The sequence below is a fragment of the Thalassospira sp. CH_XMU1448-2 genome (assembly GCF_037027285.1).
GTDB lineage: Bacteria > Pseudomonadota > Alphaproteobacteria > Rhodospirillales > Thalassospiraceae > Thalassospira > Thalassospira profundimaris_C.
The window spans coordinates 1-56,841 of the sequence record NZ_JAYMEA010000001.1 but is presented as its reverse complement, the minus strand read 5'-3'; the positions used below and the strand labels follow the sequence as shown (position 1 = coordinate 56,841).

Genomic DNA, 56,841 nt, shown 5'->3' with positions numbered 1-56,841 from the left:
AAGGTTCTTCATAGCTCGTCGTCTCCTTCGAGATAAAATGCGTCGTCATATACTGAACCGCTTTCGTCTTCTTCACCTTCGGACAATTCCTGTCCGGGTGGCAGATGGACGGCAACGATTTTTGCGTTTGGCAAACCGTCAAGCACGGCTTTGACCACCGGATCCTGCGAGGCATCAGCCTTGCGCTGTTCAAGCGCCTCGAGTTCCTGTTCCTTTAACGTCGGTGCCCCTTCCTCGCGTTCGGAAACACTGACCAGCCAGCGATGTCCGGTAAGGGCATTCATCGCCTTGATCAATTGGGTCGAAAGGTCTGAGCGCGCACCCCGTGCCGGGCGGAATTCGATCCGGCCCGGTTCATATTTCACAAGATGCATATAGTTTTTAACCTGCATGGCAATGCCGGTGGTTTCGCGGTCCTTGGCAAGAAGTTCCGCAACCTCGGCAAAGCTTTCAGGCATTTTGGCATAGACGACCTGCTCGACCTGTTCGGGTTCGCCAAGCGGATCGGGACGGCGCTGTGCAACGGCGGTGGCACCACCACCATTGACCACCTGCATGCGCGGGCCCGGACCACCAGAACCGCCGCCATTACCACCACCCTGCGGGGCGTTACCGGCACCGCCATTTGCCATATCCTGACGCAGTTTTTTGATCAGATCACCGGGCGATGGCATTTCTGCGGCATAGGCTAGACGGATCAGGATCATTTCGGCGGCCTGAATGGGCGAAGGCGCGATGCGCGTTTCTTCAAGCCCCTTAAGCAGCATCTGCCATGCACGGGTAAGCTGTGGCATTGCCAATTTGGCGGCAATTTCCTTGCCGCGTTCGCGTTCGATCTGCGACACGCCGGGATCATTGGCCGCCTCGGGCGAAAGTTTCACACGGGTCAACCAATGGGTCAGGTCGAGCATATCCTGCAACATTACGGCCGGATCGCCACCCAGTGCATATTGTGCGCTCAAAAGCTCAAGCGCCTCGTTGATTTCGCCCTTCATGGTGAAATCAAACAGATCGAAAATGCGTGACCGATCCGAAAGCCCCAGCATGTCGCGGACTTGCTGGGTGGTGACTTTGCCTGCGCCATGGGAAATGGCCTGATCAAGCAAGCTCATACCGTCACGGACAGACCCATCGGCGGCACGGGCGATCAGGGCGACGGCTTCTTCCTCGATCTCGGCCTTTTCGAGCCCGGCAATGCGGGTATAGTGGGCCGCGAGTTCGTCGGTCTGAACACGGCGCAGGTCAAAACGCTGACAGCGCGACAGAACCGTGATCGGAATTTTGCGAATTTCTGTGGTCGCAAAGATAAATTTCACATGCTCTGGCGGTTCTTCAAGCGTTTTAAGAAGCGCGTTGAACGCACTTTTCGAAAGCATGTGCACTTCGTCGATGATGTAAATCTTGTAGCGGGCCGATGTCGGGCGATAGCGCACACCTTCGATCAGTTCGCGAATGTCATCAACGCCGGTCCGCGACGCGGCATCCATTTCCAGAACATCGACATGGCGGTCTTCGGCAATCGCACGGCAATGTTCGCACACACCACATGGCTCGATGGTCGCCGAACCCTTGCCATCGGCACCGATACAGTTCAGCGCACGCGCAATGATACGGGCCGTGGTGGTTTTACCAATCCCGCGCACCCCGGTCAGAACGAATGCATGGGCCAGACGCCCGCTTTCAAGGGCATTTGACAGGGTTTTGACCATCGGGCCATGCCCGATCAGCTCGTCAAAGGTTTTCGGGCGGTATTTTCGCGCAAGAACCTGATACTCGCTTTTGGGCGCGGCGTCGGTGGCGTCACCTTTTACCGGCGCAGATGTATCTGCGGCTGCAGATGCGTCTGGCGCGGGGGCGTCACTTTCGGGCATGTCCTGATTGGCGGTATCGATCTGATCGCTCATTCATCCGGTCCGGATTGTTGTAATCTTGTTCGGTTTTAGCAGCTTCGCGACCGTATGGGAAAGACCAAGTGGGAAATTTCCCATACAAAAAACCACATGCCCGAAGATGTAAGGCACATGACAAAAAACAAGGGGATGTCGGGGGGATTGAAAAGGGTGAGAGACTGAACAGCGACCCGGAAAAACTCGTTACGGCTGCTACCTTCCGGTCCTGACCGGGTTGGCGAGCGGTCCGTCCACTGCCAGCCTCTCGCCCCCTATATCGCGCAAGGTGTTCCAAAACGCAAGAGAAGATGCCCGAAAATTTCAGATCGCTATTGATCAATCAGCAATAACAACGCCTTGTCTTGGCGTTGTGCTTGCAACAACATTTTCCGGATTGCGGTAACTGCCGATTTTTCAAGTCCTTCCAACGGAAGATCGAGAATCCTGAGCAATCGGGAGATATCATTTTCTGACAGATATCCGGCTTGGGCTGGAATTTGACCAGCACTTGCGATCAACGGGGCTTTGAGTTTCTTGAAAATCGACTTGTCCAGAGGGCGCCCCCGCGCCGGATTGGGGAGGGGATTGGTCGTTAAACTGTCCGTTGGTACAAAATCAAGACATTGCCCAAGCTGTCTTCCGGACAGGGCTCCAAGATCGGACGTCTCGGAGAAACAGTGAATTGCTGATAAAAAAGCGCCATAGATCGTACCGCTATCCTCAATCACGGTTTTGGTTTCGACCCGCAGGGCGCGGATAATCGGCAGGTGTATTGGGTCGGTGCATATGGCAAGCAGATCAGAACGTTGCCTCCCGGATGGCAGGGCAAGGAATGTCGCCATCTCGCGGTGCAAAATGTTTGGTGAAAAGCAATATGCGAGATGGCGTATGGTCATGGGTCTATGACTTCACTTACCGACAATTGTCCTGCGTACCATTTACGACGTTTTGTCTGTTCTGCTGTGCGAAGGCCGATACGGCGGCCTTGGCGTCATCTGCACTGACGCCTTCTGGCTGGATGATACCCCAATGACCCTCAGGGTCATTATCAAACAGCGCGGTATAGCCTTCCAAACCAGCAACGGGACCATGTGCGCCGACATCAGGTTCACCATCAAGGATGACCGTGAACCGATAATTACACGGTTTTAACACCGGAGCCAGTTGGGGATGAATGAAGTTGGAAAGAGTTGGGTTGAAGCTGAACTGACCGGGCGAAAGGGTTGCATTGCCATTGGATTTGGCATCTACACCGCGATAAATATCGACATCGGCTTGTGCCGTTCCACCAAGAAGCGTCAGCAAAACAAATGTGCCAATCGAACATGTTGCGGCAGACGTCAGTTTTTCAAACATGATGTTTTCCTTTCAGGTTGCATATCTTGCAGGAAAACCGACGGAGGCATCCATTTGATGTGACCAGATTTATGGCATGATCCAGATAATCTGGCCTGTATATGGTTGCCTTTTGACAAAGCGCCGCTAAGTTTTGAACAGCCTTCCGACCGCTTTTGAGACCGGCAGATCAACTTTGATAATCAGAAATTGAATGGATCAGATGATGGCACGACAATTTTACGAATCCATCGATCTTGATCGTGACGCGCTGCTGCGCAAGACCGAGAACTGGCAGCAGATTCTGTTGGCCGAAGAATCGCTTCGCATCGTTATTTGCCATGCCGGTGATCCGCTTTTTGCCTGGCCCGAGGAAATGGATGCCCATGAACTGGTGGTGCTGGGCGCACCGGCAATCCCGCATCTTGATGTTGATCTCAATGGCGGGCACTGGATTTATATCGGGCGTGATGCACAGGGGCCGGTGATTGCGGTTGATATCGCCCCCGTCATGCCCGAACGCGACGATGCGGTGCGCGCACTGGGCGGCGGGTTTGGCGACATGCGTAGCCGGATGGCCGCCCTTTCAAGTGACGAAGCGGCCTTGGCCGCACAGGCGCGCGCCATTTTCAACTGGCATCGCGGGCATCAGTTTTGTGGGGCATGTGGTCATCCCAACCGGATCGAAGAGGCCGGTTACAGATTGCAATGTTCAAACCCCGCTTGTGGCAAGGCTCATTTTCCGCGAACCGATCCGGCTGTGATCATGCTGATCCATCATCAGGATCACGTATTGCTGGCCCGGTCCCCGCAATTTATGCCCGGCATGGTATCTGTGCTTGCAGGCTTTGTTGAGCCGGGTGAAACCCTTGAACAGGCGGTTGCACGCGAGGTCCATGAAGAAGTCGGTGTCCGGATCAAGCGGCCGCAATATGTGGCATCGCAGCCCTGGCCGTTTCCCGGTTCCCTGATGTTGGGCTTTGTCGCCGAAGCCGAGACAACCGAGCTTTTCCCCGATCAGGAAGAGATCGAATTTGCCATGTGGGTGCATCGCGAAGAGGTCGCAGCACTTCCGCAAAAGGGAATTAATTTGCCGCGACCGATCTCAATTGCACGATTCCTTCTGGAAAACTGGTGCGCGCGACGCATATAGAAAGTGACAGCACAAGGTGAACGGGTAATCCCCCGGATGGTTTTTGCCGCAGTGCACATTTTTGGGAACAACGTCGCAGGATAAAAGCCCTTGGGAAAAATGCGTGTAAAATCGAACGTGCTGGCAGTGTTTCTGGCATTTTGCGCGTTTTATTTTTTCCCCGGAACCAACGCGGTAAGGGCTGCTGACCCGATAATTGTCAAGGTTGGTGCCTATGAATACGGGGTTGTCTATTTCTATCAGGATGGCAAGGCAGGCGGTATTGTTCCCAAACTGATCAACCTGCTCAACGGATTGCAGGATGAGTATCAATTCCAGCTGGCAGAGACATCTTCACGTCGCCGATACCAGGCGCTGATGAATGGCGAGCTTGATCTTGTGTTGCTTGAAAGTGCGCAGTGGGATTGGCCGGATTACGATGTTCATTACTCTGATCCGATCGTCCGGGAAAAAGATATCTATCTGGCGCTATCGAGCCGGACAGATGCACAGGAACTGTTTTCCGATGTAACCGCACATCGCATGCTGTGCGTTTTGGGGTTCCATTACGGCTTTGCAGACTACAATGGCGACCCGGAATATTTGCGCAAGAACTTCAATGTTTTGCTGCGGTATAACGAAGCTGAAGTTCTGGACGGACTTTTTGCCGGCGAAGCACCGATTGCCGTCGTGTCAGCCGGATTTCTGGCCCGTCAGTTTGTCCAGGATCCCGGAATGCGTAATCGTCTGGTGATCGCAGGCAAACCCGATGCAACCTATGATCTGGTTTCGGTGCTGTCGAAAGATTCAGCCATTCCGCTTGATGCCTTTAACAAGCTTGTTGCCGAACTTATTGCCAGCGGTGAAGTCGAACGTCTTTGGCGTCAGCTTCACATTGGCGTATCGGGCTAAATCCCGTCCAGTGGCGGGATGCGCGCGATGACATTCCGGCGCAATGTTTCAGGACGTTCACGCCAGGCGACAATGCCATCATCGCTATCGGCATAACGTGTGGCAAGATCACAAAGATCATCAATCATGGTTTCAGGATCGACATTGCCATAGACATATCCCCACTTACCCGAACCATTGAGCGCAACCGAGCAGCCCGATTTGCAATTGGTCAGGCATTCGGCCGGACGCAGATCAAACGGAAGATCACGCTCGGCACAAAGTTCAACCATCCGGTCAAACAGCATTTTGCCGTGACGCGGATCGGTTTGCGCGTCGGCATTCGAGGCCGTGCAGGTGATGCAAATATTCAGGCGTGGTTTGGTGGTCATCAAATCAATCTTTTTGTGGCGAGGTTTCTGGTTGCGCGTCAAGCGGGGCGCGCATCCAATCAGCTTGCGGCGGTCTCGGTCAAGTCATCTTCAAGATTTTGACTGACATAATCCTGTATGGCGGCAGCCAGTTGGCGACTGACCAGCGGATGTGAATTTTCTGCAAGCATCACGGCAACCCCGACCGCAGGCAGGGGCGGGAAACCATCGCGACTGTCAAGAATCTGGAATTCATCGGTGACACTTGCCGCAGCAAGGGCGGCGACCCCAAGCCCGTCTCGGACCAGATGCAAAAGCGATGCGGCCTGACGGGTGGTGGCAAACAGGTTAAAAGGCTTGCCGGATTTTGAAATGGCATCAATTGCCCAAGCATGAAATTTGCAGTCCTCGGCGGGCAATACCAGTGGCAGCGGATCAAGTTCATGCTGGCGATGAACGGGCGAGGTCACCCAGACGCCGGGCTCATGACGCAGGAAATAGCCTTCCTCGCCCATGGCGGATCGACTGACCAGCGAGATATCAAGTTCCCCCTGATCAAGCATCCGCTGCAGCAAGATGGTCGGATTGACCGAGACAAAGAAAGTCGCGTTGGGAAATACGTTGCGGATACCGCGCAGAACGACCGGCAGGATTTTCTGGGCATAATCATCGGGGCAGCCAATGCGGATCGGCCGGGTCGCATCCTGTGTGCGGAGCTTGCCCATTGCCTCGTCCTGAAGCGACAGGATGCGTCGCGCATATCCGACAAAGGTGATGCCATCATTGGTCAGAAGCACATTGCGCCCGTCGCGTTCAAACAGCTTGTTATCAACCAGCTCCTCAAGTCGCTTCATCTGCATGGAAAATGCCGATGGCGTGCGCCCGATGCGATCAGCGGCACGGTTGAAACTGCCGCATTCGGCAAAGGCAACAAAACTGCGAAGCAGATCGGAATCCATGGTCTATTCCTTTGATCAGAATTTATGATCAATTAATTTGAACAATTGGGTCAAAACTATTCGATTGTTTGAAATTCATCCAGCGGCAAATATCGCACCTGGCCGGCCAATGCTTTAACGCGAATGCTTTTGACGCATGTGCCACAAGGAATTTCACGATGATTTTGAACGACTATCTGATGTCGGGGAACGGATATAAAGTCCGTTTGCTGCTTTCCATGTTGGGTCAACCGTTTGAGTATGTCGAACGCGACATCATGAAGGGTGAAACCCGTACACCGGAATATCTGGCAAAGATCAACCCGAACGGAAAAATTCCGGCCCTTGTGCTTGATGATGGCCGGGTACTGGCCGAAAGCAACGCCATTCTGGGCTATCTGGCCGAAGGCACCAATTTCATCCCTCATGACAGGTATGAGCGGGCTGAAATGATGGGCTGGCTGTTTTTTGAACAATATGACCATGAACCCAACGTTGCTGTCCTGATTTCCTGGTATGAGATCAAGGGGCTGCCGGAAAATGCCGATATCCTTGAACCGATGAAACAGGCCGGTGCAAAGCGTGCGCTTGATCTGATGGAAAAGCGGCTGTCTGGGCATAACTGGCTGGTGGGTGAGGCCCTTACGATTGCCGATATCTCGCTTTATGCCTATACGCACCGCGCTGAACTTGGAAAAATCAGTCTTGCGAACTATCCGGGCATTCGGGACTGGCTTGCCCGGATCGAAGCATTGCCGGGTTATGTTCCGATTACCTGGACCCCGTAATCTGGACTGAAAAAGGGCCACCACCGGCAGGAAATCCGCCCGCTTCCGGGGGAATGGGGGAAGGAAGACTTCCCCGCCTGTGGTGGCCAGATACCCCGATGCGATTAAGGGGAACATCGGGGCGGCGGTCATGAAATCACGCGGATTTCAAAATTTGTTCGGGCAAAAGCGGATCGGTCTGCACGGCTGAACTTCTGGCCTTGAAGCGGTGATAGGCATCAAGCACCATTGGTGCGTCTTCGAGCATCCCTGTGCCGCCGGGCATGGCGTTAAGATAATGCAGGATCGGCATGATCATCATGTCAGGCAGGGTGAAACGTTCCCCCATGATCCAGCCATCGGCATAGGCCTTATCAAGCACGGAAAGATCATGACGGATCACATCGGCAAGTCTGGTCATTTCGGTGGCAAATGCGGGATCATGACGGCGCTGATGATCGGCAAAGACCATCGGAATGACGAAATTGCGAATGATGTTCTGATCCAGTCGTGTCATCGCCAGACTGATCCACTGGTTCATGCGCGCGATCTTTTGCGCCGGGACAGGCCGCAAAAGCGGGCCGGGGAAATGATCGTCGATATAACGGCAAATAGCCGCCGTCTCATAAAGCACGAATGATCCATGTATCAGCACGGGCACCTTGCCAAACGGGTTGTGGCGCAACACGGTCGGCGTTGCATTCTGGCCCGGTGTCTGGACATTGCGGCTGGTGAATTCGAACGGGATTTCCTTTTCAAGACAGGCAATGCGAACCGTGCGGGTCAGGTTGCTGCGCGGCATTCCGACAATGATTACGTCTGACATGATGGGCGTCCTTTGCTGCTTGCTTGGGGCTTTGTTGCCCGTCGCATTGGGCGGGAATTGAAAACCGAACTTGCAGACAGGATTGCCAAGCACATAATATGTTCAAGAACATATTATTGGCCTGTGCCATAGTTCCGCTTGGTCAATCCTCAGACCACCAAACGGAGATCAAAATGCCCTATAGCCCCGCGCATAAACCAAAGACCCGGATCCGTATCGTCAATGCGGCAACCGCATTGTTCAAAAAAGCCGGATTCGAAAATGTGACGATTGATCAGGTGATGGCAGCAGCCGGGCTGACGCGCGGTGGCTTTTATGCCCATTTCAAGAACAAGGAAGACCTGTTTGTCGCCTGTGTGGAGAACGGCATGTCGTTGCTATCCTCGCCGGTTCTGGCCGAACTTCGCAAAGCCGAAAGGCGTGGCAAAGACTGGGTGACGACCTTTGCGACCTTGTATCTGTCGCGCCTGCATGTTGAAAACCCCGACAAGGGATGTGTCTTGCCAACCCTGTCGGCCGAAGTTTCGCGATCAGGAGATCGTGCAAGGGAGGCTTTTTCCCGGTTGATTACCGATGCAACTGAAAAGCTCGCCTGGAAGCTTGCCAAAGAGGATGATGTGCCGGGGATTGATCGGCACATCAATATTGATGCCGGGGCAAAGTTGGGCAATGTGCCCGAAAATTACAAACGGGATTCCGCGGCGATGCTGGCGATGATGGTTGGTGCTGTGGTCCTGAGCCGGGCGGTGGATGACCAAACAGCCGATCAGATATTGAACGCCACGCGCGATACCATCCTCAATAACCGGCAGGCTGACGGGGTTTCGTCGCAAAATGCGCAGAAAACGGCCTGATCAGTCAAAGAAACCGGCAAGGACTTCGGCATAGATCGTAACAAGGTTTTCGATGTCATCGACCATGGCGTGTTCATCGACCTTGTGCATGGATTGCCCGACCAGACCGAACTCGGCGACTTCGGTATATTTCTGAATGAAACGGGCATCGGATGTGCCGCCTGTGGTGCTCATCTCCGGGCGCTTGCCAGTGACTTTTTCCGAGGCATCGGCAATCAGATTGGCGAGTTTTCCGGGATTGGACAAAAATGCCTCGCCCGAGATTTTGACCTTAAGCTCATGCGCACCAGCATGTTCGGTACAGGTTTCTTCAATCCATTTTTTCAGATCAGCGCCAGTGTGCTGATCATTAAAGCGGATGTTAAAGGCCGCGCTGACCTTGGCCGGAACCACGTTGGTTGCGGCATTGCCAGCATCAACGGTGGTGACCTCAAGATTGCTGGGCTGGAAGTGATCGGTGCCCTGATCAAGTTCACGGGAATTGAGGGCATCAAGCGTTCTGATCATGCGCGGCACAGGGTTATCTGCCAGATGCGGATAGGCAACATGGCCCTGTGCCCCAAACACGGTCAGCCAGCCGGTAACAGAACCCCGGCGACCGACTTTCATCATTTCGCCCAGATATTTCGGGTTGGTCGGTTCGCCAACCAGACAGCAATCAAATTTTTCGCCTTCCTGATCGCACCATTCAACCAGCTTGACGGTACCATTGATCGCATCGGCCTCTTCGTCGCCGGTGATCAGGAACGAGATGGATTCATCGAAATCCGGATGTGCCGCCAGAAAGGCATCCACACCCCCGACAAAGCAGGCAATGCCGGTTTTCATATCAACTGCCCCACGCCCGAACAGGCGGCCATCAATCACCTCGCCGCCAAACGGGTCGACGGTCCAGGCGCTGGTGTCACCCGCGGGCACGACATCGGTGTGGCCGGCAAAGCAGAAATTGCGTCCCTTGGTGCCCAGACGGGCATAAAGGTTATCAATGGCATCACTGCCATCGCCGTCAAAGACCTTGCGTTTGCAGTCAAAGCCGCGCGCTTCAAGCGCCTTTTGCAAGACATCAAGCGCGCCAGCATCCGCCGGGGTGACAGACGGGCAACGGATCAGTGACTGGGCAAGTTCAAGGGCGGCAGACATCGGGCAATCTCTTGTTCGGTTTCTGACCGGTTGTTATGCGGTCAGGATGTTTGTGCGAAAAAGGGCAAAACGAACTGGTCGTTTTGCCCCTTATAGATCATCAATGTTGCGCGGAACAGAAATCAGTCGCGCAGCAATTCATTGATTGAGGTCTTCGAACGGGTCTTTTCATCAACACGCTTGATGATGACCGCGCAATAAAGGCTCGGCCCCGGGGTTCCGTCCGGAAGCGGTTTGCCCGGGATGCTGCCCGGAACCACGACGGAATAGGCCGGAACACGGCCGACAAAGGTTTCGCCGGTGGTGCGGTCGATGATCTTGGTCGATGCGCCGATAAAGACACCCATCGAAATGACAGCACCTTCTTCGACGACAACGCCTTCGACGATTTCCGAACGTGCGCCGATGAACGCATTGTCTTCGATGATGACCGGCCCGGCCTGAAGCGGTTCAAGAACGCCGCCGATACCCGCACCACCTGACAGGTGAACGTTTTTACCGATCTGCGCACAGGATCCAACGGTTGCCCAGGTATCAACCATCACGCCGGTATCAACATAGGCGCCAAGGTTTACAAAGCTTGGCATCAGGACAGTGCCCGGTGCGACATAAGCCGAGCGGCGAACGATGCTGCCCGGAACGGCACGGAAACCGGCATGTTTGAACTCGGCTTCGCCCCAGCCTTCGAATTTGGACGGAACCTTGTCCCACCAGTTGGTGTTTTCGCCCGGGCCACCTGCGATGGTGGTCATGTCATTAAGGCGGAAAGACAGCAGAACCGCCTTTTTGGCCCACTGATTGACAACCCATTTGCCGCCGGTCTTTTCGGCAACGCGCAATTCGCCGCGATCCATGGCATTAAGCGCCTGATCAACTGCTTTGCGAATTTCGCCCTGGGTGGCGGAGCTGATTTCGTCGCGGTTTTCCCATGCGACGTTAATCACGCCTTCAAGTTCAGTTCTGTTCATTTTCGAAGGTCCTTGCGGTCAGCCTAAATCTGTCGGGCGGAGAATGGTCAATGCAGCCCATGAAGTCAACTCCGCCAGTTTGCGTAGAAGCGCCCGTTTCGGGCATTTCTCCGTTCCTGATCCCTTTGCGCGATAGACATAGCGGATCAGGCCGGGAAGCTCAATCCTGGAACCGTGACAAATCGCGTCGCTTGTCAGTAAGTTGCCGCAAGAGTGCGCAGGAACCCGACAATGTCACTGGTCTGGTGATCAATGCGGGGATCGTCGCTGCCATTCTGGGCCCATTCGACATCGGTATTCACCCAAACCGTGGTCATTCCCATGTCTTTGGCCGGTAACAGGTTTTTGGCCATGTCTTCGAAATAGACAGCCTGCGTAGGGTCAACGCGATCACGCGCAAGCAGGCGGTCATAGGGCTGTTGCTGCGGCTTGGGGATATAATCGGCATCAACAATGTCAAAGATCGTCTCGAACCGGTCGATAATGCCAAGACGATCCATCACGCGTTCGGCATGGCCGCGCGACGCATTGGTGAAAATAAGCTTCCTTCCGGGCAGGGCATCAAGGGCCTCGGCCAGTTCCGGTGCCGGAGGCACTACTGACAGATCAATGTCATGAACCTTGGCAAGATAGTCTGCCGGATCTATGTCATGTTCGGTCATCAGGCCACGCAAGGTTGTGCCATAACGATGGAAAAAGTCCTTCTGCACCCGATGGGCGGCATCAGCTTCGAGCTTGAGCGTCTCGCGGACATATTTACCAATCAGGTCCGAGACCTGTGAAAACAGATCGCAGTTTGCCGGATAAAGGGTGTTGTCGAGATCAAAGATCAGCACGGATTCTGAAGTCAGACGCGGCAGGGTGACAGGGCTTTTGGCAGACATGGTCATGGTCAGGTGGCCTTGATCGGTAAAATATCGGGGGCGCGACTAAATATTATGCTCCTAGTTGTAAGCGATCTGGTCGCGCTTGGAAACATCTGCCCGGTCTTCTGCAATTTGGCATTGTTGTTATGCGTCTGATGCAGCCACTTAAAGATCGAATTATCGGGGGTGGGGGTTTAAAACCCGCTGCAAGAACAAAGATATATGAAATCTTTGGTGCCAATTTGCCCCGTTTTCTAGCGACTGTTCGGAGTTTCGGGGTGATTTTGCAACAGGATGGTTATTCGCAAGAATAATCAGGATCGAGTTTGTAAAACCCTTGTTAAGCATAAAGGGCTGATCATCTCAAAAAGCCGGAATGGCGGAGAGGGCATTTTTTGAGTTCGGGGGAAGTGAAAAATGTCGCTGATTGCGGGCAGCGTGAGAGGGCGCATTGGATAAACTGATAAAAGCTCGAACAACCGAATTGCGAAACGAACGCAACCGTTTTGCGGCATTGGCCTTTGTATGGGGCGATCTACTTCTTGAGCTGGATGGCGATTTCCGGATCGTTTTTGCCTCCGGTGCGTCGGACGGTATCCTTGGCCGTCGTCCACAGGAACTTTCGGGGAAACTTTTCACAAGTTTTCTGGCCAAACAATTCAGGCCATTGGTTGCTGAAATGCTGCATGTCGCGCGCAGACGCGGACGCATGGATAATATTCAGGTCCGCTTTGCCCAGCATGATGAACAGCTTAGTCCGCCGGTCTCTATGAGCGGCTATTTCCTGCCTGATCTTGGCGATCACTTCTTTGTTGCCCTGCGTGTGGCGATCAATTCGCTGCCACCCGATATTGCCGGATCGATCCAGCGTGACAATGCGACGGGTCTTCTTGATGAAGAAAGCCTGTCAAAAGTCGTGACAGAACGGTTGGTCGCCCAGCGTGAAACCGGTACGGAGCACAAATTCACCCTGATGACCCTTAATGCGTTCGACCCGCTGTGCAAGCGCATGGCGCAGCTTGAGCGCAATGAGCTGATGGCAAGTGTCGGCGCATTTTTGCGCGCCCATTCGGTGGCGGGGGATACGGCCGGGCGCCTTGGCCCCGAGAAATTCGGTATGCTGCATCGGCCTGATGTGCCGATTGGCGATCTTGAAAGGCGGATAGAGGAATGCGTGCGCGATGCCGACCCCAAAGGCATCGGGGTAGAGGTTACCTCAACCGTGACCGATTTCACTGCCGAGGTCATCCCGCCGGGCGATCTGGCGCGCGGGGTTCTGTATTCCATTCGCCGGTTCTGTGATCGTCAGGATCACGGTTTCACCTTCTCGCGGCTGATGGGGCAGGCAGATAATCTGGTCAATAGCACTTTTTCGGCGATGCAGGATTTCGGGATGCGGGTTGACCGACTGAAATTCGACACGGTCTATCAGCCGATTGTGCGTCTGCCTAATGCCGAGATCCATCACTTCGAAGTTCTGGTCCGTTTCTATGATGACGCCGGGGAGTTGATCCCGACACAGGACCTGATTGCCTTTGCCGAACAGGTCAATATGGTCCATCGGCTTGATCTGGCGATGTTGCGCAGAAATCTTAAATGGATCAAGTCACAGCTTCAATCCGGGATCACAGTGCGGGTTGCCGTAAATATTTCCGGTCATTCACTGGAAAACCCGGATTTCTGCCGGTCAGCTATCGCATTGTTCGAACGTAACCGTGAAACGCTTGGCCAGTTGATGATTGAGGTTACCGAAACCTCGGAAATCAAGGATATCGATACAGCTGCAAGATGGATTGCCCGTTTCCGCGAACTGGGCATTGAAATTTGTCTGGATGATTTTGGCACCGGTGCGTCGAATTTCCGTTATCTCAGTGCAATGGAAGTCGATTATGTGAAGATCGACGGGGAATCCATTCGCCAGTCGATGAAAACCGGCAAGGGACAGGCTTTCATGCGGTCGCTGGTCGATTTGTGCCACGAGATCAATGTCGAAGTGGTTGGTGAAATGATCGAGACTGACGAGATGCGCGAACTGATCACCAAGGCGGGCTTTGATTTCGCACAAGGCTATCTGTTTGGCAAACCCGAGGCCGATATCAGCCTTTACTGGCGTGATGCTTCCCCTCGGCGATAGTAAAAGTCGCTATACCAAGCTGAGACTGCATTTCTCATTGTCACAAGGTCACCTTCAGGGTGGCCTTGTTGCGTTTTGACGACGGTTGAAATTCAGGAATAAGAAATTCTATTGATTTCAATTCAATGGAGGATGTGAGCAGATCGATACAAGAAAGACAAAACCTTGTGACCAAAGAAGCTGTTTGGAAAGCAGGATCGCTTTCCGGTCTTATTGAGACAGTTCGGACAAGATCCCGTATTTACCCAAGATGCTGTCATAAAGTCCGCTCTGGCGGATGGCAGAAAGACCGGTATTAAGTTCTTTCAGCAGCATGTCGGCATGTTCGGTCTTGCGGGTGATGCAGGAATAATAGGGATCGTTTGACAGGGTCTTGGTTTTGATGGTCGAAATGCCCGGTATGTCGTTCTTTTCGACATTCAGCAGGTAATCCATCGGGGCCCTGAAAGACAGAACCGCATCAAGGCGTTTTGACAGAAGTAAATTGACCAGTGTTGTTTCACTGTTTGCCATGACGACATCAATATCAGCGATGCGTGCTGCGGTTTCAAGATTGTAGCCATTCACGACCCCGACGGTCATGCTTTTCGCATCCTCAAGATCATCAACCGATTTCAGGATTTCATCGCGGGTGGCATAAAGCGCAACACGTACGTGACCAAGAATGTCTGAAAAAAGAAAGTCGGTTTCGCGTTCTGGCAGATAGCTGCAGGAACACAGACCGTCCACCTGTCCGCTCTGAGCCAGAAAATAGGCACGTTTCCAGGGATAAAACGGTGTCAGCAAGGTAATGTTGCGTGATGCAAAAGCGGCTCTGAGAATTTCAACATCGTAGCCGGGCTTGGTTGTACTGTTTGCAATCTTGGCCGGTGGAAAAGGGTTGCAGGCTAGGGTAACTGTATGGTGCTTGCCGGGGGGCGATATCAGCGCATTTTGTGCCTGGGCATTTCCGTAGCTCCACAACACAATTACCAGACAAAGTAACGTGACAATGGATGCCCATCGCCAAAAGCGGTTGGCGCCAGTGACTGAGCAATTGCCAGTAAAACCACTGGTACTGGGTCTGGACACAGAGTCTGGAAAATGAGCGGGTATGCGCATTAAAGTTCCGGGTTACTATAGATATTAAGTGTCAATAGAATCAGTATGATATCATGCTTCATGCGTACTGTATTATTTCTCTTGGCGACGTGACTTGCGGTAGATCAGTTATCCGGGGCAATGCAGGGTTATTTCTAGGCCCGCGGGATGCCGATAGAAAAAAGGCCGGTGATCACACCGGCCTTTTCCATGGGTATATATTGCAGATTACTCTGCTGCTTTGACTTCGGCGTTGCTGCGAATTGCTGCTTCGCGAACGTCGTCGGTCACATGTTCTTCGAACTTGGAGAAGTTCTTTTCAAACAGACCGGTCAGGTTGGCGGCAGCCTTGTCATAAGCTGCCTTGTCGCTCCAGCTCTCACGCGGGTTGAGAACTTCTGCCGGGATGTCACCACATGCGGTCGGGTATGCAAGACCGAAATACGGATCGGTTGCGAAATCGGCATTTTCCAGTTCGCCATTCAGAGCCGCATTGAGAAGGCCACGGGTGTAAGCAATCTTCATGCGCGAACCAACGCCATAGCCACCACCGGACCAGCCGGTATTGACCAACCAGCAATTGGCCTGATGTTTTTCCATCAGTTCACCAAGAAGCTTGGCATAAACCGACGGGTGACGCGGCATGAACGGTGCACCAAAGCAGGCAGAGAACGCGGCAGTCGGTTCCTTGACACCTTTTTCGGTGCCGGCAACTTTCGCGGTGTAGCCTGACAGGAAGTGATACATCGCCTGTGCCGAGCTCAGTTTTGCGATCGGTGGCAGAACGCCAAAGGCATCACAGGTCAGCATGATGATGTTTTTCGGATGACCACCACGACCGTTTTCCGATGCATTCGGGATGAATTCAATCGGATAGCTTGAGCGGGTGTTTTCGGTGTGACGGGCATCGTCGAGATCAAGCTCGCGCGACTGTTTGTTCATCACAACGTTTTCAAGAACGGTACCGAAACGCTCGGTGGTCGCAAAGATTTCCGGCTCGGCTTCTTTGGAAAGCTTGATCACCTTCGCATAGCAGCCGCCTTCGAAGTTAAAGACGCCGTCTTCGCCCCAGCCATGTTCGTCGTCACCGATCAGGGTGCGCGATGCATCGGCCGAAAGCGTGGTTTTGCCGGTGCCCGACAGGCCAAAGAAGATGGCGGTGTCGCCGTCTTTGCCCATATTGGCCGAGCAATGCATCGGCATGACGCCTTTGGCCGGAAGGATATGGTTGAGAACCGAGAAGATCGACTTCTTCATTTCGCCGGCATACCAGGTGCCGCCGATGATGACCATTTTGCGCTCGAAGCTGACCATCACGAAGACTTCGGAACGGGTACCATCGACTTCCGGATCGGCCTGAAGGCCCGGAGCATGAAGGATGGTGAATTCCGGTGCGAAGTCACGCAGTTCTTCTTTCTGCGGCTGGATGAACATGTTGCGCGCAAAAAGGTTGTGCCATGCATTTTCGTTGATCACGCGAACCGGCAGGCGGAAACGCGGGTCGGAACCTGCAAAGCAATCCTGAACGAACAGTTCGGTGCCCTGGAAATATGCGCGCACTTTCTGATAGAGGCGCTCAAATACTTCCGGGCTGACCGGGCGGTTTACATCGCCCCAATCAATATCTGCCTTGGTGCTGTCTTCTTCGACAACGAAACGGTCCTGTGGGGAACGGCCGGTATGTTCGCCGGTCAGTGCGACGAATGCACCACCCTTGGCGATCTTGCCTTCGTTGCGACGGATCGCATGTTCATAAAGGCCGGCAGCGTCAAGGTTCCAGTGAACGGCGCCAAGGTTTTTGAGGCCATGAGTTTCAAGGCCTACGCGGCTGACAACGGGTCCTGATTGCAGCACGAATCTCTCCTGGTGGGAATTAAAAGAGCTGGGGGTTAATATGCTATTCTACACAACAAGTTGTGGGAAACCCGTTGTGTTGAGACATATTGTTACAAAGGTGTCTTAAAAGCAACCGGTCCTTTTGCCTAATACCTAGGAAAACGTAGCGACTTTTGCGATTGCGAAAATTCTATGTTCAGGGTCGAAGGAATAAATGTTCACAATACAAATGGTCCGACTTATGCGCGCCATTTTTTGCACATTTCGACCAAAATTCCGCGTGCGTCACCCGGTGTGTGGATGGTTTTCTGGAAGTCGATTCTGATTTTTCGAGAATCCGCAGTTTCAGACCTCAGAACCATGCCATCGCAGTCAATGGAATGCATCTGCCATCCAGTATCGGGGTCATGGGATGTGAAATGCGAAACAATCCCCGCAAGCGCATCGGCATGATCGTTATTCATGTGGGTTACGATATCATCGTGGGATGATTTCAGCGGTGCGCAATCGGATGCGATGAACTGGGTGCCCGAAAGGCGACGCTGTTTGCCAAATCCACCGACCCAGTAAACTCCGGCAACCTCGATCCGGTAAAAACCGAAATCGGCGAAACCGGCATATTGCGCCGCATCGGGATGGGCACGCAGATACCCGGCCCGTGTTTCAGGCGCGTCATCGCGGGTGGCACGGCCAAAAATGGTGATGCGCGCATTATCTGTCTGAATTGTATCAGCCTGATTTTGGGTGTCTTGCTGTGGCGTGATCAACAGGGACACCCGGTTATCGACCTTGATATGGCGGGTATGATCGGCAAGATCGGAAACCAGCAGGATCGGTGTGCCATCAATATCAAAGGCCGGAACGACCATTGATGTCACGGGCCAGCCATCGCCGACTTGTTTGTGATCGGCGGCAATGGTCGCAAGGACCGCACTTTTGGCTGTGCGGCAACTTTTCCTGAGATCAGCAACAGAGGGAATAGCAGAGGCGCCTGACATGATAGTGGTCCCTTGCAGTGTCTTGATCAGCTGTTTGTCGATATCGCGGTTTTGCTGGCGGCGGTGAATTGTACCTGGCGTGACTGGGCCTTGGAAATCACCCGTTTTTTATTCCCGTCACTTAACCCCATCCAGGCACCGATTTCGTCACCAGTGCGAAAACATCCCAGACAAAATCCGGATTTGGGATCAAGGACACAGGTGCCGATACAGGGTGATTTGACGCTCATGAACTGGGCCTGGCTGACGATGGAAAACGGTCAGACATACAAAGCAGGTTCGGAGGCTGTGATCAAGTTGCAGCATTCCGGAAATGCTGAATTCGGTGCCGTGCGTCAAGGGAAATGCTCAGGGAGACAAGGAAGGAGAATGGCTGCCAATCGGGGCGGTTGGGTTGCCTTATCTGCCCCATGGGGGTATAGCCCGTTCCACGTTCTTGTCATGGAGTTGATTTCGCACGTGCCCGCATGGGGGCCGAGCGTGCGGCACGGAGGAAGATATGCGCGGCTATTTCGGGATTGGAATTGAAGGGGCAAGCAAGCCTTTGAATGTGGGCACCCTGTTTCGTTCTGCCCATGCCTTTGGCGCAAGCTTTGCGTTTACGGTGGATGCGGATTTCCGTGAGGAACGCTCCAACATTACCGACACATCGAAGTCGGGCGAACAGATGCCCTACTATCATTTCCCGGATCACGACAATCTGTTCCTGCCGCAGGGATGCCGGATGGTCGGTATCGAGCTGACTCCCGATGCGATTGAACTGCCAAGTTTCAAGCATCCGTCGCAGGCAGCCTATATTTTGGGGCCGGAACGCGGCAATCTGTCTGATGAGATGCAGGAAAAATGCGATTTCATCATCAAAATCCCGATGAGCTTCTGTGTGAATGTCGCGATTGCGGCAAATATCGTGATGTATGATCGCCTGATCAGTCTGGGGCGTTTTGCGCCGCGTCCGGTGCGTGCCGGTGCCCCGACCGAACCAAAGCCCGAAGCCCATTATGGCGGCTGGATTTCGCGGACCCGCGAAAAGCGCAAGGGTGATCCGGAAAAATTCCGTCAGGCACCGCCGCCCGATTATTCGGTGATTGACGGTTCGCTTGATGATGACGACGCCTGATCGGTTGCAGACAAGCAGATAAGATAAAAGCAACGGCCGCGAGGGAGGAGCGCGGCCGTTGCTGTATTTGATCTGCGCGTTTGTGCCTTAAAGGGGGACTTTGGCACTGCGCAGATCAGGTGCAGATGTTACGCCGCCTTGATGTCGGACGGCGTGGTCCCGGTCTCGGCTTCTTCCTCGGGCGTGGTGCCGTGCGGGTTGCGCAGAAGGTTGGCAATCATGCGCATTCCGACATCACCTTGCAGGGTCAGAAGGCTTTCCGGGTGGAATTGTACGGCACTGATCGGAAGACTGCTGTGACGAATGCCCATGATGACACCATCATCGCTTCGCGCCGTGACCTTCAAATCCGCCGGCAGTTCCGCCGCCTTGGCAAACAGGGAATGATACCGGCCAACAACGATGTCTTCGGGAAGTCCTTCAAACAGCGGATCGGTGGTATCGAGCTTTACCTTTGACGGTTTGCCATGCATCGGTGTGACAAGTTGGCCAAGCGATCCGCCGAAAAATTCGACAATCCCCTGCAATCCAAGACAGACCCCGAACACCGGCAAGCCCGCCGCAAGTGCACGTTCAATACTGTCACGCAGGTGATAGTCATCGGGGCGTCCCGGCCCGGGTGACAGGAAGACCAGATCGGGTTTGAAATCATCAAACGCCTCGTCGGGGAAGCCCGGACGCAGGGTAAGTGTCTGGGCGCCGGTTGCGCGGATATAGCTGGCAAGGTTTTGCACAAAGCTGTCTTCGTGGTCGATCAGAAGAACCCGTTTGCCAACCCCCGAACTTGCCGGATCGATGGTGACTTCGTCCTTGGCATCACGGGTCACAGCGTCAATCATCGCCGATGCCTTAAGAACGGTTTCGGCTTCCTCGGCATCTGACTGGCTATCATAAAGCAAGGTGGCACCAGCACGGACTTCGGCGACACCCTGTTTGAGACGCACAGTACGCAGGGTCAGTCCGGTATTGAGATCCCCATTGCACAGAACCGCACCAATCGCCCCGCCATACCATGCACGGGCGCTGCGTTCGACGGCCTCGATATGTTGCATGGCCGCGCGTTTTGGCGCACCGGTTACGGTAACGGCCCAACAATGGGTCAGAAAGGCATCAAGCGCATCAAACCCGTCACGGAGGCGACCTTCGACATGGTCAACCGTGTGGATCAAACGGGAATACATTTCGATCTGACGACGGCCAAGGATGCGGATGCTGCCCGGTTTGCAGACGCGGGCCTTATCATTGCGATCGACATCGGTGCACATGGTCAGTTCCGACTCATCCTTGGTCGAATTGAGCAATGTGCGAATGTTTTCGGCATCCTCGATGGCGTCGCGGCCACGGGCAATGGTGCCCGAGATCGGGCAGGTTTCAATGCGCTGGCCTTTGACCCGGACATACATTTCAGGCGATGCGCCAATAAGATGTTCGCCGTCGCCAAGATTGATCAGGAAGCCGTAAGGGGCGGGGTTGCGGCGTTTCAGGCGGCGGAAAATTTCCGAAGGTGCTGTGACACAAGGGGTTCTGAAAACGCGGCTGGGCACGACTTCAAACAGTTCACCACGGGCAAAGCGGGGCTTGGTTTCATCGACAATCGCGGCATATTCGCCGGTTTTCATATCGTTTTCGACAATCGCATTATTGCCGCGTGACGGCGGGTGGGGCTGTGACGAACGATCAAGGCCGACGGTGCTGTGGCCGTCCGGGGTGATGAATTCATAATCGATCTTGGTGGCGATACGGGACGCGTGATCGACCGTGATCAACTGATCAGGCAGGAACAGATGGATGTCCTTGTGATCGGACGGGCGGTCCTGGGACAGATTGATCTGTTCGAAATGAAGCGCGATGTCATAGCCAAATGCCCCGTAAAGCCCAAGGCGTTCATCGCCCTTGTGACCAAACAGATCACGCAGCGAGCGGACGACGGAAAACAGGCTTGGTTGCTGGCTGCGTTCTTCCTCGGGGAACCAGGAGGCCGGCTTTTTGACAACACCATAAAGCCCGTCCTCGCCATCGGTGATGCTTTCAACATGGGGATGGGGGGCAAGCGCATCGGAGATCACATCAAGCAGCACCCGGCCACGATCATTGAGCGCATGAATGGCAAAGCCCCGTTCGCGACCAACAATTTCAAGCGGTGGTGCGTCAAAGCCCATATCCCAACGTGAATAGCGACCCGGGAATTCATAGCTGGAAGACAGCAGCACACCCTTGGTCTGATCAAGGGCATCAATCAGGCCTTCGGTGGCATCTTCATAGGCGATATTGGTCATGCGGCGAATAACCGCAACACCGCCATCGGTTGTATAGCGGTACTCGCTGCTTTCTTCGGAAATGCCGGTTTCCTGATGTGGGGTCGTCACGTTTGTTACTCCTTTGTGGGCCTTATGCCGCAGGAGCCATGTGATCATCAGGAAGAAAGAAAGGTCTGAAAACACAAAGCCGCCTGCAAGAATGAGGCGGCCGGTATGTTCAGGGCATGTGTATTGGCCGCCCGCTTAAGCGTGCCACCACCAACGATTGGAAATACGGATCGGGTTCATGCCATGTGTTTTCATGGCTCAAACCATGTGCGCAAAAAAAGCCGACGTCAAGGCTTTTGCGTCGGCGTGTTGCTTTCTGCCTCTTTCAGCTCCAAGTGAAGCGGCAAATGGCAGTGCGGACAGGTCAGAATCTCGTCACTTTCACTGCGATGAACATCGCGGATATCATCAAGAACCGATTGCGCCTGTTCATCGCTAATACCCAGTTCTTCCTGATGGGATCTCAGTTTGTTGCGTACCCGTTCGGTCAGACGTTTGCCCATCAGCTGGCGGGTGGCCTGATGACGGTATTCGTTTTCACGGCGACGCAGTTCGGCATTGAAGGCCGAGGCCAGAATACCAGCCGGAACCGCAACGATCCCGATCCCGGTCAGGGAGATAATGCTGGCTAGAAATTTGCCAAAGGGTGTAATCGGCACGATGTCGCCATAGCCAACGGTGGCCAGCGTAATCACGCTCCAATACAGCGCCTTGAGCAGATTGCCAAAGGCCTCTGGCTGGGCTTCATGTTCGGCAACAAAGATCGCGCCGGCACTGAAAACCAGCATACAGGCAAGGGCGGCACTGGCCGCGCCGAAAATGCCCAGTTGCTGACGAAAGACCAGCAACATCAATTCAAGCCCGGTCGAATATCGGGTGAATTTCAGAAGGCGCAGCAACCGGATAATCCGGATAAAGCGCAGGTCAATCGATGTGAAGAACCACAGGAAAATCGGAAGGATGGCCAGAAGATCGATCAGCGCCATCGGGGTCAGCATATAGCGAAGCCGTCCCCATCGACCGCTAAAGTCCGGATTGTCCGGGGCGGACCAGACGCGAAGCCCGTATTCAACCGTGAACAGAAGGGTGCAGGCAATCTCGGTGATGGCAAAGGTCAGGTAATATTGTTCGGCCAGCTCATGGACCGAGTCAAAAATCACCGCCAGGACATTGATGACGATTGCACTGGCAAGCACCAGATGGACGAACAGCGACAGGCGAGAGTCACGCTCGACGCCATGTAAAAGTTTCTGTGTCTTCGAACGAAGCGTCGGTTTCATGTCGCGGCTACCCGGTCCGGCAAGGGATTGCTTTATTGCACGGAGAGTTTTGCGCCAATCGCTTCAGAAATGGTTAAATTACCCGACCAAAAGGTCAGTAACCCTTTGCTGCCCGGACAAAATCGGCAATTTTGCGGGCATCCTTGACGCCTTTTGCCTTTTCCACACCTGACGAGACATCAACCCAGGGCGCACCGGAAATGCGAACGGCCTCGGCGACATTGTCGGGATCAAGGCCACCGGCAAGCATCCAGTCGCTTTTGAAATTCTGACCGGTCAAAAGCGTCCAGTCGAACGAAACGGCATTGCCGCCCGGCAGGATACTGTCCTTGGGCGGTTTGGCATCAAATAACAGGAAGTCGGCAATCCCGTCATAATGGGCTTTGGCGGCCTCGATATCATCGGCGGTGCTGACCGAAATGGCCTTCATGACTTTCAGGCCAAAGCGTTCCCTGACCTCGGCAACCCGTTCCGGGCTTTCCTTGCCGTGAAGCTGGATGACATCAAGGTTTCCAGCGGCAATCGCGGTTTCAAGCGCCTCGTCACCGGCTTCGACGAACAGGCCGACCTTAAGGATGCTGTTGGGCACGCGCTTGGTCAGGGTCTTGGCACCGTTAAGCGATATGTGACGCGGGCTTGGCGGGAAAAAGACATAACCGAGCGCATCTGCCCCGGCGCTCATGGCAGCAATAAGGGCATCTTCGCTATTGATTCCGCAGATCTTTACCATGCAGCTCATCGGGGTATCCTGTCTTGTCGTCGCTCTAACTTTCGCAGCAAATAATTGGTGCGTCTGAGTCCCTTAGCAGAAACTGCACCATATCGACAGGATATTTGCGATTTGGGGTGGCTTTCCACTGGCAGGATAATCATTGCTGCGCTATTTTCCCGACCATGAGCAAGCATACAGACCCTGCCGCGGGCGAAAACGGCGAAAACACAACACACTTCGGGTTTCGGGATGTTCCCGAAAGCCAGAAGGCATCCATGGTGCGCGAGGTTTTCGACACTGTCGCGTCCAAATATGATTTGATGAACGATCTGATGAGCGGCGGTATCCACCGTCTGTGGAAAGACACGTTCATCAACGAGCTTAAGCCGCGTCCGGGAATGAAGCTTCTGGATGTGGCCGGTGGCACCGGGGATATCGCATTCCGCTTTTTGAAAAATGGCGGCGGGTCGGTCACGGTATGCGACATCAATTACGAGATGCTTCATGTCGGGCGCGACCGTGCGGCCGATCATGGCATCCTGAAAAACATCAATTGGACCGTGGGCGATGCGCAGAAATTGCCGCTGCCCGATCATTCTGTTGATGCCTATACGATTGCCTTTGGCATTCGCAACGTGACCCGGATTGAAGAAGCCCTGTCGGAGGCATTCCGTGTGTTGCGTCCGGGCGGAAAGTTCCAGTGTCTTGAATTTTCCAAGGTTGTCGTGCCGGGCTTTGACAAGCTTTACGACACCTATTCGTTCAAGTTGCTGCCGGAAATCGGGCGGTTCATCGCGGGCAATCGCGAAGCCTATCAGTATCTGGCCGAAAGCATTCGCAAGTTCCCCGATCAGGAAACCTTCGCATCCATGATCCGGGCTGCTGGTTTTGAACGGGTGAAATACCGCAATCTGTCTGGTGGTATTGCTGCCATTCATTCGGGTTGGCGGGTTTGAGGGTCTTGAGCGCATGATCCGGTTTGTCCGCAACAGCTTTCGCCTGCTTGGCATGGCGCGTACATTGGCGCGCCATGATGCATTATTTCCGCTTGCCCTTGTTCCCGGCGGAAAGCTTCTGGCGTTCTTTGCCCGTCTGACGGCACCGTTTTCCGGCCGTTCCGACCTGCCGCCCGGTCGCCGACTGGCCCGCGCGCTTGAGGAACTTGGTCCGGCCTTCATCAAGCTCGGCCAGACGCTTGCGACCCGGTCTGATCTGATCGGTGATGATGTCGCGGCTGATCTGTCGACGCTTCAGGACCGCTTGCCACCCTTTTCGGCCAAGATCGCCAAACGGATCATCACCGAACAGCTTGCCGAACCGTTTGATGTTCTGTTTTCGGAATTTGACGACCAGCCGGTGGCGGCTGCGTCAATCGCGCAGGTGCATTTCGCAACCACGCCCGATGGTCGTGAAGTCGCGGTCAAGGTTCTGCGACCCGACATCCGGGTACGGTTTGCCCGTGATCTTGATCTGTTTTACTGGGTTGCCGAAATTGTCGAACTGACCCAGCCGCGCCTGCGTCGCCTTAAGCCGGTCGAGACCGTCAAGGCGCTTGAAGACAGTGTTCATCTTGAGATGGATTTGCGCTTTGAGGCCGCAGCGGCATCGGAATTCCGCGACAATTTCGAAAGTGATCCGACCTATTACATCCCGCAGATCGATTGGGAACGCACCGCCGAACATGTCATGACCATGGAACGGGTCAAGGGGGTTCGTATCGACAATGTCGAGGCCCTTGATCGCATGGGGATTGATCGGTCTGCCCTGCTTGCCAAGGCCGCGGGGGCGTTCTTCCAGCAGGTCTTCCGCGACGGTTTCTTCCATGCCGACATGCATCCGGGCAACCTGTTTGTCGATGAAACCGGCCGGGTCAGCATCGTTGATTTCGGGATCATGGGACGTGTTGATAAGCAGACGCGTCTCTATCTGGCCGAGATGCTTCTGGGCTTTTTGACCCGCGACTATCACCGCGTGGCCGAGGTCCATTTTGAAGCAGGTTACGTGCCGCGTACCCAGTCAATTGAAACCTTCCAGCAGGCTTGCCGTTCGATTGGCGAACCGATTCTGGGCAAGGAACTTGCCGATATTTCGGTGGGGCGTTTGCTGGGTCAGCTGTTCCAGATTACCGAACAGTTCGGCATGGAAACCCAGCCACAGCTTCTGATGCTTCAGAAAACCATGATCGTTGCCGAGGGACTATCGCGTATCCTTAGTCCGAACGAGAATATGTGGGAATTGTCGCGTCCGCTGATCGAAGACTGGATGCGTGAAAACCTTGGTCCGGAGGCCAAGATCAAGGATGCAACCCTTCAGGCAGGATTGATGTTGCGCCGTCTGCCCCGCGTGCTCGAGGCGGCTGAAAAGGCGTCTTCTGTTCTGACCGATCAGGGATTGCGTCTGCATCCCGATACGGTGGCAGCGATGCGTGGCAAATCCGGAAACGGTCAGGGAAAATCAGGCGGCGTGTCGCGCCAGACGCTGGTTCTTTGGGTTGCGATCATTGCCCTTGGTCTTGCGGTCTATCTGAAATAGGACCCTTTCTCGCAAGGTCTTAGTCAGACGCGGAGGTTTGCGATGAGCAACGATACCGACGACATCGACATCAGCACGGATCGCGACAAGATTGATCTGGCCTATTGTTATGGGTTTATCGCGGCGTCCTATTGGGCTGGCGGACGGACGCGTGGCGAGTTTGACCGGTCTGTCGAGATGTCCTTTCCGGTCGGGGCCTATTGCGATGGCAAGCAGGTCGGTTTTGCGCGCGTGGTCAGTGACCAAATCGCCATTGCGTATGTCGCCGATGTATTCGTTGATCCGCGATATCGTAGACGGGGCATCGCCGCCCGGATGTTGGAAGCCCTTCATACCCATCCGGAATTGCTGCGCGTGAAACGCTGGATGCTGGCGACCAATGACATGCAGCCGCTTTATCGGCTTCATGGCTATGAAGACCTTGATGATCTGATGATGATGCGGGTTGACGAGGATGCGCAAAAGCGCGATCCGCTGCGCTAGTCCGGATCACGAAAAACAAAACGCCGCCACGGTCAGACCGGGCGGCGTTTTTTATCGGGTTCAGAGCAGCCTAGCTTGCACGAACTTCATCAAGGAAGTTGCCGACTTCACCACGCAGGGTGCCGGACTGGCTGTTGAGCTTGTCAGAAGCGCCAAGTACCTGATGCGCTGCTTCGCCGGTTTGACGGGCAGCTTCACGCATTTCATGGATGTGATTGGTGACTTCCTGCGTGCTTTGAACGGCCTGCTGGACCGAGTTGGAAATCTCGGTGGTGGCCTGCCCCTGTTCTTCAACGGCTGCGGCGACCTCGGATGCGATTTCGTTCAGATTAGCAATGATGCTGGTGATGCCGTCAATGGCACCGACAGCTTCCTGGGTGGAACCCTGAATGCCGGAAATCTGGGCCGAGATATCTTCGGTCGCGCGCGCGGTCTGGTTGGCGAGGTTTTTGACCTCGTTGGCGACCACGGCAAAGCCTTTGCCAGCATCGCCTGCACGGGCAGCCTCGATGGTTGCGTTAAGTGCCAGAAGGTTGGTCTGTTCGGCAATCGCCTGAATGATCTGGACGACTTCACCAACTTTCTGTGCCGAAACATCAAGTCCCTGCACCATTTCGTTGACCCGGACGGCCTCGGTGCTGGCATTTGCCGTGATATTTGATGTCTCATTCACGCGTGCACTGATGTCACGGATCGAAACAGCAAGCTGTTCGGCCGCACTGGCAACGGTTTCAACGCTGTGATTTGCCTGTTCGACGGCGGCAACCACGGCCTGTGATCCGGCTTCGTTTTGCTGAACAGCCGCGACCATTGTCTGGGCGACTTCCTGCATTTCACCAGATGCGCCCGAAACGCCATCAACAACACCCATGACGGTTTGTTCGAACCGTCCGGCAAGGCCCGCCATGGCTTCGCGGCGCTTGGCTTCGGCGCGCTCGCGTTCCTGTTCACGTTCACGGTCAAGCTGGGCAACGCGGTTGGCGTTTTCCTTGAAAATCTCGACCGACGATGCCATTTCGCCGATTTCGTCCTTGCGGCCGACACCGGGCACTTCGACATCAAGATTGCCATCAACAAGGGCCTGCATCGCACCGTTGATCTTGACCATCGGGGTGAGGATCTGGTTGCGCAGAACAATCCAGGTGGCCCCAAGCAGAACAACAAGGATGGCCGCAGCAAGGGCGACCTGTACGATCACGGCCTGTTTGACTTCGGCATTTACACGATCAAGCGACCATGCGGTGATCAGCATGCCCCGATACTGGTCTTCGTCACGGCGTTTGGAATATTTGGTGATCGGGGCCGCAACAATTACCGCATTTTCCGAGATGAAGCTGATGACTTCCTTGTTTTCGAGCTGTTCAAGATAGGGTTCGATCAAGGCAGGAAGATCGTGCTGGCGCAGGGTTTCAGACTGATAGGTGCCAATGGCATCACCGTCCGGATTGGCGGCAATCAGGCTCGCGAGCTGGGAGCCATCCTTGTCGGTGATCTTGCGGAATTCCTTTTCGACGGATGCACCATCCATCGCAATGAAACCGGGCTGGACCGCAGTCGACAGCATCTCGGTTTTTTCGACCGATTCATTATACATGATCTCGATCATGGCTTCGCGTTGTGAAACGGTCTGAATGGTCATCATGGCGCCAAAGCCGACGACCAGAAGTGCGACGATAACAAAGATAACTTTTCGTCCGACAGATGCACCGGATCTTTTTGGTTCAGCCATTTATGGTCTCCCACTCCTTCAAAGGCTTTTAATCGCTTCCCTAGATTTTCTGCCGCACATTTCGCCGCTGTTATTTTGCGAAGGCCTGACAGGGTATTGGCAGATTATTTTCCTGAATTTTAAGAAATCAGGATCATTCTGCGTTTTTATATTTTATCCACTTTACCGCGTGGGGACGTCGAAGTTGAAGCAAAAAGCGTCTCTTCTGCCATTGAGGCTACCCCATACAGTCACATTATCGAAACAAGAAACGACGGTTTTGCGGAATATTCGGTTTCGTGCATGACAAACGACAAATACGCCTATTGGTAAGGTGTTTTTTGGTAAAATATACTAATCTGCTTATGTGAAAGTGCCGCAGCGATTCAAAATATATGAGTTGTGGATTCATTCTTTCATACTTTGGGAAGCGGGGTTGCTCCGGTCAGGCATCGGGCGGGGCGTGAGGGGAACAAAATGGCGAAATCTGCGACAACAACCAAAAAGCGGTCCGGCAAGAAGGGCGGAAAATCAGCCAGTGTTAAAAAGGCCACTCCGTCAGGCGCTTCGGTGCCCCATCCGGAAATTGCGACGGCGTCAAAGGCGACGGCCAAAGGATCTCCTTCTCCCGGGGGGGATGTCGCGCCGGAATCGCAGGCAAACATGGCAGACGCTGCACAAGTCGCCCAAAAGCGCCGGGTCATCAATGATCTGTTCCAGCGTGGTCTGGCCGCCCATCAGGCGGGACAGATTGATGATGCCATCCGCCTGTATAGCGCGTCTCTTCGCCAGAACCCCCAACAACCCGATGTCTGGAACAATCTTGGTGTTGCCCTACGGCGCAGCAAAAAGTTTGAAGCGGCCCTGATGGCTTATCGTCGTGCCGCTGAACTGCGACCGGAAAATGCCGGGTTATGGTCGAATATGGGCAATTGCCTGCGCGAAATGATGCGTTTTGACGAGGCCATTGTCGCACACAAAAAGGCGCTTGAACTTGATGACAGCATCAAGTCGCATACCTTCAATATGGGGCTTGTCTATCGTGATCTGAACCGGTTTGAAGATGCGCTAAGGCATTTCGATCAGGCATTGGCGATTGATTCCGATTATGTCGACGCCAATTGGGACAAGGCATTGGCACATCTGGCACTGGGGAACTATGCCGACGGTTGGGCCGGATATGAGACGCGGCGTAAACTTGCCGATAATCCGATCCGTCCGCTTGATACGGCCCCGGAATGGGATGGCAAAACCGATCTTCGTGGCAAACGTATTTTGCTGCGTGCAGAGCAGGGCTTTGGCGACATGATCCAGTTTGCCCGCTTTGTGCCGCTGGTGGCCAGGAAAGCGGGCCATGTCATCCTTGAATGTCGCAAGGAATTATTGCCGATCATGCGCACCGTTGCCGGTGTGGGAACGCTGGTTGAAAAAGGCCGGCCACTTCCGGAATTTGATGTGCATGTTCCGCTTTTGAGTTTGCCCCATGTCATGGGGATCGGCGGCGATGCGCTTTTGAAAATATCGGCTGATCCCTATTTGACGCCGCCGCCGGGCAAACATGTCCGACTGGCACCAACACCGGGGACGGTTCTTAAGGTCGGGTTGATCTGGGCGGGCAAACTCAATCCGCGTGACCGGTCGTGTCCGATCGAGATGTTGCTTCCGATCCTTTCGGCAAAGGGTGCTGCGTTTTACAGTTTCCAGATTGATGATCGACGTGCCGATCTTGATAAGCTGGGCCTGAATGCGTTTGTGACCGACCTTGGCGATCATATTCATGATTTCGGAGACAGCGCGGCCTTGATGAAGGCGATGGATCTGGTGATTTCGATTGATAGTTCACCTGCCCATCTTGCCGGTGCGCTCGGCGTTCCGGTCTGGATGTTGCAGCTGTTTACGACAGATTGGCGCTGGATGGTCGACCGGTCGGACAGCCCCTGGTATCCGACCATGCGGATTTATCGGCAACAGGCACCGGCCGACTGGTCGGTACCTGTCAAAAAACTTTCGGGCGATTTTGCAACGCTTCTTCAGGCAAGGTTGAAAACATGTGAGGTTGCGTGATGAGCGAAACCTTGCCTTCCGCGCAAACAAGGCGTAGTTAAGCGCCTTAAATTTGTGAGTCCCTGTCTTGACGGTCTGGTATCGTTCACAATGTGATGACCAACCGTTTTGGCGAACTGATCTGGCGCAGGAGAATTCTTGTGAGCGAAGCTCCTTATAACAAAGGTTTCCCGGTTTCCTGGGAACAGATGCATCGCGATGCACGTGCACTGGCATGGCGTCTTTTGGAAAAAGGCCCGTACAAAGGCATTATCGCAATTACCCGTGGCGGTCTGGTTCCTGCGGCGATCATCGCGCGCGAACTTGATATTCGCCTGATTGATACGGTTTGTGTGCGCAGCTATTCCGACAAAAGCCGTGGCGATCTTGAATGGCTTAAAGGCATCGAAGGTGATGGAACGGACATGCTGATCATCGACGATCTGGTCGATACCGGCAAAACCGCCAAGGCGGTCCGTGAAAAGCTTCCGCACGCACATTTCGCAACGGTTTACGCCAAGCCGCTTGGTCGTGAAATCGTTGACAGCTTTGTCACCGAAGTATCGCAAGATACCTGGATCTACTTCCCGTGGGATATGGAACTGTCGGTCAACGCACCGATTTCCGAACGCGCCCGCTAATTGCGTCTCTGTTTCCAGTGACGGGTCAATCGGACCCGTCAGGCAGGAACAGACGCGCATGGAATTTCGCCCGGATTACCGTCATTGAACGTCGTGCGTTTCTTGATGGTCCGGGCGTTTCTTTTGGGGCGGGTTCATGCCCGACGGCCTGACGGGCACGGGCAAATTAATTGCCGCTAACGATTGCGATCTGCTTGCGCGCCTTTCCAAAGCGGGCTATAAAACGCGCGCTTCGCGGGTGTAGTTCAATGGTAGAACGGCAGCTTCCCAAGCTGCATACGAGGGTTCGATTCCCTTCACCCGCTCCAAGCTTTTCTCTCGGAAATTTCTGACTGGTTCGCGTCACATGATCCGGAGTCCGGACATGAGTGGTCGCATTTATGTGTGCTTCCATTCGGGCAACATGCGATCAGTCGATCACGCAAACGCCTTCGGGCACGCTGAACACGGGATTTTACTGTGGGCAGAGCAATGGCGTGCTGAGCCGCAAAGTCAGTCTGACGTTTTTGCTCCAGATCTATTTCCCTGAGAATTTTTTGATCTGCATCGGTTAGTTCCGAAATGAAGGCAGCCAGACAGTCATGGAGACCGGCACTGTCCGGAGAAGTTTGTGCCAGATCGCGCGTCGGGTCTGTCTGCAAATTCTGCAATGCGGTGCGTTCGCGGCCCTGTTTGCGGTAAAAATCAACAACCTTGCTGCGTGCAACGGCATATATCCAGGCGGTCGGGTTGGATGCAGCACCGAGTGTCTGCTTGTTGCGAATGATGGCTTCGAGAATGTCCGAGACCACATCCTCAACCGCATGTCGGGGAATACGATTTTGCACAAATCTGTGCAGGCCCTTGCGAAGGGCCTGCCAGTCAGCAGATGTGTGATGTGCGGATGCAAATGTCATATGTCTTCAGGCGCAACAAACCTGACCGGATCGGGTTGACTGGTTCGGTTGGTGACCACAGCACGGTGTCAGGGGATTGTCGACAGAAACGTTATTCTGCGCCGGATCATCATCAAGAATACGATACCATTCCCAGGACAGTCCATCGGGCTCTGTGACCCAGAACTTCGACTGTCGTGCATGACAACACCCGGTTTCCCCAACATCACTGGCGGCAAGGTCGCGGTGATGCAGGCGCTCGGCGGCCTTGTCGAATTCAGGTTCTGTCAGACACTCAACACCGATGTGATTGAGATGTTCTTTTGCCTCGGGATGCTCGAACAGAACAAGTTTCAAAGGTGGCTGATCAATTTCAAAATTGGCATATCCCGGCCTTGTCTTGTGAACCGGACTTGCAAACATCTCGCTGTAAAATGCGATAGCTTCGTCAATATTTGCGACATTCAGGGCAAGTTGCAGACGCATTTTCGTCTCCTTCGAAATCATTGTGATGATCAGAAAGACGTGCGTTTGGCTAAAAAGATGCAGGAACGGGAAAGTTTTTTAAAGCAGGAAGCCGTTTTTAGGGCGCTGGCGCAAGATAGTCGTATCCAAGATCACGGGCCTGTTCGTCGCTGCAAATTTGCGGCGTTTCGGTGCGTTTGACTTTGTCAAAGCGTGGATCGAGTGTCCCGACATAATGTTTATCCGGGGTTGGCACAAACAAACAGCGACCAGCTTCACCGTTCAGACGTTTGCCGTCACGCCAGTCAGCTGGCGGCACCATATCGCCCCCATGAATGCCGATCCCGGCATTATCGGCCACTGCAGACAGATTGTCATAGCGATGGGAATAGCCGGGGATAGGCAATGCTTCGCCGTCACTGATCATGGCTGCGGCCACATCACGTTCGCCAATACCACATTCGACAATCGGAAAATCACCGGGCTTGTTTGAACGTTCCGCATCACCGGGCCAGCAATGGACCTTGAACGGTGCCATGGCAAAATATTTGCGAAGCTGCATCGCCGATGACATGCCGCAATCCCAGAAACTGCCATTATGCAGGCATTGCTGACCAAGTTCAGGGGCATCGATCCCCGCAATATCCGCGACAACGTTATCAATCACGATTGTATCGCCATCGACCACCAGAACATCCCGGCCATCAGCCTCCAGCGAGACACCATCATTTCTGCTTTTTGCATCTCCCGCGGCGTGAACCGGCTTGTCTTGCGTATAAACCGCAAGCGCAAACAGCACGGGAACAGCGACCAGAAGGAACAGGCGGAGAAAACGTTGCAATGGGACCTCAGAGGTTCGGCGATGGATCAGTCTTTGTCGAATGACACATCGGATAGAGGCAAAGAACAAGCGAAAAGAACGGCGAAATAATGACATTGATCGATTTCACCGCTCGCTTTTTCCAAAGCGGTTTGACCGTGCCTTGCACAATAACAGGATGCATTCGTAGGGATTTGGGGCTAAAAGCGGGTTTGTCTTTGCGCTGACAGGGAAGCTTCTTTGTTTCGTCTGCAACCCATCTTTTTCGTTGTCGGGGTTATGGTCATCATCATCGGGATATCGATGATGGTGCCTGCTGCCGTGGATTTGTTTTACGGCAATCCGGACTGGAAAATCTTCGCCCAGGCGTCGATGACAACCATCGGACTTGGCGGTATGGCATGCCTTGCCTGCCGATCTGATATCGGTCCGCGGGTAACCGCCCGACAGGGTTATGTCCTGACCGTGGTGTCGTGGATTGCTGTCAGCCTGACAGGAGCCTTGCCGCTTTGGTATTCGTCGCTTGGGATCAGTTTTTGCGATGCGGTTTTCGAAACCGTCTCCGGTCTGACCACCACCGGTTCGACCATTCTTTCCGGACTTGACGAGTTGCCACCGGGATTGCTTGTCTGGCGATCAATCATGCAGTGGCTTGGCGGGATCGGGATTATTGTAACGGCACTGGCATTGCTGCCGATGATGCGGGTTGGCGGGATGCAGCTTTTCCAGATGGAAAGTTCGGACCGTTCCGAGAAACTCAGCCCGCGCATTCGCGACATGTGCCTTCAGATCGTCCTGATCTATAGCAGCCTGACTGTTATCTGCATTGTGTTGTATCGCGTGTTTGGCATGAGCTGGTTTGATGCCATCAACTATGCCATGACAACGCTTTCGACGGGGGGCTATGCGACGTCCGACCTGTCATTTGCAAAGTTTGATACCAGCCTGTCCCTGCATTGGGTGGCGATCATCTTCATGTTTGCCGGTGGTTTGCCATTTACCGCCTATGCGGTGTTGTTGCGCAAACGCAATATCAAGGCATTGACGGACAATCAGCAGATCAAGATTTTCTGCATGATCATTGCTGGTTTCACCTTGTTATTGACGATCCGGTTGGCCCATATTTCTGATGACAGTCTTTTCCGGTCCTTGACCCTTGCAGCCTTTAACCTTGTTTCGGTCATTACAACGACCGGGTTTGCATCGGGCGATTACCTGTTGTGGGGCCCGGCTGCGATCATGCTGTTCTTCTTTGCGACCTTTATTGGCGGGTGTTCGGGGTCTACATCGGGCGGTTTCAAGATGTTCCGCCTGTATGTGGTATTTACCGGATTGCGGGCCCATTTCATGCGGTTGCGCAGCCCCTCAGCCGTGGTTGTCAGCCGTATTGATCGCCACGAAATCACGTCAGACATCTATAATGCTGTTACGGTTTATGTCTTTCTGCTGGCGGTCAGCTATATCGCAGTCACAATTGCGCTTGGCATGACGGGGCTTGATCTGATTACGTCGATGAGTGCGGCTGCGACCGCGCTTGCCAATGTTGGCCCGGGTCTTGGTAACATTATCGGCCCTGCCGGTAATTTCCAGTCATTGCCCGATTCAGCAAAATGGATTCTTGATGTCGCCATGATCCTCGGACGTCTTGAGTTTGAAACGCTTCTTGTGCTTTTGATGCCGTCCTTCTGGCGCGACTAGACAGGTTATTTTCGAGAAATATCGATTTCTGTGACGGTTACCACAGACTGCAGCTTTGGTTTGGCCCAGGTTTGTGCCATGTTGAGCGTTCAACGAGCAAAACAAACAAAATTTGGACACGGACATGAAGCTGCAGAACAAATTTACACGCAAAACAGCAGCCATTCTTTCTGTCTTGATGGTCGCAGGTGCCGTTTCGGCCTGTTCACCGGAAGTCGGAAGCGAAGAATGGTGTGCGGATCTTAAAGAAAAGCCGAAAGGTGACTGGACTGCAAACGAAGCAGCCGATTTCACCAAACATTGTCTTTTCTGATCGTGTGAATGTCTGACCGGATTGTTCCCGATCCGGTCGATTCTCCTCATTTGTCTGGAAACGCCGTCTTCATGACGGTTAAATCCGCCCTTCGACACCTGCTTGGCGGTGGTACTGTCGAAGGGCGGATTTTTGCGTTTGAATGGCGAAAAACAACGCGGAACAAACTGTTTTCCGCTGCGTTATAGACAGAACATTTCCGCGCATAAGTGCGATGCAGCAAGGTACATTTGCGTTGCCTTGATAAATCCCTATAATGCGCGGCCCGCGAATGATCGCGGTAGTCGAATACGACAACAATTTTTATACGAGGTTAGACAAGTATTATGAGTGCCGAAAATCTCCATGTCGGTGTGATCGGCGCAACCGGTGCGGTTGGCGTCGAGCTGATCAACGTTATGTTTGATCGTAACTTCCCTGTGGGTGAACTCACCCTGTTCGCGTCCGAGCGTTCGGCAGGCAAGACCGTGGAGACTAAGTTCGGCACTAAGACCATCGCGCTGTTTTCTGTCGAAGAGGCAAAACAGTGCGATATCGTCTTCCTTGCTGTTTCGGGCGACTTCGCCAAGGAATATGCCCCGCAGATCGCCGAAGGCGCGCTGGTCATTGATAACTCCTCGGCATTCCGTCTGAATGACGATGTTCCGCTGATCGTGCCTGAGATCAATGGTGATCTTGCCAAGACCGCAAAGCTGATTGCGAACCCGAACTGCACCACGGCAATTGCCGCAGTTGCGCTTTGGCCGCTGCATCAGGCCTTTGGCTTGAAAAAGGTCATTGTATCGACCTATCAGGCAGCTTCGGGTGCCGGTCAGCCGGGCATGAATGAATTGCGTGAAGGCCTGGCAGCCGGTCTTGAAGGCAAGCCGGTTCCGGCAGAAGTCTTTGCCCATCCGCTGGCATTCAACGTTATTCCGCATATCGATAGCTTCCAGGATAACGGCTATACCCGTGAAGAGATGAAGGTAACCTGGGAAACGCGCAAAATCTTTGGCGCGCCGGATCTGCCGGTATCGTGCACGGCGGTTCGTATTCCGACCGAGCGTACCCATTCCGAGGCGATTGTCGTTGAAACCGAAAAGGCTGTTACCCCGGCGGCTGCCCGCGAAGTTCTGGCAAAAGCCAAGGGTGTGAAGCTTGTCGATGATCCGGCGAACAACCTCTATCCGATGCCGCTGACAGCGACCGAGCAGTACGACGTGGAAGTCGGTCGTATCCGGTCGAACCTGATCTTTGGTGATCATGGTCTGGAGCTGTTTGTTGCGGGTGACCAGCTGCTTAAAGGCGCTGCGTTGAATGCAGTCCAGATTGCAGAAGCATCCATCGCCGACTGATCCCGACGGGATTTGAACCAATACAGAAACGGCCCCGTCAGGTGATCTGACGGGGCCGTTTTGGTTCGAAGGGTCTTTTATCTAGGCCAGCGAGATGTGGTCACGGCCGGATGCCTTGGCGGTATAAAGTGCGTTATCAACGCGTGCCATCAGGGTATCGAGATCTTCGGATTCACGATATTCCGTTACACCGGCACTGATGGTGACCAGGATTTTATCGCGTCCGAAACGAACGGGGGCCTCGCGGATTTTGTCGGCAAGCTCGCGAGCTTTGGTCATTGCGTCCTGGCGTCCGGTCTCCGGGAACATCACGACGAATTCATCCCCGCCCCAGCGACAAATCAGATCAGACTCACGGACATTCATCCGGATCGAGGTCAGGACGTCGCGCAGGACCGCATCACCGCCCGGATGACCATAGGTATCGTTGATGCTCTTGAAGCCGTCGAGATCGAAACACATGACCGAAAGGGGCGTTTTCTGGCGCTTCGCGGTCTTGGTCGCCTGATCAAAGACCATGTCAAAGACCTGCCGGTTGAGGCTTCCGGTCAGTTTGTCACGTGATGCAAGTTCTTCAAGACGGTTCTGATAATTTCGCACCGTCAGATAGGCAACAAGTCCGACAATGATCGTGATCAAAAGCGAAATAGCGATATTTACAAATAACGTATTCTGAAGGCGGTTATTTGACGAGTAATCGCTCTGTTCCACGATTAAAAGCCAACCGAATTCGGGGACAAGGCGGCTATTGACGAAATAGGTGTGTCCATCCTCCTCGTATGACATCGACGTGCCCGGTGATGTCAGGATCTGGGTGGCGAGCTGGCGCATGCCAGGACGTTCATGCAGGCTATGCGCATTGCCAAATCCACTGCCGCGCAGGGTTACGTGGCCTTCTGTATCGACAAAATAGATCGTTCTGCCATAGCGGTTCTGATAGGTCTCGATCAGGTTGGTGACCGAGTTTACCGAAAGGCCGACCCCGGTAATTCCGATGACATTGCCCTCATAATCGATGACCTGGTAATTTATAAAGATCGATAGTCGGGAACGGTCCACAGTGTCGTGGTCGATATTGATCTCATAGGATTTTTTGGCGTCACGGGCGCGGAAATACCAGCTGTCAGCCGGATCATCTTCGGTGATCTTCTTGATCACGCCGCTCGGATGGTAATAGTTCCGGCTTCTGTCCGAGATGAAATAGGACGTGATGGTGTCATAACGCGACTGGATTTCACGCAGATACTTGATGATTTGGTTCTGATCTTTTTCACCAGACAAGGCCCAGTCGCGGACAAAAGTGTCGTGCGCCATCAGGGAAGAGATAAAAATCGGCTGCAAAAGATCGCGCTGGATTTCCGAATAGATATTGTCGCTGGTAAGTGGCAGCGTTGTTTCGAAAATCTGTTCTTCAAGAGATTCCCGGGCGACATAGAAGCTGACAAAACTTGTTGTTAAAAAGCCGACCGCCAGAAGAACGCACAAAACAACAGCAAAGTATAATTTCTTTCCCTGCACGGAAAGCTCCCCAAAAGCAAATGTCTTATACCGCTGGCGATTTTTATGCTCAGCATTTCCGGTTCCAATAATCTACGGGAAAGCAGGGGGCATTGCACGGGCCAAAATGGCCCGGAATGACGAATGTATTTCATGATTAATTTAGAATTATTCAAAAGAAACCGCCAATCCGGGGACTGACGGTTTCCTGAAACCTGTACGCGCAAAATGCCGGATTTTAGCGGCGGAATACGATTGTTTTGTGATCGTTGCGGAAGACGCGATGCTCACAATGCATCTGGATGGCGCGCGAGAAGACGACAGATTCAATGTCGCGTCCGATCTCGACCATATCATCAGCCGTCATGGAGTGATCAACACGTTCAACCGCCTGATGAATGATCGGGCCTTCATCAAGATCGGCAGTCACATAGTGGGCTGTCGCGCCGATCAGTTTGACACCGCGTGCATGGGCCTGATGATAGGGCTTGGCACCCTTGAAGCTTGGCAGGAATGAATGGTGAATGTTGATGCAGCGTCCTTCCAGTTCCCGGCAAAGATCCGTCGAGAGAACCTGCATGTAGCGTGCAAGGCCAACCAGATCAGCCTGATATTCACCGACCAGATCAAGAAGCTTCTGTTCCTGAACGGTCTTGGTATCCTTGGAAACTGGCAGGTGATAGTACGGGATGCCATACCATTCGACGATGCCGCGCATGTCTTCGTGGTTCGAGACGATGGCGGGGATTTCGATATGAAGGTTGTTCGAGGCAACCCGATGCAGAATGTCATTCAGGCAGTGGCCGAACTTTGACACCATCAAAAGTACTTTTGGCTTGCGATGGAAGTCATGCAGTTTCCACTGCATCGTGAATTTATCGGCAATCGGGGCAAACTTTTCGGTAAATTCGGCGTCGGTGCGCAGTGCCCGGCCGGCTTCGAATTTGACTCGCATGAAGAAGCGCTTGCTGTTGGGGTCGCCAAACTGTTCAAGTTTGGTCACGAACGCGCCTTCGTCAGCAAGGAAGCTCGATACACTTGCGACAATCCCGAAAGTATCCGGGCATGTGATGGTCAGAATAAAGGTTTTGGCGAGTTCGGACATTTCCGCTGCTGCTTTCGTTCGTGAATTTGTTTACCCCGCCGATATAGCGGTGATCCACCCGTCTGCCAACCCGGAAATGGCGGATTTCCGCCTATGCCAAACCTGCCAGACCAAAAATGCATAGCCGATAAAGGACTGGACTTTATTGTGGCTTGTGCCAAGAATTCCGCTGCTTGTCATGAATGGGGTACATGTTGTCCGTGATTTCGGTTATGCAGTGCCCTGAAAAACCAGAACAGCAAATGCATCATGCCGCAGCATCCGGGGGGAGATGTGGCACATATGCCAAGAGGCGTTTCATTGATTGATTTCCGTCCCATTCTTTTCATCGTCGGCATCCTGCTGTGTACGCTGTCTGTAGGCATGTTTATCCCGGCGCTGGTTGATCTTTATTACGGTCAATCGGACTGGATCGTGTTCTCGGCGGCGTCCTTTGTTTCGCTGTTTGTCGGCGGCGCGTTGATCATGATGAACCGCATGGACAATCTTAAGATCAACTCGCGTCAGGCCTTTATCCTGACAACGCTGAGCTGGGTGGTCTTGACGGCGGCCTCGGCCCTGCCATTTGCCTTTTCCGATCTTGATATGTCCTATACCGATGCGTTCTTTGAGGCGATGTCGGGTATTTCGACCACCGGATCGACGGTTATTGTCGGTCTTGATACGGCGCCGCCGGGCATTTTGCTGTGGCGGGCCTTGTTGCAATGGCTTGGCGGGATCGGGATCATCGTGATGGCGATTGCGGTCATGCCGATGCTGCGCGTTGGCGGGATGCAGCTTTTCCGCATGGAAAATTCCGACAAGTCAGACAAGGCGTTCCCGCGTGCGACCCAGATCGCCATGGGCATTGCCATGCTGTATCTGAGCTTTACGGCTCTGTGGGCGATCCTGTTGTGGTGGGCGGGCATGACGCCATTTGATGCGATTGCGCATGCCATGACAACCATCGCCACCGGCGGTTTTTCGACCAAGGATGCCTCGGTCGGCCATTTCGACAGTGCGGCGATTGATGTGATCATCACAATGGGTATGGCAACCGGTGCGCTGCCCTTCATTTTATATCTTCAGATGCTGCGCGGGCAGGGCAATGCCCTGTTTCGGGACAGCCAGGTGCGTTGGTTCCTGACCATTGCGGTGTCGATCATTGTCGGTCTGGCATTCTGGCATTCGGAAACCAACGGTGTACCGTTCCTGACGGCACTGCGCTTTACATCGTTTAACATTGTCTCGGTCATGACCGGGACCGGATACGCGACGACCGATTACGGTCTTTGGGGGCCCTTTGCGGTTACGGTGTTTTTCTTTGTGATGTTTGTTGGCGGTTGTGCCGGTTCGACAACCTGCGGGGTGAAGATTTTCCGTCTTCAGGTACTTTATGAAATCGCCAAGATCCAGCTTTCGCACATGTTGCGTCCGCATGGCGTGTTCATTGCCTATTACAACCGCAAACCGCTGTCCGAAGATGTGACGGAATCTGTTCTGAGCTTCTTCTTCCTGTTTGTGTTCTGCTTTGTGGTGCTTGCAGCAGCACTTGGCGCGATGGGACTTGATTTCATCACGGCAGTTTCAAGTGCGGGCACGGCGATTGCCAATGTCGGGCCGGGGCTTGGCCCGATTGTCGGGCCATCAGGGAACTTTGCGACGCTGCCCGATGGCGCCAAGTGGTTGATGTCGATCGGGATGCTGATCGGGCGTCTGGAAGTCTTCACCGTTCTGGTGTTGCTGTTCCCGGCATTCTGGCGGGATTAGTTCCCCGTATTGATCGGACTTGTTTTTGCACCCGCAGGCCTTTGGTCTGCGGGTGTTGCTTTTTGGTCTGTTGACAGATTAGGTCAAGTGTCCTAATTTTGGAATTAGGACAATTGTCCTAGTTCGTCAAAGTCAGGATCAGGGAAACTCATGTCAACGCGAGACCGGATCATCGAAACCGCAGATCGCCTGTTTTACCAACAGGGGTTTGAGGCTACTTCCTTTGCCGATATTGCATCAGCGGTCGGTATTTCGCGTGGCAATTTTTATCATCACTTCAAAACCAAGGATGACATCCTTGATGCAGTCATCAATCAGCGTCTGGCAAATACCGAACAGATGCTGGATCGCTGGGAAATCAGTGGGAATGATCCTTCGGAACGCATCCGGAGCTTTATTCACATACTGATCGTGAATGGCGAGAAAATCCGCAAGTTCGGGTGCCCGGTCGGGACGCTGTCTTCGGAACTGGCCAAGCTTAACCATTCAGCGCAAAGCGATGCGGCGGGGCTTTTCACATTGTTTCGAAGTTGGCTGTGCCGCCAGTTCGTGGCGCTTGGTTTTGGTGCGAAATCAGATGCACTTGCGATGCATATTCTTGGACGCAGTCAGGGTGTTGCAACCCTTGCCAATGCCTTTGACGATGACGGGTTCCTTAAAAGTGAAGTGACGTTGATGTGTAACTGGCTTGATGACCAGATTACCCACTTAAAAGCAAGCGAACGGGCTTGATCAGCCGCTTCTGATAATGTTTCACCACCCGGTCAGGGAGAACATAATGTTTACAGTTTTTCTTAGATTTGCCGACGGCCGTGCCAAGGCGCCTCAATTCATGGATGCCCACAAGGCCTGGATCAAAAAGGGACTGGATGACGGGGTATTTTTGATGGTTGGCAGTTTGCAGCCCAATTTGGGCGGGGCAATCCTTGTTCATGGTGTGAGCCGTGATCAACTGGAAACGAGGATCAATGAAGACCCGTTTGTCGCAGAGGGGATTGTTGCGGCCGAGATCATGGAAATATCACCCGCCCGGACCGATCCGCGTCTTGAATTCCTGATGGCCTGAGAGATGAGCAAAATTGTCACGGGTGCGGATGGAAAATGCCGCTGTTCTTGGTGCGAATCTGCGCCTGAGTTTAATGCCTATCACGATACGGAATGGGGATTTCCGGTTGTCGATGATCAGCGCCTGTTTGAAAAAATCTGTCTCGAAGGATTTCAGTCAGGGCTGAGCTGGCGAACCATTCTTTCAAAGCGTGAAAACTTCAGGGCGGCATTCGCCGGATTTGATTTTCATAAGGTCGCACTTTTTGACGACAGCGATGTCGCGCGTTTGCTGGACGATGCCGGGATCATTCGCCACCGTGGCAAGATCGAGGCGACCATCAACAACGCCAGACGTGCCTGTGAAATGGTGGATCGCGAAGGATCGCTTGCGGCTTATTTCTGGCGGTTTGAGCCCGATCCGGCGGAGATCGCAATGCCCCAGACGATGTCGACATCGCCAATGTCGATTACGCTTTCAAAGGACCTTAAGAAACGGGGCTGGAAGTTTGTCGGCCCGACCACGGTCTTTGCCTTCATGCAGGCCATGGGCCTGATCAATGATCATGCAAACGGCTGCTTTTTGCGTCCGCAGATTGATGAAATCCGGAAATCGCTTGTTCGGCCTGTCTGAGAAAAAAGACACCCCTTGCCCGAAGGCAAGGGGTTGAGGGTCAGGGACCAGTTGCCCGGTCCCTTGATGATAATCCGGCAAGGATTATTCTGGCGTCCCATCAATGGCATCAATCGCAAGGCGCGTGTCCGGGTAATCGCGGACCGGCTTTCATCTTGCAGGTGATCCGTATCAGGGGAAATCAATCAGGCGATACCGGGCCTTGGGTCAGGAGCGGATCGGGGATCGGGATTTCGGCCCGGCATCGCCTTGAAGCCAAAGTGCCAAACAATTTCGCCAAGATGAAATCGAATATCGAATTAGTTTTAATAGGAAAAATCTATCAATTATGTGCATTGCGATAGTGCGATGCATTAATTTCAGGTGTGCAGCGGCAATTTCACCCCGAAAACTGCGCCATCCGGCCCTGTTGCAACGAGGCGAAGCTCGCCATTGTGGGTGCTTATCAACTCGCGCGCGATGGCAAGGCCAAGCCCGGTTCCGCCCTTGCGTCCACTTCCGGCAAAGGGAACAAACAGGTTTTTGATGGCCTTCTCGGGTAATCCGGGACCGTTATCCTTGATCAGAACATCAATTAAATTGCGTGTTTCGTCCGAATCGACTGCTGCTTTAACGCCTGACTGCATCTGGAATGTTACGGTCACCCTGTCGGCCCCTGCTTCGAGCGGGTTGCGGATCAGATTGCTAAAGGCCCGAAACAGCATGTCATAGTCGGCTTCAAGCATTGCATCGTCTGGCAGATCTATCTCGATGCGGGCTGTGCACGGCGGTTTTTCAGAACCGTCTTCCTCGACCGTACCATCCATCAGGTTTTCGGTTTTCTGAAGTAGGATCTGATCACGGACTTCTTCGAGCAGCTCGATCAGTGTGAATTTTGCAAGATCGCGCGGTGGTGGGGTTTCACGCGCGAAGGACAGGGTTTGCTCGCTGATATAGACTGCACGTTCCATCGACGATAACAGTCGCGGGACAACAGCGCGGACTTCATCATCCTGACTTTTGGCAAGTTGTTCGGTCATCAGCATCGAGGTCGCAAGCGCATTGCGCAGATCATGACTGATTTTTGTTGCCGCAGTGCCAAGGGCAGCAAGTCGGCGCCGCTGATTAAGCATCGCCTGAATGTCTTGCTGCATGATAGCGAGTTCCTGTTGGGCGACGCCGATCTCGTCATCACGCATACCCGGTGTGATAACCGACGACTTGTCCTGTGGATTTTCGCGAAACCGGATCATGTCACGCGTAAGGGTGCGCATCGGGCGCACCATCAGCCTGTTAAGCGCAAAATAAACCAGCCCGGCGGTAAAGAACGAAATCATCAGCGACAGGCCAAATACCCGTAAACCGAAATTCCGCATCGCCTGGGTCAGGGTATTTTCATGAACAAGGATTTCAATCTCGAAATCGGGTGCCATGGATGGCATTCCGACCACGCGCAGCATGCGGTTTTCGGTTTGTAAAAGGGTAGCCAGCCCCTCCATGATCGCCATCGGAATCGAAAAGTCGGTAAGGTTGACGTCCTTGTCGACCTTGGCAGGCATATCGTCACGTTGCAAAAGAAGTTTGCGATCTTTCAAGCGCAGGATGACGGCCTCGATCCCCGCGTTCGAGAGCAGTTCTTTCTCAAGATCATCGGGGATCATCTGATCGGGGGTGGCTTCAAGGGCAAGGGCCGCGAGATAACCGGAATCAAGATGGGCCTTAAGCCAGTCGACCCTGAAACGCGCAACAGAGGGGGCAAAAACGAAAATCTCTGCAAGCATTACAAAGCTTACCGTCAGCACCAGAAGGCGCGCGGAAAGCGATTTGGCCCATGGGGGCAATTTCAGATGCGGTCGTTCCATAAAGCGATGTTAGTCAGAGACCGGCAAAAAAGTACAGCGGAACAGATGCTTGTTGCGCGATGTCATTTAGGAATTGGCCTTCTAGCCAAACCTGAGCAGGAAACGCACGATCTTGCGGGTCTTCTCGCTAAACAGGCTTGGCGTGTACCAGGCACCGGCAACCCGTTTCGACAGTTCCCCCAGGGTCGGATAAGGCGCGATCATTCCGGCAATCGCACCGATTTTCATTTTCCGCGAAATCGCCAAGGACCATAGCCCGATCAATTCACCGGCCTGGCGTCCTGCAATCCCGGCGCCAAGAATACGACCCTTGGGCGTGGTGATGACCTTGATGAAACCGGTTGTGTCATCTTCGGCGCGTGCCCGGTCATTTTCCGCGTAGTCCCAGGTAACAACGCGGATTGCATCGCCATGCCTAGCGCGCGCCGCTGCCTCGGTCATGCCGACCTGGGCGACTTCGGGGTGGGTATAGGTCACCCATGGAACCGCACTGTGATCAACCTTGGCAGGCAACCGGAACAGGGCATTTCGAATGACAATCCCTGCGTCATATCCGGCCATGTGGGTAAATTGCAGACCGCCAGTTACATCGCCAATGGCAAAGATTTTGCGGTTTGATGTCCGCAGCCGCGTATCCACAGAAATACCCGTGCGCTCAAAGGCAACACCTGCTTCTTCAAGACCGAGATTCTCGACATTGGGGCGACGTCCGGTTGCCAGCAAAAGATGACTGCCTTCAAGGGTGATCTCGATGCCGTCATGTTCAATAATCACCCGGATCAGATCACCAGCGGGATGAATTTCCCTGGTTTTGCTGTTTTCATAAAGCGTGATGTCGCTGTCTTTGATTGCATCGCGAACGACTGAAACCATATCGGGATCGTCTTTGGGCAGGATGGTCATCATCTCGACAATAGTGACCTTGGCACCAAGCTGTTGATGGGCTTGCGCCATTTCAAGCCCGATAGGACCGCCGCCGATAATGATCAAATGTTCAGGGCAAATGCGATTCTCAAAAATATTCTCGTTGGTGAAATAGGGAACAGTTTCCAGTCCGGGGATTGGTGGCACAGCCGCACGTGATCCTGTTGCGATGACAAAGCGCTTTGCACGAATGGTTTTGTCCCCGGCAACCAGCGTATCGGGTGATGTAAAATGTGCTTCTGCCTGGATCACCGTGCAGCCCAGTTCTTCAAAGCGTTCGACCGAGTCATGCGGCGCAATGCCGGAAATTACCGAATGAACATGCTCGATGGCCTGGGCAAAATTGATCTCAATCGGTCCGGTTGCAACACCAAAACGATTTGCCGTGCGGGCATTCTCCGCTGCATGGGCGGCTGCCAGAAGCGCCTTTGACGGGACGCATCCGGTATTAAGGCAATCGCCCCCCATCCTGCTCTTTTCAACAAGGATAACATTGGCACCCATCTGAACTGCGCCGGCTGCAACGGACAAACCACCCGATCCGGCACCAATGACGCAGATGTCTGTCTTCAATACCTTATTCATCGGAGGGGGCCTCGCTTTTGGATTTACGGAGTTTTTTGTAGGCAACAGGCATCAGCGCCAAAACGGCAAGACCGATAATCGGTGTCAGGATACGGGGCTCAAAAATCACCCCAAGATCAGGCGTTTTGCCCTGATCAAACAATGCGCCAAGTCCATCTCCGATCGAGGCATAAACAAAGGTCCCGGGAATGATTCCCAGAAAAGTACCCAACACAAAGGAGCGCAGCTTCACTCCGAGCAGTGCCGGGACAAGATTGACCAGCCAGAACGGGAATATCGGGATGAGCCGCAAGACCATCAGATAGCTGAAGGCATTTTCGGCAAAACCTTCTTCCATCTTGCGGATCGCCGATCCTGCCTTGTTATGCATGACATCATAAAAGGCATAGCGTGCCGCAAGATAGACGATGACGGCACCAATGGTGGCTGCGGTCACGACATAAGCTGTCCCGAGAACCGAGCCAAACAGAAACCCGCCAGCAATGGTCAGGAGAGAGCCCAGCGGCAGCGACAGGGCAACAGCGACAATATAAATTCCCATGAAGCCCAGAATGCTGAGAGCCGGTTTGCTTGAAACCAGATTCTGCAACTGGTCACGATTGTCGCGCAGCGTATCAAAGGACAACAAATCCAGCACACCGCTTGTCCATGCGATGCCAAGTCCGCACACCAGCACGACAAGTGGCAGCATCCTGCGCCATAATGGTTTTCGCGCGGTCGCGGTTTGTTCCGGGTTTTCGGTTTCCTGATGGGGCACGTTGGGCGTCACTGAATTTGTTTTGATCATTTAAATCACGCTCTTGCACGGAGTTGGTGACGGGACGAAGAGCAAATCCCGACAAACAGGATTGCATTAATTTCGATCAGATTAGAGCGAATTTTCCAAAGACGCTTATGAACTGCTTTCACCATTGCGTGAGGAGAACGAGATGACCCTCCGAACCCGATTACATGCAACACTGCGCAGAAATCCTGATGGTCTGGTGCTTGACGCCGGGGAAATCTGGACGTATCGTCTGCACATCGTGGGATTTGTCGACCGGCTTGCGGCCACGTAAAAAATCGCTAAAGAGGGGATAGATGGCTTCGGCCCTGACCCATTCATGCCGGTCAGGGTTTTTTTGTGTCCGGAACACACCATATCTCCGGGCATATAGGAGCAAGACGATGACGACCGAAAAAAAGGCTTCTGATAACTGGCGTGCTGCGACCCGTTCTGTTCGGGGTGGTACTGCGCGCACCGGTTTCTCTGAAACATCCGAAGCCATCTTTATGAATTCCGGCTACGTGTATGAAACAGCTGCCGAGGCAGAGGCCTCCTTTGATGGCAGTGGCCCGGAACGCTATGTCTATTCACGTTTTGCCAATCCGACCGTGAACATGTTCGAAGAGCGTCTTGCACTGCTTGAAGGCGCGAAATATTGCCGCGCCACAGCGTCGGGCATGTCGGCGGTCTGGAATGCGCTTGCCGCCTGCACCAAGGCCGGTGGCCGTGTTGTTGGTTCGCGGGCATTGTTTGGTTCGTGCGAATTCATTCTGACCACGCTTCTTCCGCGCTTCGGGGTCGAAACCGAACTGGTTGACGGGACCGACAAGGCAGCCTGGGAAGCCGCCCTTTCCAAGCCCGCAGACGCGGTCTTTCTTGAAACACCGTCCAACCCGACGCTTGAAGTTCTCGATATCGCCTTTGTCGCCGATCTGGCGCATAAAGCGGGTGCCAAGGTCGTGGTTGATAATGTTTTTGCGACCCCGATCCTGCAAAAGCCGATGGAACTGGGTGCGGATATTGTTGTCTATTCCGCGACCAAGCATATCGACGGGCAGGGACGTTGTCTGGGCGGGGCCATCCTGTTTAATGACAAGGAATGGCATGACACGCATCTGACGACCTTCCTGCGTCACACCGGACCAAGCATGAGCCCGTTCAACGCCTGGGTTCTGCTTAAGGGGCTTGAGACACTTAGCCTGCGTATGGATCAGCATATTCGCAATGCAACCGCACTTGCCGGGTTCCTGTCGGAACAGCCGCAGGTGTCGCGCGTTATCTATCCGGGACTGAAAAGTCACCCGCAGCATGAACTGGCAATGAAACAGATGTCTGGCCGTGGTGGTGGATTGATTGCGATCGAGCTTGCCGGTGGCAAGAAAGCGGCGTTCTCGCTGCTTGATAACCTTAAGCTGATCGATATTTCCAACAATCTCGGCGATGCAAAAAGTCTGGCAACCCATCCTTGGACCACGACCCACCAGCGCGTGCCGGCCGAGGACAAGATCACAATGGGCATTACCGAGGGCATGTTGCGTCTTTCTGTCGGTCTCGAAGACATTGATGACCTTAAAGAAGACCTGCTGGCGGCTCTTTCCGTATAACGGATGGCGATACAGTAATCCTGATATCGAAACGGCCCGTACAATGTGCGGGCCGTTTCATTTAGGGAGATAATTTGATCGCAAGCTCTGTGTGGCAGTGAAGCTGTTTCAGCGCTATTGTTGCAGGCTACTGGCACTTCTTTTGCGGACTATCTACATATGGCTCATCAATTGTAGTCTTGGCTGCCACAAAATGAATGGAACACACTTGGCCCGGAGACGTGCATGTATTCGACCGTAACCCACGACATCAAGGTTTCGGTACAACCCGTATTCCTTGAGGACGAATCTGATCCTGATACCCATCGTTATGTCTGGGCCTATCGGATCGAGATTGAAAATCTTGGATCGAAAACCGTCCAGTTGCTGAACCGATACTGGCGGATTACCGATTCACGCGGGGAAACCCAGGAAGTCAAAGGCCCCGGTGTGGTTGGCGAGCAGCCCGTTCTAGCGGGCGGTGAGCGTTTTAATTACACAAGTGGTGCCCCCTTGGCGACGCCAAGCGGCTTCATGGTCGGGACCTATGAGATGACGGATATGGACGGCAATCACTTCGATATTGCCATTCCTGCCTTTTCTCTGGACAGTCCCCATGGGCAACATACCGTAAACTAAGATAAAAGCGGGTCAGGAGCCCCACCAAGCCGGGAAACAATCCCGCAAGGAAATGATAAAAGGATTTAGTATGTGCAGCGAACATAGTGCCGTGAAACGTCCGACACGCGAAGAAGCCGAAGATGCGGTGCGCACGCTTCTTCGTTGGGCGGGGGACGATCCCGACCGTGAGGGATTGCGTGGTACGCCAGACCGTGTCGTGCGTTCTTATGGCGAATTCTTTGCCGGGTATCAGCAAGATCCGGCAGAAATTCTGCGCCGGACGTTTGAAGAAACGGATGGCTATGACGAGATGGTCGTCTTGCGCGACATTCGTGTTGAGTCATATTGCGAACATCACATGGTGCCGATCATTGGTGTTGCCCATGTTGCCTATCTGCCGCGTCGCCGGGTTGTCGGCATTTCCAAGCTTGCCCGTGTGGTCGAAGTTTATGCCAAACGTCTGCAGATCCAGGAAAAAATGACAGCACAGGTCGCCAACACCATTCAGGAAGAACTTGATCCGCTTGGTGTTGCTGTGGTGATTGATGCCAACCATCAGTGCATGAGCACGCGTGGTGTACACAAGACCGGTGTGTCGATGGTGACCAGCCGCATGCTTGGTGCGTTCCGTGATGATCCGATTACCCGTCGCGAATTCTTTGCGATGATCGGGCGCTAGTCACGCCGCTGATCAATATCCCGAGATGATAAAGGCCGCAGCTGATACTGCGGCCTTTTGTCTGGTGATTATTCTCTGAATACCAGGCTATTCGCGGAAACTGTTGTGGCAGGATTTGCAGGTACGCATCATCGTGCCAAGTGCGCCTTTGAATTCGTCTTCGGAACCGTTGCTTGCTGCAACTGTTTTAAGGGCAGTTGCACTGTTCTGAAGTTCGGTCGCAAGGTCGCTGAACTTTGACCAGTCCGTCCAGATATCGGCGAGTGCTTCGGATGGTTTTTCATCACTGCCTTCCGGGAACAGGTTCGTGAAGTTCTCACCTGCATGTTCTTCAATAATACCTGCTGATTCAGCAACCTTGGCCGGATCATATGGCAAGGCGCCCTTCATCATTGGCACCATGATCTTGATTTGTTGACCGATGGCTTTCATGCCATCCATGCGTTTCTCAACGACACCGCTTGCACCTTCATGGGCGATCGCAGCAATGCTAACCGTCATGGAAAGGGCCAAGGCGGCTCCTGCTAGAAATCTCAAATTTTCGTCCCCTGTATTTCAAACTGCATCTAATAACCAAATCGCGCCAGAATATTCTCGACGGCACCTACATATGACCCGCCAAACAGGCGGACATGAACCAATAAGGGATAAAGGTTATACAAATCCCTGCGTTCTTCAAGGAACCCCGATTCAATTGGCAGAATTTCGGTATAGCGGTCAAAAAAGTCCGCACCCAGATCGCCAAACAGTGTTCCGAACGCCAGTTCAACTTCCCGATCACCGTAATAAATTGCCGGATCAATCAGCCCGGTCAAGTGACCGTTTTGGCACAGGATGTTTCCGCCCCAAAGATCGCCATGCAAAAGAACGGCAGCCGGTTTGTCTTCAATGTGGCAATCAAGCCGGTCGATCAATCGGTCGATCAATCGGTCGATCCGTGTGGTGATTGCGGGGGGAAGCTTACCTTCCTTGCGGGCGGCATGGGCCATATGCCGTAACCGGCATTCGCCAAAAAATGCGATCCAGCTTTTGCTTTCCTTGTTGGGTTGATGCAGCCCGCCAATCAGGGTGTCAAATTCCAGGCCAAATGATTTTGAGGTGACCTGATGCTGGGCGGCAAGTTGTGTGGCAAGATCGCGCTGAACCATGTGCGTCATCTGATTGTCATTGGCGATGAAGTCCATCACCAGACAATTGTGATCGGCATAAAGAACCGACGGACAGGCAATTGGCGAATGCCTGGCAAAATAGCGCAACATCCTTGCCTCGATCTCAAGGTCAGTATTTGTCATGCTGCTTTGCTTGATGACCAAAGAGCGGCCATCTGTCAGATCAACCCGAACAACATTGGCAACAGATCCGCCTGATAACGTGCGGTAATGCGCGATGTCCAGACCGGCGAGCTCCTTGATCAGGGGGGCGATGGCATTTCTGTTCATTGGCAGGATGACAGTCCGGCACTCAAAGGGCGTGTTGATTGCGGATATGGGCAAGAAGACTGTTTGATGTTTCCTCGATCATGTCAAAGACATGCTCAAACCCGTTCGCCCCGCCATAATAGGGATCAGGAACGCTTTGACCGGTCCTTTGCGGATGGTAATCAAGGAACAGTTCGATTTTGGTCTGATGTGTCGAGGATGCCTGCCGCCGCATATCGCGTAAATGGCCATCATCCATCGCCAGAACATAGTCAAACTGTTCATAGTCAGATGGCTTGATCTTGCGGGATCGAATATCGCTCAGGTCATAGCCGCGGCTTTGCGCCATTTCGCGTGATCTTGGATCGGGTAATTCTCCGACGTGATAGGCCGACAATCCGCAACTATCGACGCTGATCCGACCAGAAAGTCCGGCTTCTTCGACCATCTTGCGAAACACGCCATCGGCGGTGGGCGACCGACAGATATTGCCGGTACAAACAAAAAGAACCTTGATCACGCTTTCTACCTGCTCAGTCAGATTTGAAATGATGTCCAGACTGACATGCGCCACCCGTTCGGGCAATGGCGCTGCACTCACAGGAATACCTGAATTTATCAGGAAAACTTGTCGAAACTGCCCTTATGTAACAGCTTCGTGACATTTTGAATCCTGCACTGACAGTATTGTTAATTGTTTGTATGATCGCGCCATTGTTCGAAACTTGGCGTGTGTTGATGCAGGAATTTGTTTCTTTTGGTTTGCATGTTGCCCTGATCCGGCAGCTGGCGTGGCTACCCCGGGGGTATGATCTGGTCCCGGCCGGAACGGTTGTGACCTCGGCCAAACTGCGCAGCATCATGCTTGCCCTTGAAGAGGTAAATGGTCCGGCGGTTCTGGTGCGTCTCGGACGGCATCTGGCGGCCAAGGAACAGGAACCTGTGCTGACCATGTTGCGACATTCGGCAACACCAGCGGTGATTGCCGATCGCTGGCGCCGGCTTGAAGGCTATTCCCATGCCCGTGCACGCAGCGAATTTTCGATTGCGGGCAAATCCATGAATATCCATCGTGGCGTGGTTCGCGGACAGCCACCTGCGCGCGTTGAAAATCTGCTGCTGCAGGGCTTCTTGATTGGCCTGCTTGAAGCGGTGGGGGCCGAAAATATTGATGCCACCATTTTACCAAGCCACGGCCCTGCGATCCGGGTCATGCGCAAGGGACGGATGAATAACAAGCTGGAATTTACCGGGCGCGGACTTCGTTTCCGGATCAACTGGACCAGTTTCGAACCGGTTTCATCTTCCTATCCCTTTATGGCAAACATGCCCGGAACCGCGCCGTCTCTTGGTGCGCAACGTCCGATCGTGCGCCAGCTTTGTGCGATTCTTGAACAGGATGTCGGGCGAAGCTGGACGATTGACGAAGTCGCAGCTGCTCTCGATACCTCGGGGCGGACATTGCAGCGTCGTCTGCAACAGGCCAATAACCGGTTTTCCGATGTGCTGCGGATGGTTCGTGTGCGCGAAGCCTGTCGCCTGCTTTATGGCACCAGCCTTTCGGTTGGCGAGATAGGCTTTTGGTGCGGCTTTACCGATAATGCGCATTTCTCACGCGATTTCAGGCGTTTGCTGGCAATGCCTCCATCTGTTTACCGCGAAGCCAGCATCGGCCATGCCGGTCTGACGCGGGCGTGACAATAGATATGACTTTGCATTTGGCAGATGCCGCGTAATTGACCTGACCCGTGTCCTTGTTTATCAGCAGCACAAACACGGGCGCGATCCCGCCCCAATCGCATGAACGAGGCTGCCATGAGCGACGCACGCAATTCTGCCAATCAATATTCCGGTTTTCTGCCGCCACGTTTTGCCGAACGGCCCGATGCAGATGACGTGACGGTCAAGACCTGGACGGTTGGCGATGCGCTCGGCGATCATTCGGTTCCTGAAATCCCCGCAGCACTCTCGCTGTTTTTTGACCTTGTCGCACCCTCGGCCGAACGTGCGGGGGCGTCAGGCTTTGCCATGCTCTGGCTTGATCGTCATCCGCATGAACAACCCGGATGGCGTTTGTCCGTAGGACATGTTGGCTCGGTCGATGATCTTGAACAGGCGGTGGCCAAGCCGCTTGCACGCCTTGTCGGAACCATGTCGCTGGCAGAATTTGAAACCGAAAACTGGCATGCGACCCGGCCGCTCTGGCGCAAACGCGCTGAACCGGTCCGGCTGGTATTCTGGGGGGCATTTGCCCGCCATGCACGCGCACTTCTGGCACATGGCGATGGGGCGTCCTTCTATCAGCCGCTCGGTGCCGGGTTGCGCTCGGATCATGTGGCGGCAAGCTTGCCCCTGCTCGAAGACATGCTTGGCGATCCGTTGCTGATTGGGGGAATGGGGTTCGAGGATGCCTTGCGCCTCGGGGTTGCGCTTGGGCGTGCCCATCTGATCGAAAGCTGGATCGAGGCAGGTGGCGCAGAAAAGGAACCCTATTTCCGACCGATGCGAATCTGGCATCAGGCCTGGCTTGCCAATGTGCTGATTGATCCGGCGGTGGCGAGTCTTGCCATGCCGGGACAACCGCCGATGCCCGCCCTTGATTTCAGGGCTGAAAGCACACCTGACGGGCGACGCAAATCACTTGATGATCTCTCAAGCTGGCTGACCACGGTGTTCTTCACCGATCAGCATCCAGCCCTTCGCAATGCTTTTGTCGCCGGGGTTCAAAATGCCGTGTGGCTTGATAGTGATCTTCAACAATATCTTCAGCCACAACAGCGTGCCGAAATCTTGCAAGGCCTGATGCCCTATTGCCGCTGGTTCCTTGCCATGGCGCTTTATAATCATCTGGGAAATCTTGCTGCGGGCAATGCCCGCCAGGATCAGATTGCGTTTTACGCAACCCTTGTTGATGCCTTGCCGGAACTGGCCCCGCTGGGCGAGTTGGCAACCCGGCGTGATATCGAACTTCATATTATCCGCATTGATGCTGCCCGTGCGGCATCGGCCCTTGATACGCTGGTTCTGCCATTCTGCGATTTGCTGATGCCGCGTCTTCAGTTTGATGCTGCCCGTGCGTGACAATATCTGCGTAAGACCGCCACAGAAAAAGGTCCGCCGGATTTCTCCTGCGGACCTTTTTTGATCTTGATCTGATGCGTGATCAGCGCGCAGCGCGATAGGCCGGGATTGGACGGCGCGAGACGATGGCAAACCGTATCGCCAACCCGCTAACAGCCACCAGACTTGCAATCACGATGCCCCAGAACAGACCCCGCACCCCCATCCCCGCCACAAAGGTCAGGTAATAGCCGGTCGGGATCATGACAAAGATATAGGACACCAGATGCAATACGGTTGGTGCCCATTTGTCCCCGGCACCGCGCAGGGCACTGATTGCGGCATTCTGCCCGCCATCCGTGGGGAAAATAATCGGCATCAGCACCAGAACCGAAACCGTTGTCGCGATGACACCGACATCCTGAGTAAACAGATGTGCAACGCTGTTCGGGACCAGATAAAGCGGAATGCTGAGCAAAAACATCACCGCCATCGTCGTCAAAAGTCCGATCCACCCGGCAAGTGCCATATCGGGTCGGTCCCGCCTGCCATAGGCAATCCCGACGCGTACAGATGTCGCCGACGCCAAGCCAAGGGCAACCATAAACATAAGCGCGAGCATCGTCATGGCAATGCCATAGCTTGCTGCGGCAATCACACCAAGCCGACCGGCAAAAAGCTGCATTGCCGCAAAGGCGCTTGTTTCCATGCCCTGACTGGCGCCTGCCGCATAGCCAAGATGGCGGACCTCCTGCGATCCGCGCCACCAGCCGGAAAATCCGTTGCGAAGACCATAAAGATCATGGCTTTTCATCAAAAGCACATAGCCAAGAAGGCTCAGCGCCATGATCCAGCGGATCACGCTTGATGTCCATGCCGCGCCCTCGGCCCCCAGTTCTGGAAAACCGAACGCGCCATAGACAAGTCCGTAATCAAGAACAAGGTTGATCAGGTTGGCAAGGATCATAATGACCATGCCGGGCAGCGGGCGTTGCAATCCTTCAAGGAAAAATGCGCAGGTCGTATAAATCAGTGCAGCGGGCATCCCGATTGACAGGATGATGGCAAGCTGACCGGCATGCGTTGCGATTTCTTCCGGTTGTCCTGTGACAACAAACAGCCATTCTGCCTGCCATGTCAGGAAGGTGAAGACGGCACCGATCAGAATGGTATAGGGCATGGCATTGCGCCATACTGTACCTGCGGCCTGTAGATCTTCGCGGCCATTGGCATGGGATGTCATGATCATGACCCCGGTCAGAAGACCAATCCCGGTGACCATCAGGGATGTAAACGGCGCATGCGCGACATTCAGATAGGCCAGACCCGCACTGTCATAGTTCCCGACAATGATCGTGTCGACAACCGCCATGATCAGCATGCCAAGCCGGGCAATCGTGACCGGCAAGGCAAGCCGGAACAATTCGCTCAGATGGCGTCTGACCCGGTTATGAGGATAAAGCGGCGTCGGCGATACGGCGGGATCAGGTGGCGGCGGTGCCACGGTCCCGTCTTGTGGGGCGAGTGTCATTTGAACGTTCCCTGCTTTTATATATGCAGCCGTCTGGGGCGGTGGTGGCGTGCCCCGAACCGGCTGCTTTTGGTGTGACCCTGATCGGGTCTTTTATCTGTGTGCGGCAAACGGGCGTCGTGGAATGGCGGTCAGCAATTTGGCAGGATCATCGGTAATCACGGATGTGACACCCCATGAAAACAGCTCTTTCGCCCGATCAACGTCATTAATGGTATAGCAAACCAGCGGCACCCCGGCATCGACAATCTCGGCCGCGCTGACTGGCGTCAGGGCCGCGTGGTCGATATGGATGGCAGATGCGCCAAGGCGTGCATATTCCGCCTTCCAGTCTTTGGGCAGTGTTTCAAGCAACCAGCCACATGGAATTTCCGGGGCATGTTTGCGCATCTCGGCAACGGCAATATCGTCAAAGCTCGAAATCAGGATCGGCAAGTCGCGGGCGCGTTTGAGTTCGGCAATCACTTCATGGCACAGGCGTACCGGATCGCAGCCCGAAGGCTTGATCTCAAGATTGGCCCCCATCTCCATATAATAAAGCGTCTCGAGTGTGTCGCTCAGCGTCGGAATGCGTTCGCCCTTATATATGTCTGAAAACCATCCACCGGCATCAAGGGCGCGCAAGGATTCAAGATCGCTCTGATGGATCGGGCCGGTTCCGTTGGTGGTGCGTTCAAGTGTCTCATCATGAATGAGAACGCATTTATCATCGGAACTCAGTGTCACATCGCACTCGATCCATTTGGCCCCGCGCGCACCGGCAACGCGAAATGCGGCAATGGTGTTTTCCGGTGCTTCAATCGATGCGCCACGATGGGCGACAATATGCGGGATCTCGATCACGGTCTTTGGCCTTTTCACTGCAAGGGGCACAATGCGATTTCATCGGGGATGCGGATGGTCCGGCCATCTCCGTGCATTGCGAATACGGACTATGGAGTCTCTTACGCCACTTGGTTTCCGTGAAAAAGCGAAAATCTTGTTGCGATTTGCACGCCTTCCTTTTGGCAAAGAAGTCGAAGTCATTGGACTCCATATTGTAATTGTCGCGCCAGAGTCGAACAAAGTCATTGTTTTCGGCGTTATGCGCACATGTTGGTGGTGGCATGCATCAGACTGCCATCTCGCTGAAATCCCGGAAAGCCAAGGGTTTTCGCGGACCGTTTCGGGGCTGGAAAAAACAATCGCTGAAAATCTCGCTGAATCTTGAAAAAAGGTATTTACAGGTCTGTATTGGGGCCCTATAACCCGCCTCCACCGACGGGGTGCGGCGCTCGAGATTGAGCGACACGGTCCGGGCGGTCAGGGCTTCGGTCCTTAAGTTCTTTGACATTGTTGATCAGTAGGAAGGGATGCGCGGGCAGCGTTATGGCGTTTAGTCTGTGCATCCTGGAGACGACGGATCGGTTGGATTTAAGCTTCGGCTTTGATTTGATTGATTTGTGGTAACCA

Annotated in this window: 55 protein-coding genes, 1 tRNA gene, 1 other RNA gene and 1 riboswitch (1 of these 58 only partly in view); of the genes, 25 read left to right on the top strand and 32 right to left on the bottom strand. The window is 53.8% G+C overall.

The window, feature by feature from the left end; translation table 11 throughout:
* The 5 genes from WA318_RS00285 to WA318_RS00265 all read right to left on the bottom strand — a co-directional run.
* Window positions 1-12: the 5' end (the start) of a YbaB/EbfC family nucleoid-associated protein gene (locus WA318_RS00285; protein WP_114096122.1), read on the bottom strand. 312 nt of this gene lie to the left of the window's left edge; 12 of the gene's 324 nt are visible here — the first part of the coding sequence; it begins with the start codon at window positions 10-12; its stop codon lies beyond the left edge, outside the window.
* Window positions 9-1,904, bottom strand: a complete 1,896-nt coding sequence (locus WA318_RS00280) for a DNA polymerase III subunit gamma/tau (protein WP_336079399.1) — start codon at window positions 1,902-1,904, stop codon at window positions 9-11. Before WA318_RS00280 ends, WA318_RS00285 begins: the two co-directional genes overlap by 4 nt.
* A gap of 156 nt (window positions 1,905-2,060) precedes the next feature.
* Window positions 2,061-2,155, bottom strand: an RNA gene (gene ffs, locus WA318_RS00275) — signal recognition particle sRNA small type.
* 63 nt (window positions 2,156-2,218) lie between these two features.
* Window positions 2,219-2,785 (bottom strand): hypothetical protein, encoded by a 567-nt coding sequence (locus WA318_RS00270; RefSeq protein WP_336079397.1) that lies wholly within the window; start codon window positions 2,783-2,785, stop codon window positions 2,219-2,221.
* A gap of 16 nt (window positions 2,786-2,801) precedes the next feature.
* Window positions 2,802-3,245 (bottom strand): hypothetical protein, encoded by a 444-nt coding sequence (locus WA318_RS00265; RefSeq protein WP_336079395.1) that lies wholly within the window; start codon window positions 3,243-3,245, stop codon window positions 2,802-2,804.
* 193 nt (window positions 3,246-3,438) lie between these two features.
* Here WA318_RS00265 and nudC point away from each other — a divergent pair, with 193 nt between their 5' ends.
* Together nudC and WA318_RS00255 are read left to right on the top strand one after the other, a co-directional pair.
* The gene (nudC, locus tag WA318_RS00260) at window positions 3,439-4,377 is read left to right on the top strand and encodes an NAD(+) diphosphatase (RefSeq protein WP_336079393.1); all 939 of its coding nucleotides are present in this window, start codon (window positions 3,439-3,441) and stop codon (window positions 4,375-4,377) included.
* Window positions 4,378-4,467: 90 nt separating this feature from the next.
* Window positions 4,468-5,268 (top strand): transporter substrate-binding domain-containing protein, encoded by an 801-nt coding sequence (locus WA318_RS00255; RefSeq protein WP_147251909.1) that lies wholly within the window; start codon window positions 4,468-4,470, stop codon window positions 5,266-5,268.
* On the opposite strand, the gene WA318_RS00250 is transcribed toward WA318_RS00255, so the two are convergent.
* Together WA318_RS00250 and WA318_RS00245 are read right to left on the bottom strand one after the other, a co-directional pair.
* Window positions 5,265-5,639 carry a DUF1636 family protein gene (locus tag WA318_RS00250; protein WP_114096813.1) on the bottom strand — a complete coding sequence of 125 codons (375 nt, stop codon included), beginning with the start codon at window positions 5,637-5,639 and terminating at the stop codon, window positions 5,265-5,267. The two genes, WA318_RS00255 and WA318_RS00250, sit on opposite strands and share 4 nt — an antisense overlap.
* A 59-nt stretch (window positions 5,640-5,698) precedes the next feature.
* Window positions 5,699-6,577: a LysR family transcriptional regulator gene (locus tag WA318_RS00245; protein WP_114096117.1), complete on the bottom strand. Its 879-nt coding sequence runs from the start codon at window positions 6,575-6,577 to the stop codon at window positions 5,699-5,701.
* Between the two features lie 158 nt (window positions 6,578-6,735).
* Here WA318_RS00245 and WA318_RS00240 point away from each other — a divergent pair, with 158 nt between their 5' ends.
* Window positions 6,736-7,344: a glutathione S-transferase family protein gene (locus tag WA318_RS00240; RefSeq protein WP_114096116.1), complete on the top strand. Its 609-nt coding sequence runs from the start codon at window positions 6,736-6,738 to the stop codon at window positions 7,342-7,344.
* Window positions 7,345-7,480: 136 nt separating this feature from the next.
* On the opposite strand, the gene WA318_RS00235 is transcribed toward WA318_RS00240, so the two are convergent.
* Window positions 7,481-8,149 (bottom strand): glutathione S-transferase family protein, encoded by a 669-nt coding sequence (locus WA318_RS00235; protein ID WP_336079390.1) that lies wholly within the window; start codon window positions 8,147-8,149, stop codon window positions 7,481-7,483.
* Between the two features lie 173 nt (window positions 8,150-8,322).
* Here WA318_RS00235 and WA318_RS00230 point away from each other — a divergent pair, with 173 nt between their 5' ends.
* Window positions 8,323-9,003, top strand: coding sequence for a TetR/AcrR family transcriptional regulator (locus tag WA318_RS00230; RefSeq protein ID WP_114096115.1), 681 nt, complete (start codon window positions 8,323-8,325; stop codon window positions 9,001-9,003).
* On the opposite strand, the gene dapE is transcribed toward WA318_RS00230, so the two are convergent.
* From dapE to WA318_RS00215, 3 genes are all read right to left on the bottom strand, one after another.
* On the bottom strand, window positions 9,004-10,143 hold the full coding sequence (dapE, locus tag WA318_RS00225; protein ID WP_336079388.1) for a succinyl-diaminopimelate desuccinylase: 1,140 nt from the start codon (window positions 10,141-10,143) through the stop codon (window positions 9,004-9,006).
* Between the two features lie 122 nt (window positions 10,144-10,265).
* Window positions 10,266-11,111: a 2,3,4,5-tetrahydropyridine-2,6-dicarboxylate N-succinyltransferase gene (gene dapD, locus WA318_RS00220; protein WP_336079386.1), complete on the bottom strand. Its 846-nt coding sequence runs from the start codon at window positions 11,109-11,111 to the stop codon at window positions 10,266-10,268.
* 194 nt (window positions 11,112-11,305) lie between these two features.
* Window positions 11,306-12,001, bottom strand: coding sequence for a pyrimidine 5'-nucleotidase (locus WA318_RS00215; protein ID WP_336079385.1), 696 nt, complete (start codon window positions 11,999-12,001; stop codon window positions 11,306-11,308).
* Between the two features lie 427 nt (window positions 12,002-12,428).
* On the opposite strand from WA318_RS00215, the gene WA318_RS00210 reads away from it, so the two are divergent.
* The gene (locus tag WA318_RS00210) at window positions 12,429-14,111 is read left to right on the top strand and encodes an EAL domain-containing protein (protein WP_114096110.1); all 1,683 of its coding nucleotides are present in this window, start codon (window positions 12,429-12,431) and stop codon (window positions 14,109-14,111) included.
* 210 nt (window positions 14,112-14,321) lie between these two features.
* Here WA318_RS00210 and WA318_RS00205 read toward each other — a convergent pair whose 3' ends face one another.
* The 4 genes from WA318_RS00205 to WA318_RS00190 form a co-directional block, all read right to left on the bottom strand.
* Window positions 14,322-15,212, bottom strand: coding sequence for a substrate-binding periplasmic protein (locus WA318_RS00205; protein WP_336079383.1), 891 nt, complete (start codon window positions 15,210-15,212; stop codon window positions 14,322-14,324).
* 207 nt (window positions 15,213-15,419) lie between these two features.
* Entirely contained in the window at window positions 15,420-17,045 is a 1,626-nt protein-coding gene (locus WA318_RS00200) for a phosphoenolpyruvate carboxykinase (protein WP_114096108.1), read from the bottom strand.
* A gap of 221 nt (window positions 17,046-17,266) precedes the next feature.
* Window positions 17,267-18,025: a HugZ family pyridoxamine 5'-phosphate oxidase gene (locus WA318_RS00195; RefSeq protein ID WP_336079380.1), complete on the bottom strand. Its 759-nt coding sequence runs from the start codon at window positions 18,023-18,025 to the stop codon at window positions 17,267-17,269.
* A gap of 26 nt (window positions 18,026-18,051) precedes the next feature.
* Window positions 18,052-18,255: a DUF1289 domain-containing protein gene (locus tag WA318_RS00190; protein ID WP_336079378.1), complete on the bottom strand. Its 204-nt coding sequence runs from the start codon at window positions 18,253-18,255 to the stop codon at window positions 18,052-18,054.
* 269 nt (window positions 18,256-18,524) lie between these two features.
* On the opposite strand from WA318_RS00190, the gene WA318_RS00185 reads away from it, so the two are divergent.
* On the top strand, window positions 18,525-19,142 hold the full coding sequence (locus WA318_RS00185; RefSeq protein WP_336079377.1) for an RNA methyltransferase: 618 nt from the start codon (window positions 18,525-18,527) through the stop codon (window positions 19,140-19,142).
* 128 nt (window positions 19,143-19,270) lie between these two features.
* Here WA318_RS00185 and WA318_RS00180 read toward each other — a convergent pair whose 3' ends face one another.
* From WA318_RS00180 to WA318_RS00170, 3 genes are all read right to left on the bottom strand, one after another.
* Complete coding sequence (locus WA318_RS00180) at window positions 19,271-21,508, bottom strand: anthranilate synthase component I (RefSeq protein WP_336079375.1); 2,238 nt, start codon at window positions 21,506-21,508, stop codon at window positions 19,271-19,273.
* Between the two features lie 227 nt (window positions 21,509-21,735).
* A complete protein-coding gene (locus tag WA318_RS00175; RefSeq protein ID WP_336079373.1) occupies window positions 21,736-22,728 on the bottom strand; it encodes a potassium channel family protein in 993 nt (330 codons plus the stop codon).
* 94 nt (window positions 22,729-22,822) lie between these two features.
* Window positions 22,823-23,467, bottom strand: a complete 645-nt coding sequence (locus WA318_RS00170; RefSeq protein WP_114096103.1) for a phosphoribosylanthranilate isomerase — start codon at window positions 23,465-23,467, stop codon at window positions 22,823-22,825.
* A 155-nt stretch (window positions 23,468-23,622) separates the two neighbouring features.
* Here WA318_RS00170 and ubiE point away from each other — a divergent pair, with 155 nt between their 5' ends.
* The 3 genes from ubiE to WA318_RS00155 are packed head-to-tail and all read left to right on the top strand — an operon-like array spanning window position 23,623 to window position 26,455.
* A complete protein-coding gene (gene ubiE / locus WA318_RS00165; protein ID WP_114096102.1) occupies window positions 23,623-24,396 on the top strand; it encodes a bifunctional demethylmenaquinone methyltransferase/2-methoxy-6-polyprenyl-1,4-benzoquinol methylase UbiE in 774 nt (257 codons plus the stop codon).
* Window positions 24,397-24,409: 13 nt separating this feature from the next.
* Entirely contained in the window at window positions 24,410-25,972 is a 1,563-nt protein-coding gene (ubiB, locus tag WA318_RS00160; RefSeq protein WP_336080430.1) for a 2-polyprenylphenol 6-hydroxylase, read from the top strand.
* Between the two features lie 42 nt (window positions 25,973-26,014).
* Entirely contained in the window at window positions 26,015-26,455 is a 441-nt protein-coding gene (locus WA318_RS00155) for a GNAT family N-acetyltransferase (RefSeq protein WP_336079370.1), read from the top strand.
* A 70-nt stretch (window positions 26,456-26,525) separates the two neighbouring features.
* On the opposite strand, the gene WA318_RS00150 is transcribed toward WA318_RS00155, so the two are convergent.
* On the bottom strand, window positions 26,526-28,184 hold the full coding sequence (locus WA318_RS00150; protein ID WP_336079368.1) for a methyl-accepting chemotaxis protein: 1,659 nt from the start codon (window positions 28,182-28,184) through the stop codon (window positions 26,526-26,528).
* Between the two features lie 456 nt (window positions 28,185-28,640).
* Between WA318_RS00150 and WA318_RS00145 the strand changes: the two genes are divergently transcribed.
* The 3 genes from WA318_RS00145 to WA318_RS00135 all read left to right on the top strand — a co-directional run bounded on the left by WA318_RS00145 (window position 28,641) and on the right by WA318_RS00135 (window position 31,155).
* Window positions 28,641-30,227 carry a tetratricopeptide repeat-containing glycosyltransferase family protein gene (locus WA318_RS00145; protein WP_336079367.1) on the top strand — a complete coding sequence of 529 codons (1,587 nt, stop codon included), beginning with the start codon at window positions 28,641-28,643 and terminating at the stop codon, window positions 30,225-30,227.
* 140 nt (window positions 30,228-30,367) lie between these two features.
* Window positions 30,368-30,847 carry a xanthine phosphoribosyltransferase gene (gene gpt, locus WA318_RS00140; RefSeq protein WP_114096809.1) on the top strand — a complete coding sequence of 160 codons (480 nt, stop codon included), beginning with the start codon at window positions 30,368-30,370 and terminating at the stop codon, window positions 30,845-30,847.
* 234 nt (window positions 30,848-31,081) lie between these two features.
* A tRNA-Gly gene (locus WA318_RS00135) sits at window positions 31,082-31,155 on the top strand.
* Here the strand turns inward: WA318_RS00135 and WA318_RS00130 are convergent.
* The 3 genes from WA318_RS00130 to WA318_RS00120 all read right to left on the bottom strand — a co-directional run bounded on the left by WA318_RS00130 (window position 31,144) and on the right by WA318_RS00120 (window position 33,028).
* On the bottom strand, window positions 31,144-31,743 hold the full coding sequence (locus tag WA318_RS00130) for a sigma-70 family RNA polymerase sigma factor (RefSeq protein WP_336079364.1): 600 nt from the start codon (window positions 31,741-31,743) through the stop codon (window positions 31,144-31,146). The genes WA318_RS00135 and WA318_RS00130 overlap by 12 nt on opposite strands.
* Window positions 31,744-31,749: 6 nt before the next feature.
* The gene (locus tag WA318_RS00125) at window positions 31,750-32,208 is read right to left on the bottom strand and encodes an ArsI/CadI family heavy metal resistance metalloenzyme (protein ID WP_114096808.1); all 459 of its coding nucleotides are present in this window, start codon (window positions 32,206-32,208) and stop codon (window positions 31,750-31,752) included.
* 97 nt (window positions 32,209-32,305) lie between these two features.
* Window positions 32,306-33,028 carry a thermonuclease family protein gene (locus tag WA318_RS00120; RefSeq protein WP_336079362.1) on the bottom strand — a complete coding sequence of 241 codons (723 nt, stop codon included), beginning with the start codon at window positions 33,026-33,028 and terminating at the stop codon, window positions 32,306-32,308.
* 219 nt (window positions 33,029-33,247) lie between these two features.
* Between WA318_RS00120 and WA318_RS00115 the strand changes: the two genes are divergently transcribed.
* The 3 genes from WA318_RS00115 (at window position 33,248) to WA318_RS00105 (ending at window position 36,352) form a co-directional block, all read left to right on the top strand.
* Window positions 33,248-34,705, top strand: coding sequence for a TrkH family potassium uptake protein (locus WA318_RS00115; protein WP_336079361.1), 1,458 nt, complete (start codon window positions 33,248-33,250; stop codon window positions 34,703-34,705).
* A gap of 124 nt (window positions 34,706-34,829) precedes the next feature.
* Entirely contained in the window at window positions 34,830-35,018 is a 189-nt protein-coding gene (locus tag WA318_RS00110) for a DUF3012 domain-containing protein (protein WP_114096093.1), read from the top strand.
* 326 nt (window positions 35,019-35,344) lie between these two features.
* Window positions 35,345-36,352 (top strand): aspartate-semialdehyde dehydrogenase, encoded by a 1,008-nt coding sequence (locus tag WA318_RS00105; protein ID WP_114096091.1) that lies wholly within the window; start codon window positions 35,345-35,347, stop codon window positions 36,350-36,352.
* A gap of 81 nt (window positions 36,353-36,433) precedes the next feature.
* On the opposite strand, the gene WA318_RS00100 is transcribed toward WA318_RS00105, so the two are convergent.
* Window positions 36,434-37,870 carry a sensor domain-containing diguanylate cyclase gene (locus WA318_RS00100; protein ID WP_114096090.1) on the bottom strand — a complete coding sequence of 479 codons (1,437 nt, stop codon included), beginning with the start codon at window positions 37,868-37,870 and terminating at the stop codon, window positions 36,434-36,436.
* Between the two features lie 217 nt (window positions 37,871-38,087).
* On the bottom strand, window positions 38,088-38,954 hold the full coding sequence (gene purU, locus WA318_RS00095; RefSeq protein WP_336079357.1) for a formyltetrahydrofolate deformylase: 867 nt from the start codon (window positions 38,952-38,954) through the stop codon (window positions 38,088-38,090).
* A gap of 282 nt (window positions 38,955-39,236) precedes the next feature.
* Between purU and WA318_RS00090 the strand changes: the two genes are divergently transcribed.
* The 4 genes from WA318_RS00090 to WA318_RS00075 all read left to right on the top strand — a co-directional run bounded on the left by WA318_RS00090 (window position 39,237) and on the right by WA318_RS00075 (window position 42,381).
* Complete coding sequence (locus WA318_RS00090; protein ID WP_258548558.1) at window positions 39,237-40,703, top strand: TrkH family potassium uptake protein; 1,467 nt, start codon at window positions 39,237-39,239, stop codon at window positions 40,701-40,703.
* Window positions 40,704-40,853: 150 nt separating this feature from the next.
* Window positions 40,854-41,435, top strand: a complete 582-nt coding sequence (locus WA318_RS00085; RefSeq protein ID WP_336079354.1) for a TetR/AcrR family transcriptional regulator — start codon at window positions 40,854-40,856, stop codon at window positions 41,433-41,435.
* Window positions 41,436-41,481: 46 nt separating this feature from the next.
* Window positions 41,482-41,769, top strand: coding sequence for a YciI family protein (locus WA318_RS00080; RefSeq protein WP_336079353.1), 288 nt, complete (start codon window positions 41,482-41,484; stop codon window positions 41,767-41,769).
* A gap of 3 nt (window positions 41,770-41,772) precedes the next feature.
* Entirely contained in the window at window positions 41,773-42,381 is a 609-nt protein-coding gene (locus WA318_RS00075; protein WP_336079351.1) for a DNA-3-methyladenine glycosylase I, read from the top strand.
* A 359-nt stretch (window positions 42,382-42,740) separates the two neighbouring features.
* Here WA318_RS00075 and WA318_RS00070 read toward each other — a convergent pair whose 3' ends face one another.
* The 3 genes from WA318_RS00070 to WA318_RS00060 all read right to left on the bottom strand — a co-directional run bounded on the left by WA318_RS00070 (window position 42,741) and on the right by WA318_RS00060 (window position 46,518).
* Complete coding sequence (locus WA318_RS00070) at window positions 42,741-44,222, bottom strand: sensor histidine kinase (RefSeq protein ID WP_336079349.1); 1,482 nt, start codon at window positions 44,220-44,222, stop codon at window positions 42,741-42,743.
* An 81-nt stretch (window positions 44,223-44,303) separates the two neighbouring features.
* On the bottom strand, window positions 44,304-45,731 hold the full coding sequence (locus WA318_RS00065) for a dihydrolipoyl dehydrogenase family protein (RefSeq protein WP_336079347.1): 1,428 nt from the start codon (window positions 45,729-45,731) through the stop codon (window positions 44,304-44,306).
* A complete protein-coding gene (locus tag WA318_RS00060; RefSeq protein WP_114096083.1) occupies window positions 45,724-46,518 on the bottom strand; it encodes a TVP38/TMEM64 family protein in 795 nt (264 codons plus the stop codon). The genes WA318_RS00065 and WA318_RS00060 overlap by 8 nt, the downstream gene beginning before the upstream one ends.
* A 228-nt stretch (window positions 46,519-46,746) precedes the next feature.
* Window positions 46,747-46,821: riboswitch (SAM riboswitch) on the top strand.
* A 77-nt stretch (window positions 46,822-46,898) separates the two neighbouring features.
* Between WA318_RS00060 and metZ the strand changes: the two genes are divergently transcribed.
* The 3 genes from metZ (at window position 46,899) to folE (ending at window position 49,380) form a co-directional block, all read left to right on the top strand.
* Window positions 46,899-48,101: an O-succinylhomoserine sulfhydrylase gene (metZ, locus tag WA318_RS00055; RefSeq protein ID WP_336079344.1), complete on the top strand. Its 1,203-nt coding sequence runs from the start codon at window positions 46,899-46,901 to the stop codon at window positions 48,099-48,101.
* A gap of 225 nt (window positions 48,102-48,326) precedes the next feature.
* Window positions 48,327-48,719 carry a Co2+/Mg2+ efflux protein ApaG gene (gene apaG / locus WA318_RS00050; RefSeq protein WP_114096081.1) on the top strand — a complete coding sequence of 131 codons (393 nt, stop codon included), beginning with the start codon at window positions 48,327-48,329 and terminating at the stop codon, window positions 48,717-48,719.
* A 70-nt stretch (window positions 48,720-48,789) separates the two neighbouring features.
* A complete protein-coding gene (gene folE, locus WA318_RS00045; RefSeq protein WP_114096080.1) occupies window positions 48,790-49,380 on the top strand; it encodes a GTP cyclohydrolase I FolE in 591 nt (196 codons plus the stop codon).
* A gap of 87 nt (window positions 49,381-49,467) precedes the next feature.
* Here the strand turns inward: folE and WA318_RS00040 are convergent, their stop codons facing one another.
* The 3 genes from WA318_RS00040 to WA318_RS00030 form a co-directional block, all read right to left on the bottom strand.
* The gene (locus tag WA318_RS00040; RefSeq protein WP_114096079.1) at window positions 49,468-49,881 is read right to left on the bottom strand and encodes a c-type cytochrome; all 414 of its coding nucleotides are present in this window, start codon (window positions 49,879-49,881) and stop codon (window positions 49,468-49,470) included.
* 65 nt (window positions 49,882-49,946) lie between these two features.
* A complete protein-coding gene (locus tag WA318_RS00035; protein ID WP_336079342.1) occupies window positions 49,947-50,819 on the bottom strand; it encodes a fructosamine kinase family protein in 873 nt (290 codons plus the stop codon).
* A 22-nt stretch (window positions 50,820-50,841) separates the two neighbouring features.
* The gene (locus WA318_RS00030) at window positions 50,842-51,318 is read right to left on the bottom strand and encodes a low molecular weight protein-tyrosine-phosphatase (protein WP_443082634.1); all 477 of its coding nucleotides are present in this window, start codon (window positions 51,316-51,318) and stop codon (window positions 50,842-50,844) included.
* A 218-nt stretch (window positions 51,319-51,536) separates the two neighbouring features.
* Between WA318_RS00030 and WA318_RS00025 the strand changes: the two genes are divergently transcribed.
* Together WA318_RS00025 and WA318_RS00020 are read left to right on the top strand one after the other, a co-directional pair.
* Window positions 51,537-52,496, top strand: a complete 960-nt coding sequence (locus tag WA318_RS00025) for a helix-turn-helix transcriptional regulator (RefSeq protein WP_114096804.1) — start codon at window positions 51,537-51,539, stop codon at window positions 52,494-52,496.
* Between the two features lie 117 nt (window positions 52,497-52,613).
* Entirely contained in the window at window positions 52,614-53,879 is a 1,266-nt protein-coding gene (locus WA318_RS00020; RefSeq protein WP_336079337.1) for a hypothetical protein, read from the top strand.
* Between the two features lie 82 nt (window positions 53,880-53,961).
* Here the strand turns inward: WA318_RS00020 and WA318_RS00015 are convergent, their stop codons facing one another.
* Together WA318_RS00015 and WA318_RS00010 are read right to left on the bottom strand one after the other, a co-directional pair.
* The gene (locus tag WA318_RS00015; protein WP_336079335.1) at window positions 53,962-55,389 is read right to left on the bottom strand and encodes an MATE family efflux transporter; all 1,428 of its coding nucleotides are present in this window, start codon (window positions 55,387-55,389) and stop codon (window positions 53,962-53,964) included.
* Between the two features lie 93 nt (window positions 55,390-55,482).
* Entirely contained in the window at window positions 55,483-56,232 is a 750-nt protein-coding gene (locus tag WA318_RS00010) for a glycerophosphodiester phosphodiesterase family protein (RefSeq protein WP_336079333.1), read from the bottom strand.
* Window positions 56,233-56,323: 91 nt separating this feature from the next.
* Here WA318_RS00010 and WA318_RS00005 point away from each other — a divergent pair, with 91 nt between their 5' ends.
* Window positions 56,324-56,599 carry a hypothetical protein gene (locus tag WA318_RS00005; RefSeq protein ID WP_336079331.1) on the top strand — a complete coding sequence of 92 codons (276 nt, stop codon included), beginning with the start codon at window positions 56,324-56,326 and terminating at the stop codon, window positions 56,597-56,599.
* Window positions 56,600-56,841: the final 242 nt, after the last annotated feature.

Excerpts from the sequence above, each read along its gene's own strand:
- WA318_RS00280 (WP_336079399.1), bottom strand. The coding sequence starts at position 1,904 with ATGAGCGATCAGATCGATACCGCCAATCAGGACATGCCCGAAAGTGAC.
- WA318_RS00270 (WP_336079397.1), bottom strand. The coding sequence starts at position 2,785 with ATGACCATACGCCATCTCGCATATTGCTTTTCACCAAACATTTTGCAC.
- WA318_RS00265 (WP_336079395.1), bottom strand. The coding sequence starts at position 3,245 with ATGTTTGAAAAACTGACGTCTGCCGCAACATGTTCGATTGGCACATTT.
- nudC (WP_336079393.1), top strand. The coding sequence starts at position 3,439 with ATGGATCAGATGATGGCACGACAATTTTACGAATCCATCGATCTTGAT.
- WA318_RS00250 (WP_114096813.1), bottom strand. The coding sequence starts at position 5,639 with ATGACCACCAAACCACGCCTGAATATTTGCATCACCTGCACGGCCTCG.
- WA318_RS00245 (WP_114096117.1), bottom strand. The coding sequence starts at position 6,577 with ATGGATTCCGATCTGCTTCGCAGTTTTGTTGCCTTTGCCGAATGCGGC.
- WA318_RS00240 (WP_114096116.1), top strand. The coding sequence starts at position 6,736 with ATGATTTTGAACGACTATCTGATGTCGGGGAACGGATATAAAGTCCGT.
- WA318_RS00235 (WP_336079390.1), bottom strand. The coding sequence starts at position 8,149 with ATGTCAGACGTAATCATTGTCGGAATGCCGCGCAGCAACCTGACCCGC.
- WA318_RS00230 (WP_114096115.1), top strand. The coding sequence starts at position 8,323 with ATGCCCTATAGCCCCGCGCATAAACCAAAGACCCGGATCCGTATCGTC.
- dapE (WP_336079388.1), bottom strand. The coding sequence starts at position 10,143 with ATGTCTGCCGCCCTTGAACTTGCCCAGTCACTGATCCGTTGCCCGTCT.
- dapD (WP_336079386.1), bottom strand. The coding sequence starts at position 11,111 with ATGAACAGAACTGAACTTGAAGGCGTGATTAACGTCGCATGGGAAAAC.
- WA318_RS00215 (WP_336079385.1), bottom strand. The coding sequence starts at position 12,001 with ATGACCATGTCTGCCAAAAGCCCTGTCACCCTGCCGCGTCTGACTTCA.
- WA318_RS00205 (WP_336079383.1), bottom strand. The coding sequence starts at position 15,212 with ATGCGCATACCCGCTCATTTTCCAGACTCTGTGTCCAGACCCAGTACC.
- WA318_RS00195 (WP_336079380.1), bottom strand. The coding sequence starts at position 18,025 with ATGTCAGGCGCCTCTGCTATTCCCTCTGTTGCTGATCTCAGGAAAAGT.
- WA318_RS00190 (WP_336079378.1), bottom strand. The coding sequence starts at position 18,255 with ATGAGCGTCAAATCACCCTGTATCGGCACCTGTGTCCTTGATCCCAAA.
- WA318_RS00185 (WP_336079377.1), top strand. The coding sequence starts at position 18,525 with ATGCGCGGCTATTTCGGGATTGGAATTGAAGGGGCAAGCAAGCCTTTG.
- WA318_RS00175 (WP_336079373.1), bottom strand. The coding sequence starts at position 22,728 with ATGAAACCGACGCTTCGTTCGAAGACACAGAAACTTTTACATGGCGTC.
- WA318_RS00170 (WP_114096103.1), bottom strand. The coding sequence starts at position 23,467 with ATGAGCTGCATGGTAAAGATCTGCGGAATCAATAGCGAAGATGCCCTT.
- ubiE (WP_114096102.1), top strand. The coding sequence starts at position 23,623 with ATGAGCAAGCATACAGACCCTGCCGCGGGCGAAAACGGCGAAAACACA.
- ubiB (WP_336080430.1), top strand. The coding sequence starts at position 24,410 with ATGATCCGGTTTGTCCGCAACAGCTTTCGCCTGCTTGGCATGGCGCGT.
- WA318_RS00155 (WP_336079370.1), top strand. The coding sequence starts at position 26,015 with ATGAGCAACGATACCGACGACATCGACATCAGCACGGATCGCGACAAG.
- WA318_RS00150 (WP_336079368.1), bottom strand. The coding sequence starts at position 28,184 with ATGGCTGAACCAAAAAGATCCGGTGCATCTGTCGGACGAAAAGTTATC.
- WA318_RS00145 (WP_336079367.1), top strand. The coding sequence starts at position 28,641 with ATGGCGAAATCTGCGACAACAACCAAAAAGCGGTCCGGCAAGAAGGGC.
- WA318_RS00130 (WP_336079364.1), bottom strand. The coding sequence starts at position 31,743 with ATGACATTTGCATCCGCACATCACACATCTGCTGACTGGCAGGCCCTT.
- WA318_RS00125 (WP_114096808.1), bottom strand. The coding sequence starts at position 32,208 with ATGCGTCTGCAACTTGCCCTGAATGTCGCAAATATTGACGAAGCTATC.
- WA318_RS00110 (WP_114096093.1), top strand. The coding sequence starts at position 34,830 with ATGAAGCTGCAGAACAAATTTACACGCAAAACAGCAGCCATTCTTTCT.
- WA318_RS00105 (WP_114096091.1), top strand. The coding sequence starts at position 35,345 with ATGAGTGCCGAAAATCTCCATGTCGGTGTGATCGGCGCAACCGGTGCG.
- purU (WP_336079357.1), bottom strand. The coding sequence starts at position 38,954 with ATGTCCGAACTCGCCAAAACCTTTATTCTGACCATCACATGCCCGGAT.
- WA318_RS00090 (WP_258548558.1), top strand. The coding sequence starts at position 39,237 with ATGCCAAGAGGCGTTTCATTGATTGATTTCCGTCCCATTCTTTTCATC.
- WA318_RS00085 (WP_336079354.1), top strand. The coding sequence starts at position 40,854 with ATGTCAACGCGAGACCGGATCATCGAAACCGCAGATCGCCTGTTTTAC.
- WA318_RS00080 (WP_336079353.1), top strand. The coding sequence starts at position 41,482 with ATGTTTACAGTTTTTCTTAGATTTGCCGACGGCCGTGCCAAGGCGCCT.
- WA318_RS00075 (WP_336079351.1), top strand. The coding sequence starts at position 41,773 with ATGAGCAAAATTGTCACGGGTGCGGATGGAAAATGCCGCTGTTCTTGG.
- WA318_RS00070 (WP_336079349.1), bottom strand. The coding sequence starts at position 44,222 with ATGGAACGACCGCATCTGAAATTGCCCCCATGGGCCAAATCGCTTTCC.
- WA318_RS00065 (WP_336079347.1), bottom strand. The coding sequence starts at position 45,731 with ATGAATAAGGTATTGAAGACAGACATCTGCGTCATTGGTGCCGGATCG.
- WA318_RS00060 (WP_114096083.1), bottom strand. The coding sequence starts at position 46,518 with ATGATCAAAACAAATTCAGTGACGCCCAACGTGCCCCATCAGGAAACC.
- metZ (WP_336079344.1), top strand. The coding sequence starts at position 46,899 with ATGACGACCGAAAAAAAGGCTTCTGATAACTGGCGTGCTGCGACCCGT.
- apaG (WP_114096081.1), top strand. The coding sequence starts at position 48,327 with ATGTATTCGACCGTAACCCACGACATCAAGGTTTCGGTACAACCCGTA.
- folE (WP_114096080.1), top strand. The coding sequence starts at position 48,790 with ATGTGCAGCGAACATAGTGCCGTGAAACGTCCGACACGCGAAGAAGCC.
- WA318_RS00040 (WP_114096079.1), bottom strand. The coding sequence starts at position 49,881 with ATGACGGTTAGCATTGCTGCGATCGCCCATGAAGGTGCAAGCGGTGTC.
- WA318_RS00035 (WP_336079342.1), bottom strand. The coding sequence starts at position 50,819 with ATGAACAGAAATGCCATCGCCCCCCTGATCAAGGAGCTCGCCGGTCTG.
- WA318_RS00025 (WP_114096804.1), top strand. The coding sequence starts at position 51,537 with ATGCAGGAATTTGTTTCTTTTGGTTTGCATGTTGCCCTGATCCGGCAG.
- WA318_RS00020 (WP_336079337.1), top strand. The coding sequence starts at position 52,614 with ATGAGCGACGCACGCAATTCTGCCAATCAATATTCCGGTTTTCTGCCG.
- WA318_RS00015 (WP_336079335.1), bottom strand. The coding sequence starts at position 55,389 with ATGACACTCGCCCCACAAGACGGGACCGTGGCACCGCCGCCACCTGAT.
- WA318_RS00005 (WP_336079331.1), top strand. The coding sequence starts at position 56,324 with ATGGAGTCTCTTACGCCACTTGGTTTCCGTGAAAAAGCGAAAATCTTG.